This is a genomic window from Gordonia sp. 852002-50816_SCH5313054-c (assembly GCF_001665925.1).
Taxonomy (GTDB): Bacteria; Actinomycetota; Actinomycetes; order Mycobacteriales; family Mycobacteriaceae; genus Gordonia; species Gordonia jacobaea.
In genome coordinates, this window is sequence record NZ_LZTE01000035.1 from 1 (window position 1) to 56,755 (window position 56,755).

Here is a 56,755-nt window from a genome sequence, read left to right on the forward strand (position 1 = left end):
CCCACCTCACCTAGACCGCAACAGCAAGCACACAAAAATCAGGAGTCACGTTCTTACACAAACATCTTGACAAGCTCCGAGATCGGTCTCGTAGCGGATCACCGCTGCGACGTGCCCGAGACGCTGCTCGACGATCAAGATCGCCTCTGCCAGTTGCGTGGTGTCGTCGACGTCGGCGACCAGCGCGACCGTGTGTCCGTTGTTGCGCAACATGAACGGCACGACGTCGTAGTAGTTGCTGCTGACGACAGCAACCGGCGTGCCCTCGTCGAACAGGGTCTTGGCGTAGTGGGCAACGAGTGCGTCGTCGTCGAGGACGACGAGCGGAACGTCGGGGGTTGGCTGCTTGTGCATCTTCATGGTCCGTCCTCCTTTGGATGGTTGAATGCTCTGACTACACGATGAACCCGCAGGTTAGCGATGGTCTGGGGCCAAGCTGTGGATAACCTGTGGTCCGAAGCGATGTGTGGCTTGCCTGTGGATGGGCGCGGTGACTCCGGTCGTGACCGCGCCTAGCGTGCAGCGCATGGGGAGACGAAATCACAAGTCACGCAAGCCAACTGTCGGCCGCACGCGCAACGGCACCACCGGCAGCGATCGGCATTATCACGCCGCCACCGGGCGACGGCTCAATCAGATCCCGTGGGCGGCGACGGGCATGCCCGACGTTCAGGCCGCGCTCGTCGACGCCTTCCACGGACTCGCCGAGGAGTGGGCGGCGTACATACGTCCGGTCGGCGTGCGGATGCTCCACGCGATAGCGCGATTCGAACAGTACCGAGAGGGACGTCTGGCACTCACCGAGGACGAATGCGCCGATCTCGCCGAGGACTACATCGAGAGCGTCGACCTGTACAAGCTGCTGCGCGGACTCCTCGGCCGCGCCGATACGTCCGTCGAAGTTCTCTCGAGGGTCTCGCCGATCTGGGTGCCCGAGTCGGTCGCCAGCGAGGCGAGGTCTGCGGACGGCGGTGCAAGCATTCGAGTGTTGCCCGAATTGGGCAGCGCGGGGCTCCTCGTCTTCGAGAAGCCTCTGACACGTATGACGGAGGGACCCCTACCCAACGGTGTCATCACGCCGACCGTCGACGTCGATGGTGTGCTGTGGTGGTCGCACGCCGAGTTCGCCGACATCGGGCTCGGTGGAGCGTGCACGAAGGAGGATACGACGACGTGCGGGTCGTTCGAGGTGCAGCCGCTGACCCGCAGTCGCGACCTGCAGCCACTGCGCGGCGAGGCATGGCGACTGTCGCTGCTGACCGAGGTGGCCAACTACAGCGTCGAACCGTGCGACGACATGTCGGACGCGCCGTCGGGCACACCGCTCTTCCAGATGCTCGACCGCTTGGGAGTTATGTTGGGGCGCAGCGACATTCACGTAGGTGACGAGTCGGGAGCGCTCACCATCCGCCGCGACGACGCGGCGTGAGTCCGAGTGCGACGTGGAGTAGACCTAGATGTGGACCTAATCGAAGGAGTTGGGTGCTGCAGCACCCAACTCCTTCGATACGACACACATGTTCGTGGTAGATGCCGGGCTGGTTACCGCGCGAGGCCGAGCGTCCGGCTGACGATGCCCGCCATCTCGCGCTCGCCAAGCGCGTTGGGATGCACGGGGATCGGCTGGACGGTGCCGAAGATCGGTTCAACCCAGCGCACGCCCACCGGCTTGCAACCATCGTGGCCGATCGACGGTGTGGTGGCGTCGACGAAGGTCACCCCGGTTGTCGTGGCCGCGCGCTTCACGGCGTCGTTGAGTGCGGTCTGGATTCCGTGCGCATAAGGCAGATCGCCGGCGGCGACAGGCAGATTGGGGCACGCCTGCGCGGTCGCGGGCATGATGAGCGGGTAGCTGACGATCGCGACGCGGGCCCTGGGCGACTTCGCGCGAATTGCCTTGAGCGCGTGCACGATCTTCGGGTAGGTCGCGGTCTGGATCTCGCGTGTCACCGACGAGCCGTACTGGTCTTTGCACGGCGTGCCGCGGAAACCTGTGGCGACTCCTGCTGCGACACACTTCGCGACGGTGCCGGCGAAGACGTTGCCGTCGTTGCCTCCGATCATCAGGGTGACCAGTTGTGTGGTGGGCCGTAGGGCGCGCAATTGTGGTGCGACGTCAGGGTATTGGCGAGTGAAGAAGTCTTTGGTCTGTGCGCCACCGCAACTGACGTCCTTGAGTGAGAAGCCATTGCGGCGTGCGATCACGTGTGAGAAGTTGTTGCTCGACTGCGTGCAACTGCCGGGTTTGTCCGGCGCGGTGGGGGATACACCGGAACCCGCGGAGTAGCTGTCTCCGAGGTTGACGTACGCGAGCGGCGCGGGGGCGGCGTCGGCGAGTGTGGGTGTCGAAACCGAGGTCAGCAGTCCGACGGCCACGGCAGCGGCGACGACCCCGACTCGGCGCAGAGTGATGCGCGTTTTCATTCCTGAGTCTTAGCATCGCGAAACACCCGCGCGAGACGTTTTGGTCAAACACGTCTCAGATAGGGTACGAGCTTGCGGTTGCTCCGCGGAGCACTCGGATTCACCCGTTCAGACGACGCACTACACGGCCGTTTTTGTCGGAGTCGATCCATAGAGTCCCCTTCGTCGCCGAACGTACGGCGTCGCGAACGAAGGAAGACCAATGACGAACCCTCCGAATGCGCCCCAGTCGGGCGCGCCCCAGTCGAATGCGCCCCAGTCCGGTGTGCCCCAGTCGGGCGCGCCCCAGTACGCGTACCCGCAGACCGGTGCCGGGCAGTTTGCCGGAGCACCGAACACGGTGCCGCAGTACGGCTTTCCGCCTCAGGGCCCCGGCGGCCAGCCGGTCAATCAGCCGCCCAAGAAGCGGCGCAAGTGGCCGTGGATTCTCGGTGCGCTGGTGGTGTTGATCGTGATCATCGTTGCGGTGTCGGGGGGCGGGTCGGACTCGGATTCGTCGTCGAACTCGACGTCGGCAGGGTCGTCGCAGCAGGGTGCCGAACAGAAGAACGCTGGTGCGGAAAAGGACAGCGGCGCAGCAGGACTCAATACTCCTGTGCGCGACGGCAAGTTCGAGTTTGTCGTGACGGGAGTGGAGAAGGGTCTGTCGAGTGTCGGCGACAATCCCTATCTGACCGAGCAGGCGCAGGGGCAGTTCGTGGTTGTCTCGATGACGGTGCAGAACACGAGCAAGGAGCCGCAGAGCTTCTCGCCGTCGGATCAGAAGCTCGTCGACGACCAGGGTCGCAGTTTTGAACCCAGCACCTCCGCGCAGATCGCCCTCGGCGGCTCCGACATTCCGGTGTGGGACAACATCAATCCGGGCAACACCGTCGATGCCAAGGTCGTCTTCGACATGCCGAAGGATGCGACGCCGACGACCATCGAGCTGCACGACTCGATGTTCTCGGGTGGCGTGAAGGTGCGTCTGAACTGATCACCTCGCGGTGAGATACGACGAAAGGTTGCTGTGGGCTGCGGAATCCGCAACCCGCAGCAACCTTTCAGCCTGCTGTGGTCCCGTAGGGGGTCAGCTGTGGTACGGCTCGGCCTTGACGAGCGTCACCTTCACCACCGAGCCGTTGGGCACGGTGTATTCGCGGGTGTCGCCGACCTTGGCGTCGATCAGTGCGGAGCCGAGCGGCGAGCTCGGCGAATAGGTCTCGAGCTTGCCTGCCTGTGCCTCTTCGCGGGTGGCGATGAGGAAGGTCTCTTCGTCGCTCTTGTCGCCGTCGTAGTACACGGTGACGACGGAACCGGGCAGTGCGACGCCGGACTGTGTCGGGGCCTCGCCGACCTTCGCGTTGTTGAGCAACTCCTGGAGCTGTCGGATACGGGCTTCCTGCTGGCCCTGCTCCTCGCGGGCGGCGTGGTAGCCGCCGTTCTCCTTGAGGTCGCCCTCTTCGCGACGCTCGTTGATCTCGGCAGCAATGACCGGACGGTTGGCGATCAGAGAGTCGAGCTCGCTCTTGAGGCGGTCGTGCGACTCCTGGGTCAGCCAGGTCACCTGGGTGTCGGTCATCGGTCACTCCTTTGTGTTGTCCGCTCCCCGGCAATGTCTGAACCGGGGCACTGTCCCGAATCGGGACACATGGACTGCTGTAAATGCTTGGTTTGCCCACATGCTTCATGCGCGCACGTGCTTGGTTATGTCACACGCGGTAGCACGTGTGGGCCTGCTCTAAATGCAGCAACACGACCCCTCTCGGAGCCGTGTATTCAGTCAGGATACCAAATCCAGACGGATGTGGCACATCACACGTCGGTCGTGTTGACCTCGGCGAGGGCCTGCTGGTAGCTGGGTTCAGATCGTTTCAGCCATGCGACGACACCGTAGGTGATCGGCATGACGAGGATTTCGACGAGCGTTTTCCAAATGAATCCGACGGCGGTGTAATTGATGAAGTCGCCCCACGTCGAAATTCCCAGGGCGGATGCGGCAATCGAACAGAACACGAGTGTGTCGGCGAATTCTCCGACCACGGTTGAGCCGAGTAGCCGTGCCCACAGTCGCTTTTCGCCCGCGCGTTGCTTCATCTTGACGAGCACGAACGAGTTGAGGAACTCGCCTGCGAGGTAGCCGGCCAACCCGGCGAGTAAGAACTGCGGCACCACTCCGGCTACGCGTGTGAACGCTTCTTGGCCGTCGTAGAAGTCGGCAGCGGGCAGGTGGATGGTCGCCCAGAAACACAGTGACGCCAAGAGGAGGACGGCGAAGCCCGCGAGGATCGTCCGGCGCATCGCCTTGAATCCGTAGACCTCGCTGATCACGTCGCCCAGGACGTATGCCAACGGAAAGAGGTAAAAAGCGCCGTCGGTGACCAGGCCGTTCATGTGGATGGGGCCGACGTCGAGGTGGAGCCAACTGTCGAACAACACGACACCCTTGGTGCCGGTGATGTTGCTGATGAGCATGACGCCGATGAACAGCGCCACCAATGCGGGGAAATACGGGCTGCTCAGGCGGGCGAAGACCGCCTTGTCCGGTCTTCCCCTCTTGTCGTGTTTACCCGGCGCGTCGCGTACGCCGCGGTCACCGTCTGGGGTGGCCGACGTCGGCGCGGGACGCTCTTCTGTCACGACGCGGAGGAGGTCAGGTATGCGGGTACGTCGGTGCTGCAGCCGAAGACCTCACCGATGACCGGCGGCCCGGACGTCTTGATGACGGTGCGCAGTCCCTGCTGCTGGGTGCCCGGCGGTACGAGAACCTCACGACGCCCCGCCTCCGAGCCGTCCTTGACCCTGGCGCGGACAACGCATGCCACCGGCTGGGTCGGGTCCTTGCGGGTCACCGTGTACAGCACGGCGACCGATGAGTCGTCGAGGATCTCGTAGCCGGTCGCCTGTCCGCTGACATCGGGATCGGCGAACTTGTTGTAGCCGATTGCGGCCAGGATCACACCGAGGACCACAACCGTGACTGCCGATGCGATGAACCACAGGCGCCGACTCCGGGCCGACTGTGCGACGGGATAGGTGGCACGCGGTCCGCTACGCGGTTGTTTGTGCAGGTCGGGTTCCTGCGGCGTGCCCCCGTCTGAACTGTTCACGGGTCAATACCTACCATGAGAGGAGTACGTATCCGAAGGCGAGGAACCGTGACCGAATCGCGCACGCAGGGTGGCTACCGTCTGATGGCAGTGCATGCCCATCCCGACGACGAGTCGAGCAAGGGCGCGGCCACATCGGCCAAATACGCCGCGGAGGGCAACGAAGTCCTCATCGTGACCCTCACCGGTGGCGAACGCGGCGACATCTTGAACCCGGCGATGGATCGTCCCGGGATCAAGGAGCGGATGACCGAGGTCCGCAAAGAGGAGATGGCGAAAGCTGCCGCTGCGCTCGGCGTCGAGCAGACGTGGCTCGGCTACGTCGACTCAGGCCTGCCGGAAGGCGACCCGTTGCCTCCGCTGCCGGAGGGCTCGTTTGCGACGTTGCCGGTCGAGGTGCCGACGGAGAAGCTGGTTGAGCTGGTCCGCGAGTTCCGCCCGCACGTGATGATCACCTACGACGAGCACGGTGGATATCCCCATCCCGACCACATCATGTGCCACAAGGTGTCGGTGGCGGCGTTCGAGGCCGCGGGCGACCCGGCGGCTTTCCCCGACGCGGGCGAGCCGTGGACGGTGTCGAAGCTGTATTACACGCACGGATTCATCCGGGACCGCATGGTGCTGTTCTCCGAGGAGTTCGAGAAGAGCGGCCAGGAGAGTCCATTTGCCGAGTGGCTCTCCAAGTGGGATCCCAGTCGCGGCGATCTCATGGGACGCGTGACCACCCAGGTCGAATGCGCGGAGTACTTCCCGCAGCGCGACGACGCACTGCGTGCGCACGCGACACAGATTGATCCCAACGGCATGTTCTTCGCGGTCCCGCTCGAGTGGCAGCAGCGACTCTGGCCCACCGAGGAGTACGAGTTGGCGCAGACGCGGGTGACCACCGCGATTCCGGAAACAGACCTGTTCACAGGTGTATCGCTCGACGACGAAGCCGTCGGGGTTGGGGAGCAGGCGACGTCATGACGTTCTCGACAATCGCGGTGTTGGCCGCACAGCAACCTCAGGGACCCGAGTTCGGCAAGGCCTCGCCGATCGGTCTGCTGGTGATCGTGGTGCTGCTCATTGGCACCGCCTTGCTGATCCGCTCGATGAACAAGCAACTCCGCAAGCTGCCGAAGTCGTTCGACGCCAACCATCCCGAAGCCGACCAGGCCTTCGACGAGGGCACCGACGCGGCCGGTGCTGGTGTTGCGGATAGCGACTCCGAGCGAGCCGCACAGGCAGAAGGCCGCGCCACGGCGACGGGAACCGGAAACGGGGTCTCGGTCAGCGCCGACACCACCGCCGACCCCGCGGTGCGACGGGACTCCGGCGGCACCTGACCTCGTAGTTCGACCGGTAGCAGGGACCCCAAACGACTCTCGCGACGGAGCGGATCGGATATGCCGAATCAACTGAGCGAATCGTCGAGCCCCTACCTCCGGCAGCACGCTGACAATCCCGTCGACTGGCGTGAGTGGTCCGACGCCGCGCTCGAGGAGTCGGTTCGGCGCGACGTCCCGGTATTGCTCTCGGTGGGTTATGCGGCATGCCACTGGTGTCACGTGATGGCGCACGAGTCCTTCGAGGACGCAGACACCGCCGCGCAGATGAACCGCGACTTCGTCTGCATCAAGGTCGACCGCGAAGAACGTCCGGACATCGACGCGATCTATATGAACGCGACGGTCGCGATGACTCGCCAGGGCGGCTGGCCGATGACGTGCTTTCTCGCCCCGTCTGGTGAGCCCTTCTATTGCGGCACGTACTTTCCCGACACCCCTCGCGGCGGAATGCCGTCGTTCCGGCAGATCCTCTCAGCTGTGACGCAGGCGTGGACGACGCGGCGCAGCGAGATCGAGTCGATGGGTTCACGTGTCCGAGAAGCCTTGTCCGACGCCGCGTCCGCACTTCCGGCGGGTGGTGTCGACGTCGATGAACGGCTCCTCGACTACGCGGTCACCACCGTGCTCGGCGACGAGGACCGGGTCTCGGGTGGATTCGGTGGGGCGCCGAAGTTTCCACCGTCCGCGTTGCTCGAAGGTCTGCTGCGGCACTACGAGCGGTCAGCCGACGCCGCGCCTCTGCAAGCCGTGATGCGCACAACCGATGCGATGGCCCGTGGTGGAATCTACGACCAACTCGGCGGTGGCTTCTCGCGGTATGCGGTCGACAACGACTGGGTGGTACCGCATTTCGAGAAGATGCTCTACGACAACGCCCAGTTGCTGCGCGTGTACGGACATCTCGCGAGAATCGTCGACGACCCGCTGCCCGGCCGGATCGCCGAGGAGATCGTCGACTTCCTGCGTCGGGATCTGCGTGTCGTCGGCGGGTTCGCCTCGTCGCTCGACGCCGATGCCGCAGGCGTCGAGGGCTCGACCTACGTGTGGACTCCCGCCCAGTTGCGCGAGGTTCTCGGTGACGAGGACGGCGAGTGGGCCGCAGCGCTTTTCGGCGTCACAGAGGCGGGAACCTTCGAGCACGGTGCGTCGACGCTGCAGCTGCGCACCGACCCTGAAGACACCGACAGGTACGCGGACGTCAGGCGTCGACTCCTCACTGCGCGGGCGTCGCGCCCGCAACCCCCGCGCGACGACAAGGTGGTGACGGGGTGGAATGCCATGGCGGTCACCGCACTCGCCGAGGCCGGCGCGGCTCTGGATCATCCCGACTGGGTGGAACTGGCCGTCGAGGTCTTGACCGAGCTCGTCGACACTCATCTCGTCGACGGACAACTGCGGCGCTCATCTCTCGGCGGAGTTGTCGGTGTGCCGGTGGCCGCACTCGACGACCACGCTGCACTGGTCACCGCGATGCTGACCGTCTACCAGGTCACGGGCGAAACGAGTTGGTGTGAAAAGGGTTTGGCGTTGCTCGACTCGACGATCGAGACGTTCGCCGACCCCGACGAGGCGGGAGCCTGGTTCGACGCCGCGCAGGGAACACTCATCGCGCGGCCCCGGGATCCGGCAGACGGTGCGACACCGTCGGGTGCCTCGCTCGTGGCCGAGGCCGCGCTCATCGCGTCGGCCCTCGCGCGGATGGGTCCCGCGACCCGTTACGCGAGCATCGTCGACGAGACGTTGACGCGTGGCAGCGTGCTCTTGGCCAAAGTGCCCCGTTCAGCGGGGCACTGGCTTGCCGTTGCCGAGGCGCGCCAGGATGGGCCGATCCAGGTCGCGATCGCCGAAGACTCCCGCAGCGCAGGCGAATTGGCCACGGCGGCACGACGACTCGCGCCCGGTGGAGCGATCGTCGTATCGGGTGCGCGCGACTCGCAGCCCCTGCTCGACGGCCGCGGGCCGGTCAAGGGCCACGACGCCGCTTACGTCTGCCGCGGCACGGTGTGCGACCTCCCGGTGGTCGACGCGGACGATCTGGCCGCTTCGCTGGCCAGATCAGCGGCGACCTGACGATTCGTGTACGCGGCGACTGTCCGAGCGAGCGGACACGTTCAGCGCAGCAGTGAGAGTGCCTCGAGCCCGTCGTCGTAGCCGAGAACCGATGCCAGGCCGCGGATGTCGGGATCGAAGGGGTTGTCGCCGGAGCGGCTCAGCGTGGTGGGCGACGGCGAAATGACTGTGGCCCTCTCCAGAACCGCTGCGATATCGGGCCGAGCCATCGCCGGATCGTCGACCATCGGCGCGAGAACGACGACGCGCTCGACGTCCTCGGCGAGGTGTGCGTTGGTGGGGCTCAACGAGCCGCCGTCGACGTAGGTCGCCCCGTCGATGGTGACCGTCGGCCAGATTCCGGGTACCGCGCAGCTCGCGGTCACCGCATCGACGAGATCGACGCCCGAGTCCGACCCGAAGACCACGAGTCGGCCATCGGATCGTAGTGCCGTGACCCGCAAGGCGATTGGCCAGGTCGTTCCGGACAATCTCGACTCGACGGCGTCACGGCGTGCGTGAGGATCGGCCGTCGACAGCGCATCCGACAATGCGACAAAACGTTGCGCGCGTTCGGGATCGGGCGCGGTTGATGCGGCGATAGACGCGAAGGCCTGCATCGGTGCGGCCAGATCGCCCGTCGGCGTCAGCTCCGCGTTGCGGCGCGACTTACGCGTCATGGACTCGAAAAGAGTGGATGCCGAGCCGGATTGGAGCACGGCAGCCCCAGTCGCCGAACCTGCCGACGTTCCGATGACGACGTCGGCGTCGGCCGCGACCAGAGCGCTGGATTCCTCGAGCGCGGCCAGAACACCTGTCATCCAACCGATGCCGAGCAGGCCACCACCACCGAGTACCAGCGCCGTCGATGGGGTCACAGGGAGCCGGTGCGCGGGCGTGCGCCTTCGGGTCCGCGTAGCTCGACGAGCCGTCGATCACCCGCGTGATCGCTCAACAGTGCGCTGCCCGCCGGGCGCAGGTCGATGTTGGCGCCCTGGCTGATCGGCCACCCGAGAAATCGGCAGATGAACGACCGCGAGAAGTGTCCGTGCGAGACCACGATGACGTCGGACTTCTCGAAACGCTCCTCGACGTGGTCGACGGCGGCGTCGACACGCGTTGTCATGTCGGAGACGGACTCGCCGTTGCGGCCGCCGCCGGTCCAGATCGTCCAGTCGGGGTCGTAGCGCTCGTGGATCTGAGCGCGGGTCAGGCCCTCGTAGTCGCCGTAGTCCCACTCGGCGAACAGCTCGCTGGTCTCGTCGACGTGCAGTCCGGCGAGCTGTGCGGTGCGCTGGGCGCGTTTCCGGGGCGACGCCATGACCCACGGATCGGTGAGTCCCGAGCGGTTCTCGATCCCTTTCAGCGCTCGCGCGTCCTCCTCGCCCTTCGGGGTCAGATCGATGTCGGTGCGGCCGGTGTGCCGGTCTGTCAGCGACCATTCGGTCTGTCCGTGGCGGATGAGGAGCACGTGGTGGGTGGCGTCGTGCCGAGGGTCGGTCATGTTTCCGATGCTAGTGGCGTCCTCGAAGTGACCGCAGTAATTCTGTGTGCATGTCGCTGCGATCGGTGCGTGACGAGCAGCGCTCAGCTGCTCAGCGCGTCCGCGAATCGGTCGACGAGCCAGTCGATCTCGTCGTGCGTGACGACGATCGGTGGTGCGAGGCGGATCGTCGAACCGTGGGTGTCCTTGGCGAGTACGCCGCGTGCGGCGAGACGCAGGCAGAGTTCTTTGCCTGTGCCGAGGTCCGGGTCGATGTCGATGCCTGCCCACAGTCCTTTGCCGCGGACGGCGATGACGCCGTGTCCGACGAGTTCGCGCAGGCGGGCGTGGAGGTGTTCGCCGAGTTCGGCTGCGCGTGCCTGCCAGGTGCCCTCGGCGAGCATGCGGACAACGGTGTGCCCGACGGCAGCCGCGAGAGGGTTTCCACCGAACGTCGAGCCGTGCTGTCCGGGGTGGAGCACTCCGAGCACATCTCGGTCGGCAACCACGGCCGACACCGGGAGTACACCTCCGCCGAGTGCCTTGCCGAGTGTGTAGACGTCGGGCACCACGCCCCAGTGCTCACATGCGAACGTCGTGCCGGTCCGACCGAGACCCGACTGGATTTCGTCGGCGATCATCAGCACGTTGTTCTCGGTGCAGAGTCGACGGACCTCGGGCAGGTAGTCGTCGGGCGGGACGATGATGCCGGCCTCGCCCTGGATCGGTTCGATCAGCACGGCGACCGTGGTGTCGTCGATGGCGTCGGCAAGCGCGGCGGCGTCACCGAACGGCACACGCGTGAAACCCGGTGTGAATGGCCCGAATCCGCCGCGCGCGTCCTCGTCGTCGCTGAAACTCACGATGCTGATCGTGCGGCCGTGGAAGTTGCCGCCCGCCACGATGACCGTCGCGTGTCCCGGTGCAACGCCTTTCACGTCGTATCCCCACTTGCGGGCCACCTTGAGTGCAGATTCGACGGCCTCGGCGCCGGTGTTCATCGGAAGCACCATCTCCTTGCCGCACAGTTCGGCGAGCGCCGCGCAGAACGGTTCGAGTGCGTCGGAGCCGAACGCGCGACTGGTGAGCGTGACGCGATCGAGTTGTGCCTTTGCGGCCGCGACGATCTCGGGGTTGCGGTGGCCGAAGTTGACCGCGGAGTAGGCGCCGAGCGCGTCGAGGTAACGCCTGCCGTCGACGTCGGTGATCCACGCTCCCTCAGCGGTCGCCGCAGTGACCGGCAGCGGTGAATAGTTGTGTGCCACATGGGGTTCGACAAGCGTGTGCATGGTGTTCTCGTCCGACGTCGCTGGTAGCCGCAATTCTAGCGTGCAGCATTTGACGCCACCGCCGCCTTTGAGGAGTTCGGAGAGGTCGACGGTGATCGGTAGGTAGCCTGCGTCGCGCAGGCGTGACTCCAATCCCGGTGCGGCATCGGTCATCACCACGTGGCGACCGTCGGAAACGAGGTTCAGTCCGAGGACGACGGCGTCGGATTCGGTGGCGATGATCGCGTCGGGATAGAGGTCGGCTAGTACGGCGCGCGACGCGGGTGAGAAGGCGTCGGGGAAGTAGGCGATCGTGTCGTCGTCGAGCACGCCGAGTGCTGTGTCGAGGTGGTAGAAGCGCGGATCGATCAGTTCGAGACCGACAACCGGAAGTCCCGTGATCGAAGCGACTTCGGCGTGAGTGTCGGGGTGTGTGCGAAACCCGGTTCCCGCCAGGATGCGTCGACCGACGAGGAGGAAGTCGCCTTCGCCCTCCTGCACGCCGACGGTCTCATGCACAGCGTCGGCGCCGCAGGTGTGTAACCATGCCGTGTAGTGCTCGCCTTCCGGCGCGCGCTCGGGGTGCAGGAACCGTGCTGCCACGGCCTTTCCGTCGACGACGAGTCCGCCGTTGGCGGCATAGACCATGTCGGGCAGACCTGGTTGGGCGTCGACGAGTGCGACGGAGTGGCCGAGGGATCGGTAGATGTCACGCAGCGACTCCCATTGCGCCATGGCTAGTTCTGCGTCGACGGGGACGGACGGGTCCATCCACGGGTTGATCGAGTAGGTGACCGTGTAGTGGGAAGGAGGGGTCATCGCATAGGTGCGGGTACGTGGGGTGCGTTCGGTGGGCGCAGTCAACCGTGGACTCGTCAGCGTCATAATTCGACGGTATCGTCAGCGTGCAGCGCAAACAATCGACGAGAATTGCGCATTTGATTAATTTATCTCGATTCACGGGTGGCAAAGGGTGGAAAAGTTGCGTCAGATCGACGAACTCGACGAGAAGGTGCTCGAATGTCTGGCTCGCGATGCGCGGGCGACGTACGCACAGATCGGCGACGAGGTAGGTCTGTCGGCACCCGCGGTCAAACGTCGGGTCGATCGGCTTGTCGACGAGGGCGTGATCAAAGGGTTCACCACCGTGATCGATTCGACGGCGATGCAGTGGACCACCGAGGCTTACGTACAGGTCTTCTGCCGTGGCAACATCTCGCCGGAGGAGCTGGCCGCCGCGTGGGAGCCGATACACGAGGTGGTCAGCGCCGCGACGATCACGGGTCAGGCCGATGCGATCCTGCGTGTCATGGCCCGCGATGTGCACCATCTCGAGCACGCACTCGAGCGCATCCGGCAGGCGGGTCCGGTCGACCGGAGTGAGTCGATCATCGTGTTGAGCCAGCTGATCGACAGGGGGCATCCGTGAGTCGGGGAGGGTTCTTGAGCAGGGACTCTTCGACCATGCTGAGTAGCCGTGCTAACCTCACGAACGTGACCAGCAACGTACGCGCCTATTGGCGATTCTTTATCGAGGCTCCGGGTGAGCCTGCGATGAAGCGCTGAATCTGCGTCGCACGTCAACAAACCCGGAGCCCGAGCAGTGACCGAAAAGGTCGCTGCTTTTCTCATGTCAGGGGCCTCCGATGACAAAGCAAGCGGGTGTCCCAGTCGCAGAAGACAGGCCACCACCCGCGAAAGGCAACACAGAAGTGACCACCCTCCCGGATCTCGCCACCACGGCCGCTCACGAGGCCGAATCGACCTCCACCTCCGATCGGCGCGTCAGATCCTTCCGGTCCATCCCGTCGCCGGACACCATCCGCGCCGAATTGCCGCTGACGTCCCGTCGAGCGCTTCGGGTCCAGGCCGACCGCGACGAGATCGCCGCGATCCTTGCCGGCCAGGACGACCGTCTGCTCGTGGTCGTCGGGCCATGCTCGGTGCACGACCCGATCGCCGCGCTCGACTACGCACGACGCCTTGCACCGCTTGCCGACGACTACGCCGACCGCCTGAAGATCGTCATGCGCGTCTACTTCGAGAAGCCGCGCACCACGGTCGGGTGGAAGGGACTCATCAACGATCCCGGCATGGACGGCACCTTCGACGTCGAGCGCGGTCTGCGTACGGCACGGTCGCTGCTGCTCGACATCATCGACCTCGGCCTCCCGGTCGGATGTGAGTTCCTCGAGCCGACGAGTCCGCAGTACATCGCCGACGCCGTCGCGTGGGGTGCCATCGGAGCACGGACAACGGAATCGCAGGTGCACCGCCAGCTCGCATCCGGTCTGTCGATGCCGATCGGATTCAAGAACGGCACCGACGGCAACGTCCAGGTCGCCATCGACGGAGTGAATGCCGCCGCCGCTCAACACGTGTTCTTCGGTGTCGACGACTTCGGTCACGGCGCGCTCGTCGAGTCGGCGGGCAACGAGGACTGCCACATCATCCTGCGTGGTGGCACAACCGGCCCCAACTTCGACGACGAGTCCGTCGCATCCGCGGTCGCCGCACTCGACAAGGCAGGCCTGCCCGCACGGGTCATGATCGACTGCAGCCACGCCAACTCCGGCAAGGACCACATCCGTCAGGCGCAGGTCGCCGCCGAGATCGCGGCGTCGATCCGGACACGTCGCGCCGCGGGACACACTCCGTTGATCAGTGGCGTGATGCTTGAGAGCTTCCTCGAAGCCGGTGCGCAGTCGCCCGACGCCCAGCCGCTCGTGTACGGCAAGTCGGTCACCGACAAGTGCATGGACTGGGAGTCGAGCGCGCGCGTGCTCGCCGACCTCGCGCGTAGCTGACGGGCAGGGTCGCGGTCTGCTGTTGTTGCCGTTCTGCCCAGAGCAGAAGGGACGGCTGCCCGCAGCAGTGGTGACCTACGCTCGACTGCATGGCATCGAGGTACGACTCGCACACCCAGCCGTCACCGGAACCGCTCTGGCGTGAGGTCACCGGGCGCGTGCTGCGTCGACACCGCCACGAGCGCGGCGAGCGACTCGTCGAGACCGCGCGCCGAGCGGGCGTCTCGAGCCAGTATCTGTCCGAGATCGAGCGTGGCCGCAAGGACGCCTCCTCGGAGTTGCTTGCGGCAGTAGCCGGGGCGCTCGAACTCAGCCTGCTCGATCTCGCTCGCGAGGTTGCCGCCGAACTCGCGCGCGTCGAGAGTGTCGTCGGTGCGGCACGCGGGGCAGGCGCGGCGACCCGCCCCGTCACGCTGCGTTCGATCCCCGCCGGTTCGACCCCTACCGCAACGCAACCGATCATGCCGCTCTCGCGCATGCGCGGCCCGGTCGCGCTGGCCGCGTGACCGGCGTCGGCCGACCGGGCGCTTAATACCGTCGACTGGGCGCTCAATACCGTCGAGAGTGCACCCCGTCGCGTCGAGAGCGCGCCCGACGATCACCGAACCGTTCTGGCCCTGGCGTCGATGACCTGATCGGCGAGCCCGTACTCGACGATCTCCTCGGCCCGCAGCACACGGTCCCGGTCGGTGTCGTGACGCAGCGTCTCGATGTCGCGCCCGGTGTGCCGACTCAGTGCCTGTTCTATTTCCTCACGTATCCGCAGGATCTCCTCGGCGGCGAGGATCAGATCTGGGATCGTGCCACGGCCCTGACCCGACGGCTGGTGTAGCAGGACCCTGGCATGGGGGAGTACCGACCTCTGGCCAGGTGTGCCTGCGGCCAGCAGTAGTGCCGTCGACGAGAGTGCCTGTCCCACACAGGTGGTGGCGATCGGCGCGTGGCAGTACTGCATGGTGTCGTAGAGCGCGAAGGTTGCCGTCACCGATGCGCCCGGAGAGTTGATGTACAGCTCTATCGGGATGTCGGGATTCTCGGAGTCTAGGTGCAGGATCTGCGCGATGAGCGCATTGGCGACGCCGTCGTCGAGTTCGGTTCCGAGGTAAAGGATTCGGTCGTCGAGCAGCCTGCTGTAGACATCCATGACCCGTTCGCCCTGCGGGGTACGAGTGATGACGTTGGGAATGGTGTACGTACTCATGCGTGGCTCACCGCGAAACCTGTTGCGGCAGGCGATAACGGCCGGATCTGTGCGATGTCGGTGACGATGTGGTCGACGAATCCGTAGTCGACCGATTCGGAGGCGGTGAAGACGTGATCGCGCAGCGAATCGTCGAAGATCGTCTCGCGGGTCTGTCCGGTCTGCTCGGCGATGATCGTCAGCACGGTATCGCGGACGTGGCGCAGGTCGTCGGCCTGCAGTTCGATGTCGGGTGCGTAGCCGCCGATGCCCGCAGATCCCTGGTGCAGCAGGACTTTGGCATGCTGCGTGATGAACCGTTTGCCCCGGGTGCCGTTGCACAGCAGGAATTGTCCTGCACTGTAGGCCATTCCGAGGTTGACGGTGATCACATCGTTGGGAATCAGACGCATGATGTCGGTGATCGCGAGCATCGCGGGCACCGACCCGCCTGGCGAGTTGATCCAGAGAGCGATGTCGGCGACAGGATCGTCGTCGGAGAGCATGACGAGTTGCGAGCACAGTTGCGTGCCGATCTCGTCGTCGAGCGCGGAGTCGAGTGTCAGGATGCGTTGCCCGAAAAGGCTTTCCGCGGTGCGCTTGCGGAGTGGCAGTGGTCGTTGTTCATCGGTCATGCACCGATCGTCGGTGGTAGACCGACATCGGTCACGTCGGTTCCGCTCAGAGCGGCACGATTCCGCACAGAGCAGAGCAGCCGGGTCAGAGCACGTCGATGTCCGGCCGGCCCGACGGAATCGTGATCTGTGCCCGACGGTGCAGCGAAACGTTCGGTGCGGCAATCGAATCGCTCACTCGATAGTCCGCTTCCCAGCGGTCGGACGACAATCTGTTGAGGACGTAGCCCCGCTGAGCGTTGCCGAAGCGGATGTGGGGTGAGGCGGCCTTGAGTTGTTTGTCGCTGGCATCGCTGTCCTCGCCGTCTGCGCCGGACGCGATGGAGGTGCCCGCGAGTTCGACTCCGACGGTCGCCGACGGTCGCGAATACGTGGAGCGCAGCTCGGAGACCACATTGCGGTGGATATCGCCGACGATCGAGACCAGGTTGCGCACACCGCGATCACGAGCGCCATCGAGAACCCTTGCGCGCGAGGCCTCGTAGCCGCTCCACCCGTCCATGCTGGCCGCGCGCTCACCGTTCTTCCGGCGGGCGAGGTCGGCGATGGTGGTCTGATGTGCGAGGACGTTCCAGCGGGCACGGCTCGCGGCCAGCCCGTCGAGCAGCCACTTCTCCTGTGCGGCACCGGTGATGGTGCGCCGAGGGTCTGCGGTCGCGGCATTCTGCGCGGTGTCGTTGTCGCCGTTGGCTTGATCGCTGCGGAAGGTCCTGGTGTCGAGAACGTTGAACTCGACGAGATCGCCATAACTGAACCGGCGGTAGGCACGCAGGTCGTAGAGATCGGCCGTCGTTGTGGGGCGGGGCCGCTGCGCGACACGCACCGGTGTGTTCTCCCACCACGCGCGCATCGCCTGCGCTCGCCGGGAAAGAAATTCGGGGATGGGTTGATCGTCCTCGGGAACCCATGCGGCCCAGTTGTTGTCGACCTCGTGGTCGTCGAAGATCGTGATGAACGGGCTCACTCGGTGCGCGGCCTGCAGGTTGGGGTCGAGTTTGTAGAGCGCATACCGATCGCGGTAGTCATCGAGCGTCGCGCATTCCCGGTGTGCCGACGCAGGTGTTGCCGCGGTCCTGCGTCGGCCGCCATCGACGGGGATGGGCTTTTCGTAGATGTAGTCGCCGAGATGGAAGACGACATCCGGTGCGTGTGCCGCCATGTCGGCGTATGCGGGATAGTGGCCGTCGGCCCACGATTGGCACGAGGCGAATGCAAAAGTCATCGCGCTCAGACGACTTCCGTACGACGGAGCTGTACGAGTGCGCCCGATCGCCGAGACGGAGCCGCTCGCGCGGAATCGGTAGAAGTAGTCCGCGGCGGGTCGCAGACCGCGCACGTCGGCGTGCACGCTGTGCCCGTTCTCCGGCGTCGCCAGTTCGACGCCGCGCGCGACGACATTCCTCATACCGGGGTCGCCGGCGATCTCCCATTCGACCGGTACCGGCAGCATGCCCATTCCTCCGCGACGGGCGAGAGGATCGACGGCCAGGCGTGTCCACAGGACTATGCCGTCGGGTAGGGGGTCACCCGACGCGACGCGGAGCGTGAACAGGTCGCTGCCACGACGCGGCGGGGGAGCCGACGCCGCGTCGGTGGTGAAAAGTGCGGGGACGGTTGCGATACCGGCCGCGACGCCCGCCCAGGTGAGAAAGCGTCGGCGGGTGGTGCCGGCGTGCAGGGTCTTGTCGGCGTCGATACGGAGGTCGCGTAGCTGATGGCTCGGCACACCTCACCCGACCAAGAGAGGATGGACGTCGTCCTACCCGCCGTCGGCCTCGCGGTGATGGGATGGTGAAGTTCGTGAATCCGCATGCGCCATATGTCCGATTTGAGACCGTTGCTAGACTTCAGCGGCGTCGGTTCTCCAGCCGAGATTGTCGGTGGGAGCCAAGAGGGAATCTGGTGGGAATCCAGAGCTGCCCCGCAGCGGTAACGGAAACGAAGGCGTTCAACAGCACTGGGTCAGCGGCCCGGGAAGCGATCGTCGATAGGTGGCACATCACGTGCCGTGTCCGAAGTCCGAAGACCTGCCGACGTGGCCGCCTGGCTTAGGCGGTCCCATCGACTTCGCGGGACATGGTCGGTGTTGAACTCGCAGCGGTCGTCGTCGACCGCGCGTGGCGACATCTGCTGTACCCGCTCCGGGCTGATCAGGAGGGCGGGCCATGTCGACGCGCAGTGCGAACCCGCGGGCAACCTGGACGCGACCCGTGTCCGTGGCCATCGGCTGCGGTGTGGCGCTCGTCGTGGCAGCAGCGTGCGGCGTCGCATACGGAACCGTGGGGATCGGCTGGTCTGTGTCGCTGCGGATGGTGTGGGCGGCGATCACCGGGGGATCGGTCTCGTTGGTCGACGCCGCGTCGTACTGGATCGTCGTCGACTCGCGTGTGCCACGGGTATTGACGGGGGCGCTCGTGGGGGCAGGCTTGGCGGTCGTCGGCGTGATCGTGCAGGCGATGGTGCGCAATCCGCTGGCCGATCCCTACGTGCTCGGGATCTCGTCGGGTGCGTCGGTCGGAGCCACCGCGGTAGTGCTGTTCGGAGTCTTCTCGGGGCTCGGTCTCTATGCGTTGCCGACCGCGGCATTCCTCGGCGCACTGCTGGCGACGTTGCTCGTCTTCGGAATCGCCCAGCGTGGTGGAGGTCTCACACCGCTGCGGCTCGTGTTGACGGGAACCGCTCTCGGATATGGATTCTCGGCTCTGACCACCGTGCTCATCTTCTTGCGTCCGGTGGGTGATGCCGCGCGGAGTGTCATGTTCTGGCTGCTCGGGAGTCTTGCTGCGGCAACATGGCATTCGGTCGTGTTGGTCGCGGTGGTGGTGGTCATCGGGATTGGTGTTGTCGCGGCGAGAGCACGACAACTCAATGCGCTGGCGATGGGCGACGAGGTCGCCGCGTCGCTCGGCATACGGGCGTCGCGGTTTCGGCTCGAGCTCTTCGTCATCGCCGCGCTGATGACCGGGTTCATCGTCTCTGTCTGCGGCGCAATCGGATTCGTCGGTCTCATCGTGCCGCATGTGACCCGCATGGTGGTCGGTGCGGATCACCGTAAGATCATTCTCGTCGCGCCGGTGCTCGGGGCGCTGTTCCTTGTCGTCGCCGATCTGATGGCGCGCATTGTCGTTCCGCCGCAGGAGATTCCGCTCGGTGCGATCACGGCGGCCGTGGGTGTGCCGGTGTTCCTCGGGCTGATGCAACGTCGACGTACCCGGATCGACTCATGAGTGCTGTCGAGTACGACGGAGTCACGGTCGAGATCGATGGCACCAGCATCATCCGCGACGCATCGTTGATGGTCGACTCCGGAGAGTTCCTCGGGGTGATCGGCCCGAACGGCAGCGGGAAGTCGACCCTGCTTCGATGCGTGTACCGCGCGCTGGCACCGTCGAGCGGCGGCGTACGAATCGACGGCCACGACGTGCGTGCGGTGAGTATGCGGGAGAATGCCCGACGAGTCGCCGCGCTCACCCAATCAGCCTCGCTCGACTTCGATTTCACCGCGGCAGAGGTTGTCGCGACGGGACGGCTACCGCACCGCGAACTGGGTGCGGCGGCCCGTGCCCGCGATCGTGAGGTGTGCGCGGCGGCCATGGCGACAGCAGGCGTCGAGATGTTCGCCGACCGTGTGTTCACCACGCTCTCCGGCGGAGAGGCGCAACGCGTACTCATTGCGCGCGCATTCGCGCAGGAGCCCAACGTGCTGATCCTCGACGAGCCGACCAATCACCTCGACATTCGCCATCAGTTCGACATCCTCGGTGCGGCGCGCGGACGCGGGGTCACCGTCGTCGCGGCGCTGCACGACCTCAACATGGCCGCACAGTACTGCACCGCCCTCGCCGTTGTGCTCGACGGGACGATCGCGTGCATCGGGCCACCCGACGAACTACTCACCGCGGCGAACATCGCCGAGTGGTACGGCGTTGGTGCGTACGTCGTCACCCATCCCCGCACAGGCGTTCCGCAGATCATCTTCGACGACCAAGTCCCACAAGCCATCTCCGAGGAAGAGCACTCATGACAGCACCTATGACCAGGACAGCACTTCGCAGACCGCGCGCATTCGTCGTGTCTGCGCTTGCCGCGATGACAGTGGTCTCCGGTTGCGGCGCCGACGTCGAGTCGTCGACTCCCAAGTCAGCAGGGGAACAGGTCACGGTCACCAATTGTGGTGCGCCGCTGTCGGTGAGCGGTGTGCCCGATCGTGCGGTGACCAACGACACCGGGATCACCGAGCTGATGTTCGCGCTCGGGTTGGGCGACCGGATGGCCGGCTACACCACGTACGAGGGCAAAGAGCGCGATATCGAATCATCGCCGTGGCGAGCGGATTTCGAGAAGACACCATCATTGGGCACGGCGTTCTCGCGGGAGATCATCGCCGCCGCGCGGCCCGACTTCGTCTTCGCCGGCTGGAACTACGGGTTCAAGGAATCGACCGGCGTCACCCCCGACTGGGTGCGTTCGACCGGCGCCGTGCCGTACCAGCTCACCGAAGCCTGTCGCCAGGCCGGGACCACCAAGCGCGGCGTCGTGCGACCCCTCGACGCGTTGTACGCGGATCTGTCGAATCTCGGGCAGATCTTCGGCGTGAGTGGTCGGGCCGAGACGCTGACCGCCGAGTATCGCAAGCAGGTCGAGGCAGCGCGTGCCGGGGCGCCTGCCGCCTCCGCGGCGGCGCGGGTCTTCCTCTTCGACAGCGCCGATCCGACGCCGTTCACCTCGGGTCGGAACGCCGCACCGGATCAGATCATCGCCGAAGCCGGCGGACGCAACATCTTCGGCGATATCGATGACTCCTGGACGTCGGCATCGTGGGAGGCCGCGGCGCAGCGCGATCCGCAGGTCATCGTCATTGTCGATTACGGTGCAGGGCCGCAGAACACAGTCGAGGCCAAGATCCGGCAGCTCGAGTCGCAGCCGCTGATGGCGCAGACGACCGCAGTGCGAGAGCGCCGGTACATCTCGTTTCCCTATGCGGCGCTCGTCGAGGGTCCGCGCAATCCGCAGACCATCACGGCGCTTGCCGAGTACCTGCGATCGCAGGGGCTCTGAGTAGGCCGACGGCTCGGAGGTGAGGTGCGCTCAGGCTGCGACGACCAGCCAGACCGCGATGTAGTGGAGTAGCGCCGCGATGGCTGTGCAGACGTGGAACACCTCGTGGTGGCCGAACGTCGTCGGCCAGGGATTGGGCCAGCGCAGTGCGTAGAGCACTCCGCCGACGCTGTAGAAGACGCCGCCCACTGCGAGCAGGATCAGTACGAGCCAACCGACGTGTGCGACCAGAGTCGGGGCGACGGCGATGATGACCCACCCGAGCAGTATGTAGAGCGTGACCCCGAGCCAGCGGGGCGCGCCGGGCCACGCGATCTTGAGTGCGACTCCGGCGACCGCGCCGACCCAGACGATGCCGAGCACCCACCAGCGCATCGGACTCGGCAGACCCATCACACAGAAGGGTGTGTACGTACCCGCGATGAACACGAAGATCATCGAGTGGTCGGCACGTTTCATGTGTATCTGTGCGCGCAGCGATTTCCACGCGATCCGGTGATACGACGCCGAGGTGGCGAACAGACCCACGACGGTTGCCGCGTAGACGGCACAGGCGACCGCCGCTCCCGGTCCACGCAGCCAGCCTGCGCCGATGACCAGAGCGATGCCCGCGACCACTGCGACGTATGCCGACCACTGATGAATGACGCCGCGGAGGCGAGGACGGTCGGCGACAGCGGTCACCAGGGCTGAGTTCACGTAAGCTACGGTACCGTAACTTCGTGTGAGAATGCTGTCAGCCGAGGGCGGAGATGACCGCCGCGAGCTGGTCGACGTCGATAGGTGTCGGCTGATAGATACACACCTCGTCGACGCGGACGTCCAGATCGCGCAACGCGTCGAACGCGCCGACACGGGCGCGGATCTGCTGGGCGACGTCTGCGGGACTACCGACAGCGGCAATCGTGTGCAGTAGCTCGTCGTCGACGAGATCGGCCATCTCAGCCCACCGCCCCTGCTTCGACAACGCATTGAGTTCGGGCTGCAGATGCTCTGCGCCGTGCGCGGCGAGGACGGGCCGGTAGGCGGGCGTCGAGCCGTAGAAGGCGAGGAGTCGGCGAGCGGCGGTGTGGTCGGTGCCCACCGACACGATCACCTCGGGGATCACGGTGAAGCCGCGGCCGTGATCGCGTGCGGCGAGACCGCGTCGAATGTTCGTGACGGTTGTCGACGCCAGAAAGTCGGCGGTGGAAAACGGCATCACCAACACTCCGTCGGCGTGCTTTGCCGCGGCGCGGGTCATCAACGGCCCGAGTGCGCCGACGAACACCGGCGGCCGGCCGAACGGGTTGGGGCCGGGGTTGAAGGTGGGCGTCATCAAGGTGTGACGGTGATAGGCCACCTCGTAGCGCAGCGGGGCCCCGGTCTCCCACACATCGAAGATGGCGTTGATGGCGCCGACCTTGTCGGCCATGCGGCCAACCGGGTCGTCGAAGTCAGCGCCGAACCGTTTCTCGATCTGCGGGCGTATCTGCGTTCCCAGGCCGAGTCGAAATCTGCCGCCGGAGAGCAGCTGAAGATCGTTGGCCGCATGCGCCAGGTGAATCGGGTTGCGCGGGAAGGCAATTGCGACGTTGGTCAGCAGGGTCAATTCCGGCACCGACGCCGCCACGACGAGCGGCGTGAACACATCGTGTGGCCCCTCGAAGGTGAACACCCCCGCTGCGCCCGCGCGGGCGAGGTCGGTGGCACGCTGTGCCGCGCCCGTCGGCTCGAACAGGGCGGTCGTCACGGCTATCGGGGTCATGTCGCGTCGGCGTCGTTGTAGCGGCGCAACAGCGTTGCGAACAGTTCGAGATCGTCCTGCGTCCACGCGTCGAGCCTGCGCGCGATGGCGTCGCCACTGCGTCGTCGGATCTCGCCCAGGGTGTCGAGAGCCTCCTGGGTCACCTCCAACGATTGCGACCTCGACGACGTCGCGTCCTGTGTGCGGCGCAGCAGACCACGGCGACGGAGTTCGCCGAGCTGGCGGCTGGCCGTCGACTTGTCGATGTTGGCCGCCCGAGCCAGCGACGCCGCGTTGATGCCCGGGTTGTCCGAGATCAATGCGAGGAGGGAGAACTCGACAAAGGTCAGGCCGCCCTCGGCGTAGATGTCGCGGGCGCCGTTGCGCAGGCGCCGCGACAGCGTGACCAATTCCTGCCCGACGACTTCGGCGGCATCGGGTTGCTCGGGTGAAGCCATAGTTGTATATTACAACCTATCCAAGTTGCATTCTGCAACCGTTCCTGGTGAACGATCTATGTTCTCGACTAGCCCAGAAGGTAATCGATGTCCGCTGCTCCCACCCATGCGTTGTCGATCAAGACCATCGCGTCGCATGTCGCCGTTCCGCTCGTGATCGGTGCCGTCATGGCACTCGCCTATCTCGGGGGATTCCATAAGCCCGATCCGCACGATCTGCGTATCGATGTGGTCGGTGCCAGTACCTCGACTCAGGTGGCCGCACAGACTCTGCAGCAACAACTCGGCGACCACGTTTCGATCCGGACCGTCGCCACTGCCGATGAGGCGCGCGAGGCCATTGAGCACCGAGAGATCGCGGCGGCCTTCGAACCGAAGGCCGACACGCCTGTCCTCTATGTGTCGACGGCGGCGTCGGATCCCACAGCGGTGACGGTCGAACGGATCTTCAACGGCATCACGATCGCCAAGGACCAACCATTGAAGATCGTCGACGTCGTGCAGGCCGATCCGCAGCGCGATCCGTCCGGGCAGAGCATCTTCTTCTTCCTGGTGGCCCTCACCGTCGGCTCGTACGGATGCGGAATCGCGATCGCCGTCGCCGCGGGCGGGCGCAGGATTCGCGTGCGTCTCGGGTTTGCTGCGGTGTGTTCGGTGGTCTCTGCCGCGGTGACCACGGCGATTGCCGTGTGGGTGTTCGACGCTCTGCCGGGTGCGCAGTGGCAGATCTTCGGGCTGTCGATCCTCTACGCGCTGGCGACCATGCTGTTCGCGATCGGACTGCACCCGTTCATCGGTCGATTCACGACGCTGGCGATGGTCACGATCTTCGTCGGATTGAACTTCACGACCAGCGGCGGCGTGTTCGCGCCTGCGCTGCAACCGAAGTTCTTCGCCGTCCTGCACGATTTCTGGATCGGCGCAGGCCTGAACGAGGCGTCGCGCAACCTGGCCTACTTCCCCGAGGTGTCCAGTGTGGGTGACATCGGCAAGATCATCGGCTGGCTGGTCGTCGGCGCTGCGCTGGTCGGGATCGTCGCCCTGCGCGACCATCGGAACCTTGCTCAAGGTGCGGCAGAGGCGAGTCCGGCCGCTGGCGGGCGTCACGAGCGTGACCAGCTCACCGACGAGGAGACCGAAGAACTCGCCGAGGATGTCGTGGCCTGATTCAGTGTGCCCTTACAGGTGAGGTCTAATCTGGTTCGCGATGAAACTCCTACCCGATCGTCTGCGTCGGCCGATGCTCTCCGTGTACGAGCGGCGGCTGATCCAGTTGACGGACGAGAACCGATTGCCGCAGCACGTGGCGATCATCTGCGACGGCAATCGACGATGGGCTCGCGAGGCGGGCTTCGAAGACGTCAGTCACGGGCATCGGGTGGGCGCACAGCGCATCGCCGAGATGCTCGAGTGGTGCGCCGAGCTGGGCATCGAGACGGTCACCATCTATCTGCTCTCCACCGAGAATCTGCAGCGCGCCTCTGACGAGCTCGACGCGCTGATGGAGATCGTGCCCGACATCGTCGACGAGATCGCCACCCCGGACGGGCACTGGCGGGTGCGCATCGTCGGAACCCTCGATCAGCTCCCCGAGGCCGCGGCGCAGCGTCTGCGTGCCGCCGCCGAACGGACTCTCGACAGGTCTGGCATGAACGTCAACGTGGCCGTCGGGTACGGGGGCCGACAGGAGATCGCCGACGCCGTGCGTGCGGTGCTCGTGGAGAAGGCCGACGCCGGCGCGACCGTCGACGAACTCGTCGACGCCGTCACCGTCGAAGCGATCGACCGCAACCTGTACACCAAGGGACAGCCCGACCCCGATCTGGTCATCAGGACGTCGGGGGAGCAGCGGTTGTCCGGGTTCCTGCTGTGGCAGAGCGCCTATTCGGAGATCTGGTTCACCGACGCCTACTGGCCCGAGTTCCGTCGCGTCGACTTCCTGCGTGCGCTGCGTGACTACTCCGCGCGCAGTCGACGATTCGGCAAATGATCTTCGAGTAGATCGATGAGCGCCGTGACGTCGGCGTCGAATGTCGAGACCGGCGGCGTGCCGAAGCCGACGAGGATTCCTCCGGTGGGCTCACCACGCGCGTCGTGAAGCCGCGGGGCGTCCGGATGCCGTAGGGCGTCGAGCCCGCCGAGCGAGAAACCCCGCTCGTGGGTTGCCGCGAGCACCGACGCCTCGACGTCGACGGGAACGGGTAACACCGCGTGCAGGCCGGCGGAAATACCCATGGTTGGGATCCTGTGCGCGTGCAGTCGCTCGATCAGCGCCTGCCTGCGGTGTCGATAGAACTGCCGACTGCTTCGGATGTGCTTGTCGTACGAGCCGGTTTCGATCATGTCGGCCAATGCGAGCTGATCGACGATGCTCGCATCCGTTTCGCGCATTCCCTTGGCCCACATCACAGTTGAGACCAACGCCGGCGGCAGGACCAGCCAACCGATGCGTATCGATGGGGACAAACTCTTGCTGACCGATCCCGTGTAGATGATGTGATCGGGAGCGAGTGCCTGCATCGCGCCTACGGGCTCGCGGTCGTAGCGCAGTTCGCCGTCGTAGTCGTCCTCGATCAGGAATGCGTCTGTCGCCCTTGCCCATTCGATGGCCGCCGCTCGACGCTGTGGAGCAAGTGGCACCCCGATCGGGGACTGGTGGCTTGGGGTGAGCAGGACGGCCTGGGGTGTGACGGCAAGGTCGGCCAGCGCTGTCACGTCAGCGCCGTCGTGATCGACCGGAATCGGTGACACGAGTGCACCGCGCCGGGTGAACGGGTCTCGAAAGAAGGGTAGGCCGTACGCCTCCGCCGCGACGGATTCACGAAAGAGAGTGCGTGCCAGAAGATTCAACGCTGACAGAACCGACGTGGTCAACACGATCTGGTCGGGATGAGCACGAACGCCGCGTGCGCGGGCGAGGTAGCCGGCGAGCGCGACACGTAGGCGTTCACTGCCGTTGGGCGGCGTCGGACCGAACGCGGAGTCGTCGGCTGTCGAGATCGCCCGCCGCATCGACCTGATCCATGCGGTACGCGGGAACTGCGACGTGTTGGGCTGGCCGAGGGAGAAGTCATGTGCGACGCGTGGTGCGGAGACGACGGTTGCGGGTGGGAGGCCGGCAGAACCCGGCGACCCGAAACCCGTTGCGACCGTGGTGCCCGCTGCGACCGTGGTGCCCGCGCCCTGCCGTGCGATCAGCCAACCTTCTGCGATCAGTTCGGAATACACCGAGGAGACGGTCCCGCGAGCGAGGCCGAGGTCGGCCGCGAGCGATCGGTAGGGAGGCAGGCGCATGCCGGGTGTGAGGCGACCATCCGCGATGGCGCTGCGCAATTCGTCGGCGAGCCGCGAGCGTAGTTGCGCGCTACGGCCTCGAGTGGGTGCGTTCGGATCGGGCTGCAGATCGAGATAGAGGTCGGTCCCGAGTCGCTCGGCGAGCGCAGACCATCGATCACCTGTCATCACGCCTCCTGGATTGACGCACAAGAATATGTCTCGATTGAACCTCATTTCTGGATCAATCTGCCACTAGCGTTGACGGTGTTGCGTTCCGAGAAGCAGACGATCCGAGAGGAAGTGGAGCCGATGACGACGGTGGTGTTCGGAGCGAGCGGTGAGATCGGTGCGCTTCTCTCCGACGATCTCGAACGGCGAGGCGAGAAAGTGGTTCGCGCGCAACGGTCGTCGGGAGTAGACGCGTATGCGGGAACCGGCGTGCGGGAGGCGTGCGCGGGTGCCGACACGGTGATCGACTGCACCAACGTGATGACGACGCGCGGTTCGAAAGCCGTCGACTTCTTCTCGACAGTCGCGCGCACCATCGCCGAAGCCGCCGCAGCGGCGGGTGTGCAACGAGTCGTGTGCGTGTCGATCATCAATGCCGCAGATCCGGCGGTGAATGCGAAATTCGGCTATTACCAAGGGAAAGCTGCGCAGGAGCAGACCTACGCCGACAACGTCGACGCCGGGCATCTGCAGATCATCCGATCGGCCCAGTGGTACGAACTGGCCGGTCAGATGCTCACCCGCGCACGACTCGGTCCGATCGCCATGGCTCCGCGCATGGTGTGCCGCCCACTGGCCGCCGTCGACGCCGCAGGACTGATCGCAGACGCTGTTCTGTCCGACGACCCATCGGACCGGCAGATCGCAGGACCCGGGCAGCACGATCTCGTCGATCTTGCGCGCGCGGTTGCTCGGCGCGACGGATCACCACGATGGGTTGTGGCAGTCCCGTTCGGCGGGAAAGCATTTCGCGACGGCGGACTCATGCCGCGCGGGGCATTCGACAAGACCTCGACCACGTTCGACGAGTGGCTCGAAACAACTCCACCCACTACAGAAAGGGTCAACTGATGACCACCACAGCACAAGAAACCGCCACCACGCGCAGGCTCTCGATGCTCGAGCAGAATCCGAACGTCTACAAGGCGCTCATCGCATTGCAGCTTGCGTCGTCGGAGGGTCTCGAGCCCGAGCTGATCGAGCTCATCAAGATCCGCGCATCACAGCTCAACGGGTGTGCCTACTGCCTGCGCATGCATATCGCCGATGCGCTCGCGATGGGAATCGACCCCATGGTCATCGGTCTGATCCCGGTCTGGCACGAGGCCTTCAACCATTTCGACGAGCGGCAGCGATCGGCCCTCGAACTGACCGAATACGTGACCAGAATCGGCGAAGAGGGAGTTCCCGACGACGCGTTCGAGCGTGCACGGGCGGTGTTCGACGAGGTGGAGCTCGGCCAGGTCGTCGCGTCGATCGTGATGATCAACGCGTGGAACCGCGTCGCCATCACGTCGAAGTACCCGTACGAGGCCGACGAGCGGAAATAGCGCCGCCGCCCGAGGCTGAATGTGTGTCGAACGTAAGGAAGTGGGTGCTGCAGCACCCACATCCTTCGATTCGACACACATCTTCGCGTGAGCACTTACAACTTGCGCAACCGCGAACTCACAACTTGCGCAGCCGGACCCGGTTGATCGAGTGGTCGGAATCCTTGCGCAGCACCAGGGTTGCGCGCGGGCGGGTGGGGAGGATGTTCTCCCGCAGATTGGGCAGGTTGATCGACGTCCAGATGTCGCGGGCGGCGGCGCGCGCCTGGTCGTCGGTCAGTGACGAGTAGTGGTGGAAGTGCGAGTTGGGGTCGGCGAACGACGTCGACCGCATCTGCAGGAATCGCGAGATGTACCAGTTCTCGATGTCGGCGGTCTTGGCGTCGACGTAGATGGAGAAATCGAACAGGTCCGACACCATCAGCGTCGGACCTGTTTGCAGCACGTTCAGGCCTTCGAGAATGAGGATGTCGGGCTGGTGCACGTAGTGCATCACGTCGGGGACGATGTCGTAGGTGAGGTGCGAGTAGACCGGCGCGGTCACCTCGCGCGCACCCGACTTGACCTCGGTGACGAACCGGAGCAGGCCTCTGCGGTCGTAGGATTCGGGAAATCCCTTGCGGTGCATGATGCCTCGACGTTCGAGTTCACGTGTGGGCAGGAGGAAGCCGTCGGTGGTGACGAGGTCGACCTTCGGATGCGACTCCCAGCGGGCAAGCAGAGCTGCCATGATGCGGGCGGTCGTCGACTTTCCGACTGCGACGCTGCCCGCGATCCCGATCACGAACGGAACCTGCTTGGTGGTCTGCCGGTCGCCGAGGAAGGTCGACGTCGCCGCGAACAACCGCTGCCTGGCCGCGACCTGCAGGTGGATGAGTCGCGACAGCGGGAGATAAACCTCGGCGACTTCTTGGAGGTCGACGTTCTCGCCCATACCCACAAGCTGGTCGAGCTCGTTCTCGTTGAGCACCATCGGCATGGATTCACGCAGGTCACGCCATTGCTTGCGATCGAGTTCCAGATAAAGACTGGGATCGCGGCCGGTGGTGTCGCGCGCCATCAGCGGGCTCGTCCCATGGGCGATCGCGAGTCGCACCTCGTCGTCATGGCCTACAGCTTAGAAGGACGCGTCGACGCCCCTGTCGGTAGCCTTCCACCATGGCAACGGCGTACAGCGGTTCGGCAACCCCGGATACGGATCTGGTCACCGACTATTTGCGGCTCGGCCTCGCCTTCGACCGCCTCGAAGAGGGGTTCGTCGACGCGTACACCGGCGACCCGGCACTGCGCGCCGAGGTAGCGGGCGGGCCGGCGCCCGAACCCGCCGTGCTGGCCGACCGTGCGCGCGGTCTGCGATCCGAACTCCCCGCCGGTCTCAGCCCCGATCGGGCAGCGTTCGTCGACGCGCACCTGCGCGCACTGGAATGTTCTGCACGCAAATTCGCCGGCGAGTCCATCGGATTCGTCGACGAGGTGCGTGCCTACTTCGACGTCGACATCGCGCCCGCCGACACCGACGACTATCGAAAGGCGCACGGCGAGTTGGCTTCTGCGCTCGGAGTGCCCGACGCTACCGGGCCCGCGCTCAGCGACGCCTATGCGACGTATCGTCGCGCCGACGAGATCCCGCCCGAGCGCGTCGACGAATGCGTCCGTGCCTTCAGTGGTGCATTGCGCGAGCGGGTCCGCGACGTTTTCCCGTTGGCGGACAACGAGATCGTCGAATTCGAGGTCGTGACCGACAAGCCGTGGTCGGGCTTCAACTACTACCTCGGCAACTATCGGTCGCGGGTGGCGATCAATGCCGATCTCACGCAATACATGTCGTCACTGCCACACCTCATCGCGCACGAGGCGTATCCCGGCCACCACACTGAGCACTGCAGAAAGGAAGAGATCCTCGTCGGCGGTGGGCAGACCGAGCAGACCATCTTCCTGGTCAACACGCCGCAGTGCCTGATGGCCGAGGGGCTTGCCGACCACGCACTGCACGCGGCCATCGGCGACAACTGGGGACTGTGGGCGCAGGAGATCTACGCCGACCTCGGACTGCGATTCGACGGTGAGCGCGCTGCGCGGGTCGGCGCGGCGTCGTCGGGTCTGCTGACCGTGCGCCAGGACGCCGCGCTCATGCTGCACGATGCGCACCTCGACGCCGACGTCGTCGCCGGCTTTCTGCAACGGTGGCTGCTCGCGCCGTCGGAGCGGGCGCGACAGATGCTGCGGTTCCTGACCTCGCCGCTGTGGCGCGCGTACATCTCCACCTATGTCGAGGGGTATCGGCTCCTGGGGGACTGGCTCGAGCAGGTGCCGCAGGATGCGCGTCTCGCGCGATTCGGACGCCTTCTCGACGAACCCCTGACCCCAGCTCTGCTGCGTGCCGAACTGGGCCAATAGACTGGTCGCCATGAGCGAGAATCCCATCTCCGCGAACACCGCGAGCCTGAACTCGATGTCCCTGGCAGAGGTCGATCCCGACGTGGCGGCCGCGATGAACGGCGAACTGAGCCGCCAGCGCGACACACTCGAGATGATCGCCTCGGAAAACTTCGTTCCGCGCGCCGTGCTGCAGGCACAGGGCAGCGTCCTGACCAACAAGTACGCCGAGGGATATCCGGGTCGCCGCTACTACGGTGGCTGCGAATACGTCGACGTCGTCGAGGACATCGCACGCAACCGCGCGAAGGAACTCTTCGGAGCCGACTTCGCGAACGTTCAGCCGCATTCGGGTGCACAGGCCAACGCCGCCGTCCTCATGGCGCTGATGAACCCGGGGGAGCGGCTCCTGGGCCTCGACCTCGCGCACGGCGGCCACCTCACCCACGGCATGCGTCTGAACTTCTCGGGCAAGCTCTACGAGAACCACTTCTACGGCGTCAGCAAAGAAGACTTCCGCATCGACATGGACGAGGTGCGCAAGATCGCCCTCGACGTGCAGCCCAAGGTGATCGTGGCCGGATGGTCGGCATACCCGCGAACCCTGGACTTCGACGCCTTCCGGTCGATCGCCGACGAGGTCGGCGCATATCTGTGGACCGACATGGCTCACTTCGCCGGACTCGTCGCGGCCGGCCTGCACCCCAATCCGGTGCCTGCGTCGGACGTCGTCTCGTCGACGGTGCACAAGACCCTCGGCGGACCGCGCTCGGGCATCATCCTGGCCAAGCAGGAGTGGGCAAAGAAGCTCAACTCGGCGGTGTTCCCCGGGCAGCAGGGCGGACCGCTCATGCACGCCATCGCGGGCAAGGCCGTCGCACTCAAGATCGCGGGCACCGAAGAGTTCGCCGATCGGCAGCGTCGGACGCTCTCGGGCGCCAAGATCCTCGCCGAGCGGCTGACCGGCTCCGACGTCGAGAAGTCGGGCGTCTCGGTGCTCACCGGCGGCACCGACGTCCACCTGGTCCTCGTCGATCTGCGCAACAGCACGCTCGACGGTCAGCAGGCAGAAGACCTCCTCCACGAGGTGGGCATCACGGTCAACCGCAATGCGGTGCCGTTCGATCCGCGTCCGCCGATGGTCACCTCCGGTCTGCGGATCGGTACCCCCGCACTCGCGACCCGCGGCTTCGGCGACGAGCAGTTCAGCGAGGTCGCCGACATCATCGCCACCGCGCTCGCAGCAGGGCCCGACGCTGATGTGTCTGCGCTGCGTGGCCGGGTCTCGCGCCTCGCACTCGACTTCCCGCTGTACGACGGCCTCGAGCAGTGGGGACTGATGAGCCGGGTCTGACCTGGACATCTGGCCAGCATCGAGATGGTCGGGGCGGTTTGAAATCGCCACCTACGCATCCGTATCCTTGGCGCGGTGAACGTACTGAGCGAAGACGAACTGATCATCGCGCTGGAGAAGGCCCTCCCCGAGGTGGCCGAAGATCACCAGCTCGCTTCTGCTGCGTGGAATCCGCACGAGTACGTGCCGTGGGATGACGGTCGCAATTTCGCCTTCATGGGCGGAGACGACTGGGACCCGTCGCAGCAGACGCTGTCCGACGAGACCGCGGCAGCGCTGCTGGCGTTGCTCCTCACCAAGGACAACCTGCCGTCGTACCACCGCATCCTCGCCAAGTACTTCCCGGCGTTCTCCGACTGGCGTCAGCTCGTCGGCGTGTGGACGGCTGAGGACAACCGCCACGCGGTGGTCCTGCGCGACTACCTGGTGGTCCGGCGCGCGATCGATCCGGTCGACGCCGAGGAGCGTCGTCGAGTCCACGTCACCGCCGGTTACCGGCAGAACGAGGCGCAGGTCGACGAACTCAAGCCACTCGACGTCCTGGCACTCATGGCGGTGCACGAGGCGCAGAGCGTGAAGTTCATCGGCAAGATGCAGGCGTCGGTCACCGACGACATCCTCGGGCAGATCCTGCACAAGGTCGCAGGCGACGACGAGGTGTCGTCGCGCACCTTCGTCAACCTGCTCGGCGCGGGACTCGTCGCCGACCAGGACACGGCCGTGATCGCGCTCGACAAGGCGCTCGCACGCGGACTCGACGAGCCGATCGGATTCGACGTCGTCGACTTCGACGAGCAGCGCGCCTTGATCGCCGACTACCAGGACGAGAGCACGATCGACGCGATCGCGGCGTCGATCGTCGATCAGTTGAAGCTCGAAAGTGTCGACGGTCTGAACGACGCGGCCGCCGCGGCCAAGGCCAGAATCCTCGCTCGCGCCGGTCGCTGACCGACGCATTTTCCCTGCTGACGGGCGTATCGTCACCACGGCATCGCTTCTGCGCGTCGTGGTTCGACGATACGTCCGTTTACGCATATTTCACGTAGACACACCCGGTTACGGCGCGCCGGAACGGCGCCATCCGCGTACGTTGACCAGTGACGGGCCGCGGGGAAGCGGTTCGTCCGGGAGGTTCACATCGTGGGTTGCACCAGCAGCACGAGGGGGCCGGCCCCGGTCCTCGTCCATCTCGGCTGACGCCGAGAAAAGGACAAGAACCAGCCGGTCATCGAAGAACTGGTTTGTGCGGGTGCCGCACAAACGTAGGAGCCCACGTGACCACACGCACCTACGTCCTCGACACCTCCGTGCTGCTCTCAGATCCCTGGGCAGTCACACGATTCGCTGAACACCACGTCATCTTGCCGTTGGTCGTCATCAGCGAACTCGAGGGCAAACGTCACCACCACGAGCTTGGATGGTTTGCACGTGAGGCATTGAGATTGCTCGACGACCTGCGACTCGAGCACGGTCGACTCGACGTCCCGCTGCCGATCGGCGACGAGGGCGGCACCCTGCAGGTCGAGCTCAACCACACCGATCCGGCGGTGTTGCCCGCCGGATTCCGCACCGACAGCAACGACTCCCGCATCCTCGCGTGCGCGCTCAACCTGCGCGCCGAGGGCAAAGACGTCACGCTCGTGTCCAAGGACACGCCGCTGCGCGTCAAGGCGGGCGCCGTCGGACTCGACGCCGACGAGTACCACGCACAGGACGTCGTGGTCTCCGGATGGTCGGGCATGGCGGAGCTCAACGTCGACCAGCTCGTCATAGACACGCTGTTCTCCGACGGGGTCGTCGACCTAGACGCTGCACGAGAACTGCCGTGCCACACGGGAGTTCGGCTGTTGGGCCACGGCTCGTCGAGTGCACTGGGCCGGGTCAACGAGGCCAAGCAGGTCCAGCTGGTCCGGGGCGACCGTGAGGCATTCGGGCTGCACGGGCGTTCGGCTGAGCAGCGGGTCGCCCTCGACCTGCTCCTCGACGACAGCGTCGGCATCGTGTCCCTCGGCGGCAAGGCGGGCACCGGAAAGTCGGCGCTCGCGCTGTGCGCCGGCCTCGAAGCCGTGCTCGAACGTCGGACGCAGCGCAAGGTCGTCGTGTTCCGCCCGCTGTACGCGGTCGGCGGCCAGCAGCTCGGTTACCTGCCCGGCGGCGAGGCCGAGAAGATGGGGCCGTGGGCGCAGGCGGTGTTCGACACGCTCGAAGGACTCGCTTCGCCGGAGGTGATCGAAGAGGTGCTCAGCCGCGGAATGCTGGAAGTGTTGCCGCTCACGCACATTCGCGGTCGGTCGCTGCACGATTCGTTCGTGATCGTCGACGAGGCGCAGTCCTTGGAGCGCAACGTACTGCTGACGGTGCTGTCCCGACTGGGTACGGGTTCGCGGGTGGTGCTCACCCACGACGTCGCGCAGCGCGACAACCTGCGCGTCGGACGCCACGACGGTGTGGCCGCGGTCATCGAGAAGCTGAAGGGGCATCCGCTGTTCGCACACGTGACCCTGACGCGCAGCGAGCGCTCGCCGATCGCCGCTCTCGTCACCGACATGCTCGAGGAGTTCGCCCCGGGCGCTACGTACTGATCCGCGAGGTGGTCTCGACAAGCTCGACCAGCGGGCAAGCTCGACCAGCGGGGCATCCGCTGGTCGAGCAGCCGCGAGGGACGAGCGGCGTGTCGAGACCACTTGCCCGCGTCCGGGATTCGAGCGGTGCGAGGTGGTCTCGACAAGCTCGACCAGCGGCGTGGTGGTCTCGACAAGCTCGACCAGCGGGGAAAGCTCGACCAGCGGGACAGGCTCGACTAGCGGCCAAGTGGTCTCGACAAGCTCGACCAGCGGGTAGGGCTCGACCAGCGGGGAAGGCTCGACCACCTACGCCCGGCCGGAGATCCGATCGGCCACGCGGGCAATGACATTCGACTTCGGCGACGTCGAGGCCAGCTCTCGACGGTCCGCGGCGCGGTAGGCGCCGTACATCGACGCGACGCCCAGCCAGCGCAGCGGTTCGGGCTCCCACTTCTTCGCGTGGTGCGCGACCCACGGTAGCGCGGTGAGTTCTGTCCGCTCTCCGACGACCAGGTCGCGCAGCGTGCGGGCGGCGACGTTCGTCGTCGTGAGTCCGGATCCGACGTAGCCGGATGCCGAACCGATCCCCGTCGTCGGGTCGAAGTCGATCGAGGCCGACCAGTCGCGGCTCACCCCGAGCACGCCGCACCACGCGTGCGCGATCTCGACGTCGACGGTCGCGGGGAAGAGCTCGTGCAAGGCGTCGACAAGTGATTGCGCGGTGCGCTCCTGGGTTTCGCCGTTATGGTCGATCCCGGAGCCGTACCGGTAGGGCACGCCGCGTCCGCCGAGCGCGATCCGACCGTCGGCGGTGCGTTGCGAATAGGTGTAGGCGTGTGCGGTCTCGCCGAGCAGTTCTGCTCCCTCCCAACCGATCTCGTCCCACATCCCCTCCGGGAGCACCTCGGTCACGATCATCGACGAGTTGAGGGGGAGCAGTGTGCGGTGTCGCCCGGGCATGGTCGCGGTGAAGCCTTCGAGGCAGACCAGGATGGTTTCGGCACGAACGGTCCCGCGGTCGGTGCGGACCGATCGCGGGCTGATCTCGACGACGGCGGTGTCCTCGTGAATCGTCACCCCGCGGCGCTCGACGGCGTCGGCCACGCCACGGGTGAGTTTCATCGGATTCACCCGTGCGCACTGCGGCGAGAACATCGCCGCTTGCGCGCCGCGAATCGAGAGTCGATCCGCGACGGCGTCGGCGTCGAGGTACTCCCAGTCGCTCGCACCGAAATGATGTTCGGCGTCGAGCTCCTCACGCAGTCGCGATTCCTGCGCCGGACAGCGCGCGATGTGGAGCACGCCCGACTTCACCGCGTCGCAGTCGATGTCTTCGGCGGCGAGGCGAGCGAGTACCTCGTCGACGCCTGAGCGCATGGTGGCGGTGAGTCGACGATTCGCTTCGAGGCCGTCACGGCCGCGTGACGTGGCGATGTCGGCATAGTGCGACCGGTTACCCGGCACCTCTGCCGACAACCAGCCGCCATTGCGCCCGGAGGCGCCGAAGCCGCAGAACTCCTTCTCGAGCACCACGATGCGGGCGTCCGGAAGCGCCTCACGGAGGTAGTACGCCGACCACAGACCGGTGAGTCCGCCGCCGACGATGGCGATGTCGACATCGAGGTCTCCACCAAGGGGCGAACGACGCCGCACGGGATCGATTGTCGAATACCAGAATGAGACTTCTCCATTGCGCATGCCACAGACCGTAAGCCACCGAATGTTGCGAGCAGATTAAGAAGCGTCCGTTCAGATGGAGAAAACCTGCGGAATCAGTGACGATTCTCCGCAAGTACATCGGATTTCGGTAGTCCAGCTACCGCTTGGGGGAGCTTGTCGCAGTCGGCGGTCGCGAGGCCGTCGACCCAGGCTGCCGGCACGGAAGGATCGCAACGCTCGTGGCAGTACCGCTTCCGGATACCGTTTTCCACTCGGGTCCGGTCTTCGACGGGCATCGCCTTCACGACGACATGGCGGTCGGCGTACGGTCCGGGCGAGTGGTCGCGGTCGGCACCGTCGATCGCGTCGTGGCGCAGATTCCGTCGGCCGAGCGCGTCGACCTGGCCGGACGGCTCCTGCACCCGGGATTCACCGACGCGCACATCCATGCGCTGTCAGCGGGCGTGGATCGCAACGCGTGTGACCTGACCGACGCCGACGATGCCGCGCAGACGCTCGACGCGATCGCCGCATACGCGCTCGCCACCGACCGGGAGTGGATCGTCGGCTCGGGCTGGACGATGAGCCACTTCGATCGAGGCTGCCCCACCGCGAGCGCACTCGACGCCGTCGTCGACGACCGTCCGGCGTTCCTGCTCAACCGCGATCACCACGACGCCTGGGTCAACTCGCGAGCCCTCGAACTGGCAGGGATCGATGCCACGACGCCCGACCCGTCGGATGGGCGCATCGAGCGCGCGGCAGACGGATCACCTACCGGGACGTTGCACGAGGGGGCAATGGACCTCGTCTCCCGGTTCGTGCCGCAGCCCGACGTCGACGAGCAGTACGCCGGCCTGCTCACCGCCCAGGAGTACCTCCATTCGCTCGGCGTGACGGGGTGGCAGGAGGCCATCGTCGGCGAGTACCCCGGCATGGCCGACCTCGACACGGTCTACACCGCTGCGGAGGACTCCGGTGACCTCACCGCGGACGTCGTCGGTGCGTCGTGGCTACCGCGAGACCTCGACCGCTGGGCCATCGACGACGTCGTCGCTGGTTTCGCCGCACGTCGAGCGAGCACGGCCGGTCGCCGCTGGAGCATGCACTCGGTGAAGATCATGGTCGACGGCGTCGTGGAGAACCGCACCGCCGCGATGTCGGAACCGTACTGTCGCGACTGTGCGTGCGCACCCGCCGACACCGGGCTGGCCTACTTCGACCAGAAGGTGCTGACCGAGGCGGTCATCGCATGCGACGCCGCGGGACTCGACATCCACTTTCATGCGATCGGCGACGCCGCCGTCACCGCGGCGCTCGACGCGGTCGAGGCCGCACGAGTCGCGAACGGCCTCACGGCGGGTCGACACCACATCGCCCATCTGCAGTTGGTTCGCCCCGCAGACCTCGGCCGCTTCGTCCAACTGGGCGTGACCGTCAACATGCAGGCGCTCTGGGCGTGCAACGACGACTCCATGGTCACGCTCGTGCGCTCGGCGATCGGCGACGAGCGTTACCAGTGGCACTACCCGTTCGGGTCGCTCGCGCGGTCGGGAGCATCGCTGGCCATGGGCAGTGACTGGGCCGTGAGCACTCCCGACCCCTGGGCTGCGATGTCGGTTGCGGTCAACCGCATTCCACCCGGCGAGAGCGTCGAACCGCTTCTTCCCGCACAGGCGCTCGACCTCACGACAGCCCTTGCCGCGTACACCAGCGGGTCGGCGCACCTGAACAGGCGTGGCCAGGTCGGGGTCATCCGGCCGGGAGCGCGCGCAGACCTGGTCATCGCCGACCGTAATCCCTTTGCAGAGCAACCAGATTCGCTTTGGAATACCAGATCCGACCTGACCGTCGCCGACGGTGAGATCGTTTACGAGAGGACCAAACCATGACCGCAGTCGAAGCCACCAAGCCGACGGAGGTGAGCACCGCGCAGCGCGGCGCCATCTCGATGCACGGCGTGACGAAGGTGTACGACAACGGTCACGTCGCGGTGACCGACATCGATCTCGACGTAGCCGCAGGCGAATTCGTCTCGCTGCTCGGCCCCTCCGGCTGCGGCAAGACCACGTTGCTGCGCATGCTCGCAGGCTTCGAGAGGCCGACGAAGGGCGAGATCACGCTCGACGGCGCGTCGATCATCGACGTTCCGCCGGAGCGTCGACCCGTGAATACGGTGTTCCAGTCCTACGCGTTGTTCCCCCACATGTCCGTCGCGCAGAACGTCGGATTCGGTCTGCGGCAACGCAAAGTAGCGAAGAAGGAGATCGGGCAGCGCGTGGCCGAAGCCCTCGAGCTGGTGCAGATGACGCGGTTCGCCGACCGCAAGCCCGCCATGTTGTCGGGTGGACAGCAGCAGCGTGTCGCGCTCGCGCGGGCGCTGGCCAACCGGCCGGACGTCCTGCTCCTCGACGAGCCGATGAGTGCACTCGACCGCAAGCTTCGCGAGGAGATGCAGATCGAACTGAAACTGCTGCAAAAGGATCTGGGCACCACCTTCGTGTTCGTGACGCACGACCAGGAGGAGGCGCTGTCGATGAGCGATCGCATCGTCGTCATGAGCGAGGGGCGCGTTGCCCAGGTCGGTGACGGCAAAGACATCTACGCCAAGCCGGTCAACCGATTCGTCGCCGATTTCGTCGGCAAGCAGACGTTCTTCGACGTCACCGGCACGCTGAAAGACGGACGACTGCCCACCACCGACGGCCCCTTCGCCGTCGCGGACGATATCGACGGTCTCAGCGGCGATCTCGTCGTCGCGATCCGTCCGGAGGCGATCTGGTTCGCCGAGGGACAGGCCGACATCGACGCCGCCGACAACGTCGTCTCGGGGACGGCGGCAGGCGTCTCGTTCCTCGGCGACCTCACCCAGGTCGTCGTCACCACCGACGCGGATACCGAGGTGCTGGTGCGTGGCGCAACACGCAACTTCCCCGATCTCCACGAGGGCCAGCGCGTGACATGCACGTTCTCGCAGGCGGATACGCGGGTGTTCACGAAATGAGACCACAGCACGACATGGACACCGAGTCGACGACGGTGCGCGCGCTCGTTCCCAGGGCCGCGGTCTCGCGCATCACCCGTCGCAGCTTTCTCGCCGGAATCGGCGTCACGGTAGCAGGTCTCGCGGTGACGGCGTGTGGTGGCGACAAGACCATCGCGCCGTCGAAACCTCTCTCGAATGACATTGAGGGTCAGCTCAATTACTACAGTTGGGGCGACTACGAGGACCCGGCCGATCTCGACGCCTACCGCGACAAGTTCGGGGTGCGCCTGCAGGTCGACGCCTTCGGCTCCAACGAAGAGATGATCGCGAAACTTGCTGCGGCACGCGGAACCTCGGGTTACGACGTCATCGTGCCGACCGGGGTCTACATCCCGCAGATGGTCGCGCACGGACTTCTCGACGAACTTGACCACTCGCGCATCCCCAATCTCGCGAACCTAGAAGAGCGGTTCTTCAACCCGTCGTGGAACCCACAGTCGCGGCACGCCGCGTGTAAGAACTGGGGCACAACGGGATTCATGTATCAGAAGTCGCTGACCGACAAGACACCGACGTCGTGGGCCGACTTCATCAGTCTCGCTCGGGGGCCTGCCAAGGGCAAGGTCAGCGTGGTCGAAGATCCGTGGGAAGTCGTCTCGATCGCGATGGGCGCGATGAATATCGACCCGAACACCACCGATGCCAAGAGCCTGTCGGCCGCGCGCAACATCTTGGTCAACCAACTCGCCCCGACCATCCAGGGCTACAACTCGTCGATCACCTCCATCGTCTCCGGCGGTTCGTACAGTCTGCTGCAGGCATGGAATGGTGACGCCCGGCTGACCCTGATGAACGAAAGCGACCCGGACAAATGGGGATTCGTCTATCCGCTGCCGACCGCGAATCTGTTCACCGACAACTTCGCGATCGTGCGGGGCACCCAGCATCCGGGCGCCGCGTACGCGTTCATCAACCACATGCTCGACCCGGAGGTGTCGTTCCGCGAACTCCAGTACATCGGTTATCAGACAGGCGTGAAGGGCATGTCGGAGAAGGGTAAGGCCGCAGACCTGCCCTTCCCGGAACTGCTGTTCCCCTCGGACGAGATCGTCAACCGGCTGGTCGTCGCGACAGTCGACTCCGCCACCCAGGAACGCACCGAGATCCTCAATCAGATGCAGGCGAGGAGCGCCCGATGACCACAGACATCCTGACGCCTTCACAGACCGGGCACGAACAACCCGAACCCGCTGCCGACACCCCCAGACCGCCACTGCGACAACGACTCTTCGGGGCCGGCGGGCTGACCTTTCCCGCATGGGCGTACCTCGTCTTCTTCTTCGTCATTCCTCTCGCGCTTGTCATCTGGTACAGCTTCGGTTACAAGCCCGACCAGTTCACCACGTACGCGACCGACCGGTTGTCTCTCGACAACTACGGCGAGGCGTTCGGTGCGGACTATCGCTCGACCTTCACCAATACGTTGCAGATCGCAGTCGTCGGCGTGTTGCTCACTCTGCTGATCGGCGTCCCATTCGCGTATTGGCTTGCGGTGAAGAGCAATCCGCGACGTCGACCGTTGTACCTCGCGTTGATCATCGTGCCGTTCTTCACCAACTTCCTCGTTCGGACGATCGGCTGGCAGATCACCCTTGCACCGACGGGATGGTTGTCCAGCGCGATGCAGAGCGCGGGATTGGGCGAGCTCGGCATCCTCTACACACGTGCCGCGGTCCAGATCGGCGTCGTCTACAACTACCTGCCGCTGATGATCTTCCCGCTTTACGTCGCGATGGACCGGGCAGGACTCTCGCTGCGGGAGGCCAGTCGCGATCTCGGAGCCAACCGGTGGACCACGTTCTTCCGGATCACGCTGCCGCTCGCGGCACCCGGCATCGCGTCGGGCGTACTCCTGGTGTTCATCCCGCTGATGGGCGACTACGTGACGCCGTCGGTGCTCGGTGGCGCCAAGGGCACCATGGCAGGCCAGATGATCGCCGCACAGTTCGAGACCGCGCAGAACTGGGCCCTGGGTTCGGCCATGACGGTCTCGCTGATGCTCGTGGTGCTCATCTGCGTCGTGCTCGCGGGCCTTGTCGTGCGAGCCGTCATCACCGTGCTCAACAGGCGCGTCTTCAACGTTCCAGCGGTGGATGCGACGGGTGAGAAGTCGGGTCCGCTGGCCCCGTTGACGATGAAGCCGCTTCGAACACAACGCGATTGGTACACCTTCGCGATCAAGGCGTGGGCGGTCATCGTCTTCCTGTTCTTGTTCCTGCCGATCACGGTGATCGTGGTGTATTCGTTCAACACCGGTCGGCTGCTGCAACAGTTCGACTCATTCGGCTTCACCGCGTACTCCGACGCCCTCACCAACGACACCATCGTGCGTTCGGTGCAGGTGTCGCTGGAGGTCGGCGTGCTCTCCGCATTGCTGGCAACGGTGCTCGGCGGATTCGCCGGTATCGGAATCGGCATCTCCCGTCGACCGCGATGGTGGTCGATCGGCCTGCTGGGATTGCTCACCGTCACGCTCGTCACCCCCGACATCGCCGACGCCGTCGCCTTCCTTCCGTGGTACGTCACCCTCGGCGTCGACGGTGGTCTGAGCCCGTTCAACAACGGGCTGTTCCGGCTCGTGATCTCACATGCCGTGGTGTCGATGGTTGTGGTGACGTTCATAGTCCGGGCGCGAGTCGCGTCGCTGGATCCAGCGCTCGAGGAAGCCGCCGCAGACTTGTATGCGTCGCCGCTGGCTCGACTGCGTCACGTGATCCTGCCCGCCGCCATGCCGGGCATCATCGCGGGCATGCTCCTGGCGTTCACCTTCAGCCTCGACGACGTGGTGATCTCGACCTTCGTGCAGCAGCCGGGGTACACGCCGTGGCCGGTGTACGTGTTCTCCAACGTGCGTGTCGCGCTACGGCCGGAGGTCGCTGCGATGTCGACGCTGATGTTGGCACTCACGCTGGCGGTACTTGCCATCTCCGCCCTGATCCTTCGCCGTAGCGGTGAGGACTCGAGTTCGATGGCGAAGATGCTGGGCTGACCGGGTCGAGCAGATCGGAAAAAGATCGAAACCGTACTTGAACCTGAAATTGGGTTCAAGTACGGTTTCGTCTATGAACATCGACGGAAATGTTGCCATCGTCACAGGCGCGGCGGGCGGAATCGGGTCGGCCATCGCGCGTGCGCTCGTCGCGGGTGGGGCTCGAGTCGTTGCCACCGACCTCGACGACGAGGCGCTCAAGCGTGCCGCCGCCGAGATTGATCCGAGTGGCGAGAACGTGGCGACGCTGGCAGGGGATGCGGGCTCGTCGACGCACATCGATGCAACCGTCGCGCTCGCGGAGAGCCGGTTCGGTGCTGTGGACATCTACGTCGCGAACGCGGGAATCGGAGGCCGACCGGGACTGGCGGCGTCGGACGCCGACTGGGATCTGGCGCTCAACGTCAACGTGCTCGCGCACGTTCGTGCGGCTCGTCGCCTCGTTCCCGAATGGGTTGAACGCGGCAACGGCTACTTCATCTCCACGGCGTCGGCGGCGGGTCTGCTGACCCAGCTCGGGTCGCCGATCTACTCCACCACTAAACACGCCGCCGTCGCCTTCTCCGAATGGCTCAACGTCACCTACGGCGATGACGGCGTCAAGGTGAGCTGTCTGTGCCCGATGGGTGTCGACACCGCACTGCTCCGTCCGCCCACGTCGCCGGACAACGGCGACGAGATGCTGATGCAGGCCGCAGTCGAGACCGCCGGCCGGGTGCTCACGCCGTCCGAGGTGGCCGAGGTCGTGCTCGCTGCCATCGCCGGCGAGCACTTCCTGATCCTGCCGCACCCCGAAGTACTCGACATGTACCGCAACAAAGGTGCCGACTACGACCGCTGGTTGCGCGGGATGCGTCGGTACCAGAACACGCTCCGCGAGCAACTCACCAACGCGTGACAACCCAGTTCCTCCGAAAGCCTTACACCATAAGGAGAATTTCATGAGTCTGTACGAGATGTCGCCGCGCGCAGCGGAATACCGCCAGCGCCTGCTCGACTTCATGGACCAGTACATCTATCCCAACGAGGCCGTGTACGAGCAGCAGATGCGTGAGCTCGACAACCCGCACGCCAACCCGCAGATCCTCGACCAGCTCAAGGAGAAGGCCAGGGCAGAGGGGCTGTGGAACCTCTTCCATCCGCACAAGGAGTGGGGCCCGGGGCTGAGCAACCTCGAGTACGCGCCGCTCGCCGAGATCATGGGTCGCGTGGTCTGGGCGTCGGAGGTGTTCAACTGCAACGCACCCGACACGGGCAACATGGAGGTGCTCACGCTCTTCGGCACCGACGAGCACAAGGAGCGCTACCTCAAGCCGCTGCTCAACGGGGAGATCTCGTCGGCCTTCGCCATGACGGAGCCCGCGGTCGCGAGTTCGGACGCCACCAATATCGAGCTCTCGATGGTCCGCGACGGCGACGAGTACGTGCTCAACGGTCGTAAGTGGTTCGCGTCCAACGCGGTTCGTCCCGACTGCAAGGTGCTCATCGTGATGGGCAAGACCGATCCGACAGCGCCGACACACAAGCAGCAGTCGATGATGGTCGTGCCCACCGACGCGCCGGGCCTCACCATCGTGCGTAACCTCCCCGTCTTCGGATACGTCGATCGTGAAAGCCACGGCGAACTGGTCTTCGACAACGTCCGCGTGCCCACAGCCGACGTTCTCAAGGGTGAGGGCGAGGGCTTCGCCATCGCGCAGGCACGCCTCGGGCCCGGACGCATCCACCACTGCATGCGGACCATCGGAATGGCAGAGCGCGCACTGGAATTGATGTGTGAGCGTGCCGTTGCGCGTGTGACCTACGGTGAGCCGCTGGCCGATCGCGCGAACATCCAGGACTGGATCGCGGAGTCGCGCATCGACATCGAGATGGTGCGTCTGCTCACCCTGAAGGCCGCCGACATGATGGACACCGTCGGCAACAAGGCTGCGGCCACCGAGATCGCGGCGATCAAGGTTGCCGCGCCCAACGTCGCGCTCAAGATCATCGACCGTGCGATCCAGGTGTACGGCGGCGCGGGCGTCACCGACGACTTCCCCCTCGCCATGGCCTACGCACACATCCGGACTCTGCGACTGGCCGACGGTCCCGACGAGGTGCACAAGCGGTCGATCGCGCGTCGTGAACTGCGCCCGTACCGCACCGGTCCGGTTCCGGAAACCGTTGCCGGCGTGACGGATCAGGCTCTGGCCGCGCGGTGGTGAGTGCATCGGTGACAGACCTCGGCATCCCCGACGTCGACTCCGATGCCCTGCGGGCGTGGTTGTCGGACAACGGCATCAGCCTCGACGACCAGGTCACGGCGACGAGAATCGGTGGCGGACAGTCGAATCTGACCTATCTGCTCGCTGACGGGTCGGGTCGGCGCTACGTGCTGCGCCGACCTCCCGTCGGGCACCTGCTCGCGTCGGCCCACGACGTTGCCCGTGAGGCGCGGATTCTGTCGGCGCTCGCACCGACGGACGTGCCCGTACCCAAGGTGTACGGCGTGTGCACCGACGAAGCGGTGGCTCCGGTGCCGCTCGTCGTCATGGACTTCGTCGACGGCATCTCGCTGGAGAAGAGGGAGAACGCGGAGCTTCTTCCCCTGCCCGCACGCCGCAACGTCGGGACGTCGATGATGGAGACGCTTGCGCACATTCACGCGGTTGACCTCGACGCGACCGGACTGACCGATCTCGCCAGCCACAAACCGTATGCGCAACGCCAACTCAAGCGGTGGGCCGCGCAGTGGGAGCACTCGAAGACGCGGGAGATCCCCGAGTTGGACTCGTTGACTCGCAGGCTCGCCGAGAACGTGCCGGAGCAGCACGAGACGTCGCTGGTGCACGGAGACTTCCACATCCGCAACGTGATGGTCGACCCGCAGACCGGTGACGTGCAGGCGGCTCTCGACTGGGAACTGTCGACGCTCGGCGATCCGCTCGCCGACATCGGCAGCACCCTGGCGTACTGGCCTGAGGTGGGGGAGGAGATCCCCGGACGATTCAGCGCCGAGACCATGGAGGGTTTCCCGACCCCGGCTGACGTGGCAGCCGACTACCTGCGAATCACAGGACGTGATCCGGAGGCGCTCAAGTACTGGCGGACGCTGGGGTTGTGGAAGGTCGCCATCATCGTCGAGGGCGTGGTGCGTCGAATTCAGGACGACCCGACCAACCGCGCCGTCGTCGGCGCCCCAACCCCAGAGTTGGTCGACCGCTTCGTGGACAAGGCGAGCAAGATGGCCGACGAGGCAGGATTGGCGTGACCCGATACCGTTGATCGATCAGACTGTCCGGTCGTGAAGTGAGGCCCGAGATCGCCGAGGAGACCCAGATGAGCACCGAAACCGACGGCACCGCCGCGCACGACACCGCGCTCGAGGTGCCGTCGGTTGCGGCTGCCCCGAGCACAGTGCGCAAACCCCTGACCGCCCGCGGAGAGAGAACGCGGGCGGCTCTGGTGTCGGCGGCGCGCACAGTCTTCGAGCGCGACGGATTCGCCGATTCACGGCTCACCGACATCACCACCGAGGCGCAGTGCTCGATCGGGTCGTTCTACACCTACTTCGACAGCAAGGAAGAGATCCTCGACGCTGTGCTCGCCGAAGCGCACCAGGACATGCTGCATCCTGGCTACCCGCACGTCGAGCCGGGTTCCGACGACGACCCGACCGAGATCCTCGCCGCGGCCAACCGAGCCTATTTCGAGGCGTATCGGCGCAATGCCGGCCTGCGTCTGGTGCTCGAACAGGTGTCGTCGACGATGGCGGAGTTCCGTGAGAGGCGGCGCCAGCGCAGCCTCGTGTTCGTCGAACGCAATGCTCGTCATATTCGGGAATTGCAGGAGCGAGGCATCGCCGATCCAGAACTCGACCCGACGGCCGCGGCCGCGGCGTTGTCGGGAATGGTGTCGCGGATGGCCTACCAGGCGTTCATCGTCGGCGGCGAGCCGTCGGACATCGACGCGATGGTCGACACCGCCACCCACCTGTGGGTCAACGCGATCGGCCTTCGACGTCCCGGTGCGGCCCCGCGCGACTGAGTGCCCCGAGGGGCACGTTCTCGCGGGTCCGCAACATCGGGCAATGAGGGTCTCGACGTGAACCTCATCGAGGTTGCTGTGTACCAGAGCCCGTCGAGCTGAGTTCGCGGAGCGAATCACGGTCGATTGCGCGCTTGAGGATCTTTCCGGTCGCGCCCTTCGGTAGTGCATCGACGACGTGGACGATCCGCGGAACCTTGTAGGCGCTGAGTCGTTCCTTCGCCCAGCCGCGCAGGGCATCGGTGTTGAGCACGGCGTCCGGCCGCAACGCGATGACCGCGGCGATCTCCTCGCCATAGTGGTCGTCGGGCACGCCGATGACGGCGACCTCGACGATGTCGGGGTGGGTGTAGAGCGCCTCTTCGACTTCTCTCGGGTACACGTTGTAGCCGCCGCGGATGATGAGATCCTTTGCGCGGTCGATGATCCGGAGGTCGCCGTCGGCGTCCATCGCGCCGATGTCGCCCGTGCGCAGCCATCCGTCGACGAGTTCGGACGCGGTGGCCTCTGGCCGATTCCAGTAGCCGATCATCACCGTCGGCCCCTTGAGGAAGATCTCACCGACCTCGTCGGCGCCGAGAGGTGTGCCGTCGGGATCGCGAACCTCGATGGTGAAGCCCGGCAACGCCGGTCCGACGGTTCCGACCTTCGGTTCGCCGTCGAGGTCGCGGAAGGTCGCGGTGCCCGCGGTCTCGGTGAGGCCGTAACCCTCGAGGATCGCGCAGCCGAACTTGTCGGCGAACGCACGAATGACCTCACCCGGCATCGACGCTCCGCCCGAGCACGCCAGCCGCAGGTCGACGAAATCGTCGGATGAGTATCCGGATGCGTTCTGCAACATCGCATTCCACATCGTCGGAACGCCGCACGCGATGGTGACATGCTCGTCGCGGATTCGGTTCATGAACTCCACGGGCGCGAAGGGGGACAGCAGCGACAGGCTGCCGCCCCAGGTCAGCGCGCTGTGCATCACGACGACCTGCCCGAAGCAATGGAACAGGGGAAGTGCTGTGGCCCAACGCTCTTCATCGCCGATTCGCAGCGCCGGACGGAACGCGATTGGAGCTGCGTTGACGTTGGCGATGCTCAACTGAGCGCCCTTGGGCTTTCCGGTCGTCCCGGAGGTGTACAGGATGACCGCGGTGTCGTGCTCGTCGCGTTCGACATAGGCCTCGACCGACGGCGCGTCCGTAACCGGATCATCCTCGAACGGCTTCAGTTCCACGAACGGAAGCCCACGGTCTGTCGCGACCAGATCGGCCGCCGCTGCCGACTCGTGCCACGCGACGATCAATGAGGTCCCGGAATCGTCGACAACGTAGTCGATCTCGTGGGTGGTCGACATCGTGTTGACCGTGATGATGGTGGCGCCGATCGTATGGAGGCCGTAGTGGGCGATGGCGAACTCGGGAATCGACGGCGCAACAAGCAGTACGCGGTCACCGGGAGAGACTCCCAACGCCGCGAAACGCGCTGCGCTGCGGGCGGTTCGAGCACGCAGGTCGCCGTAACGCAGGATGCGCTCGCCGCTGCGTACCGCGATGCGATCGGGATAGGTGTCGGCACCCTTCCACAGGGCGGCTACGGGATTGGCCATGAGATTCCTTATGACAGAAGGGGTGTGGAGCTGTGTGCACCCGGGGCGAGTACTCGCCCCGGGTGCATGGCGGTCACTCGAAGTAGCGGCGCGGGACGTCGACGAGCATGGTGGTGATATCGGCATCGCTCACACCCCGTTCGCGCAGAGCGGGCAGCACGTCCTCGCTGATGTGGCGGTAGTTCCAGTTCGGGACCGCCTGCTTCTTGGCTTCTGGATCGAACCAGTCGATGAAGCACGACGCGTCGTGGGCAAGTCCCATCCGATCGGCGTAGCCGCGTTTGGCGAGTTCGACGATGGTGTTGATGCGGTCGTCGAAGGGCAGCAGGACGTCGAGCCCGAAGCGGTCCATGCCAAGGATCGATCCCTCGTCGGCGACCTTCATGAGGTAGTCGAGGTCGGTCGAGTCCCCGGAATGTCCGATGACGACCTTGGTCAGATCGACGCCCTCCTCGCGCAGCACGCGCTGCGCGACGAGGCCAGAGCCGGTGTGCGGGTTGGTGTGCACGGTGATCGGAGCGCCGGTCTGAACGTGTGCCTGGCCGACGGCCCGCATCACGCGTTCGACGCCGGGCGTCAGTCCCTGCTCCTCGATGGCGCACTTGAGGAACGAGGCCTGCACGTCGGTGTCGGCGATTCCCTTGGTGAGGTCACGGACGAAGAAGTTCACCAGCGGCTCGTCGACGTCGAAGAGCAGCCCGGGGCCGGTGTAGTGGAACTGGAAGGGAATGTCGTTGTAGGTGTAGAGGCCGGTTGCCACCACGATGTTCAGGTCGACCTGGTCGGCGATCTTCTTGATGCGGGGGATGTAGCGGCCGAGACCGAGCACCGTCGGGTCGAAGATGGTGTCGATACCGAGACCCTTGAGCTCGCGCAGATCGCGCACGGCGTCGGCGATCTTGCGATCCTCGTCCCAGTCGTCCTGATAGTTCTCTCGGTACTCCTCGCCGAGGATGAAGATGTGCTCGTGGATGAGTGTTGAACCCAGGTCGCCCGAGTCCACGGGGCCTGTGACGGTGTTGACAGTGCTCATCTGTTGTCCCTTCGACGTGTGTGAGTAGTCGCTGACTTCGGCCAATGTGCGCTACGTCACCAAGAGACAATAGATGAGGCTGAGTTCATGTTCAAGTAGCAGTTCTGCCGCTCTGTCACCCGATCAGTGCAGCACTGTGATGCCCCTGAGACTCACGCCGTCTTGCCATTTGCCACACTTGTGTGGTGCAGAAGTTACTGATGAGGCGAATGAGACTGTTGGGACTTGTAGTGATTGCGGTGATGGCTGCAATCGTTGCCGGTGCCGGCCAGGCATTGGCCGCGCCGGGAACCTCGACGACTCCCACATCACCCGCCCCGACATCACCCACCACACCCCACACTCCGACACCGACGTCGCCTTCTCTCGGTATCCCGCAGGTCGACGGAATCTTGGACACCCTCGCGGGTAGCGGATCGTCGAAGCCGGGGCCGCAAGCGTCGGATACGGGCCAGATGATCGTGGTCACGGCACCGAAGGCGTCCGACCCGACCGCGACGCTCACCGCATTCGAGAAGGGCGCTGACAAGTCGTGGAAGCCCGTGTTCGGGCCGACCAAGGCGTTCCTGGGCTCGCTGGGAATGGGGGAGCCGAAGGACAACGTGTACCGCACGCCGGAAGGCACCTTCGCGCTGGACCAGGCGTTCGGTAGGCAGGCCAATCCCGGCACCAAGATGCCGTACTTCCAGGCGACGCGTCAGGACTGGTGGGACTCCAACATGAAGTCCCCGACGTACAACACCCATGTGCGCCAGGCGAACAGCCCCGGCGGCGACAGCGAGAACCTTTACGACGCGGGTCCGGTGTACGACTACGCGGTCAACATCGCGCACAACCCGCAGCGCACCCCCGGCAAGGCGTCGGCGATGTTCCTCCACGTCACCAACGGTGAGCCGACCATGGGCTGCGTCGCAATCGATCGCGACGTGATGCGCAAGATCCTCGCGTGGCTCGACCCTGCCAAGCACCCCAAGATCACCATCGGCGTCAACGCCGCTGCCCCCACGGGCGACGGGCCGTCGACCACCGCGCCGTCGGGAACGACGCCGAAGACGCCCACAACGCCGAGCGTGCCGGGAGTGTCAGACATCCTGGGCGACAAGGGGTTGAGCGATCTGTTGACGCAACTGGTCAACCTCATCCCGACTCTGCTCGGGACCAAATAGCACCCCGGGGCCAGTAGCAACGCGCTGACTGTGGGTCGAATCGAAGGACGTGGGTGCTGCAGCACCCACGTCCTTCGATATGGCACACATGTAGACGCGCGGGTGTCGGCTCAGAATCCGGATGGTTCAAAGCCTGTCGTGAAATGTGGTGGTGCGCGATGCTTCTCGGGCGCATCATAGCCCACAACAGGAGTGAACCATGCCCTTCTTCGACGGCGCGCAGGGCCGGATCTTCTACCGGCACTGGCCAGCCAACACCACGCCGACAGCCGCGCTGATACTTCTGCACGGATTCGGCGAGCACTCGGGGCTCTACCACCGCTACGCAGCGGAGTTGGCAGCGCACGGCGTCGAACTCTGGGCACTCGACCAGCAGGGTCACGGGTTGTCCGACGGTGAGCGTGGCGACGTCGGATCGTACGACGCCGTGGTGCACAACGCGCGAGCCCTGACCGACCTCGCCGCGGCACGCTCGCCGGAGCTGCCACTCGCGATCAGTGGACACTCGCTCGGAAGTCTCGGTGCACTGTTCGCGGCGCTCGATCAGCCGTCGAGGTACTCCGGTGTCGTGATCTCGGGTGCTCCACTGTCGCCGCTACCGTGGCTGAGTTCGGTGACCGCGGAAGGCGGCAGTTTCGAACTCGACCTCGACGCGCTGTCGGCCGACCCGTTCTATCGCGACGAGTTGGCCAACGATCCGCTGGCATTCACCGGAGCCGATGTCGTCGAGGTCTTGAAGGCACTCTTCGAACCGGCGTGGGCGCGGCTCGACGAGGAACTGCCGACGTTGTCGACACCCGTTCTGGCAGTGCACGGTTCGGACGACCAGATCGCACCGGTGACCGGCGTGCTCGCCTGGCAGGACCGACTGCCCGGACTTCGCGTCGAGATCATCGACGACGCCGCGCACGACGTGCTCAACGAGACGGTCCACCGCGCGGTGGCCGACCACGTCGGACGCCACGTCGTCGATCACGCCCTGACCGGAGCGAACGCATGACCTCAACTGCTGCAGCCGCTTTCGCGCTCGACGAGCACGAACGGAGTGCACTTGCCGGCCTCACGAGCTTCCCGCTGCTCGGGGCGATCACCGGCAGGCGATCACGCCGCTTCCCGGTCGGCGGTGAAATCCCCTCGGGCGAAATGGCTTTCGCCAGTCGCAAGCCGGTTGCGCCGCTGAGCGACACCGAGCGCGCGATCGTCCTCGCGGCGGTCACCGGAGTGACCGGCTGGAACTTCGGGATCAGCCACCACCCGGGATACGCGCCCGCGCTACCGAACTACTCGGGCACCGCAACGGGCCGAACATTCCCATCCGCGGCCGGGTTTCACACCACGGAGTTCTTCTTCACCGACGACTCGGGTACCTACTTCTTGTCGAGCCGCGGCGCCCAACCTCAAGGTGAACTGCCAGACGACGGGTCGGCGTCCGACACCGACGTCGAGGCGTGGCTCGCGGAGACGGTTGGTCGGTACCGCAAGATCTCCGACGAGCGCATCTACCTCCCGCGCGAAGAGCCCTACCTCGAGGGCCACAACACCTGGATCGCCAACCATCCGGGTTCGCTGCTCGTCATACCGATCGCCGACCTGGCGCAGCACTTCATAGCCAACGTGGCATTCTTCCTCCAGAACGGCTATGGCCTGTACGACGACATCAACGGACGTGAGATCCCCGGTGGCACAGACTCTTCGCTGCGCCACGCCGGTGACCCGTTCCCGCTGTCGTTCGTCGAGCAGTACACACTCGCCGAGGCGAGCGCGGAACTGATCACCGCCGCCTACAACGGCCACCTCATTCTGGGCGCGTTGGGACTGGGCGGGTGGACCTTCGACGGGATCGATCGGCTGTCGATCCTCGGTGCGTCGGGTGATCCCGCGGTGCCAGGGCTCGGCTTCGAGGTCCAGACCGACGACCGTTGGGCCCTACCGAATCCGACGGGACTGCCCGGCGTGTTCGAAACCCTGTCGCGTCCGCACGTCGCAGACGCTGCCGAGGCGGTAGCACGGTTCACGGAGCGAAAGTTCGGTCCCGGTGGGCCATTTCATCCGGACACCCCCGGACCGTGGAGTGACAACCCGCGCGTTCGCGGTTCGGCCGCGCGCTACGACGACGACTTCGTTCGACTGCTCACCGAGCAGATCGCGTACGTCGACCACACCTCCGGGAAGATCCCGGGTACCGTGCCGACGGTGCACATCCTCAATTACCTTCAGGCACAACACATCGACACCGACTTCTACGACCACCACTTCGGGCCGGGCGCATATCTGGATACCCACCGTGATCATGACCGGACGTGGCACCGATGAGCGTCACGATCCGACCGCTGTCCGGCCCCGCCGAGGTCAATGCCGCCTTCCGGGTGTTCCTCCGGTCGATGGTCGGGCTGCGGTTCGGACAACTCGACGCCGCGACCATCACCGAGGAAGGCCGGTATCTGGGCGCATTCGACTCCGAGGTCATCGTCGGGGGCGCGGACTCTTACTCGAGCCAGCTCGTCGTGCCGGGCGGTGCACGCGTTCCCCACGCGGCCGTCACACACGTCGGCGTGCTGCCGACCCACCGTCGCCGGGGAATCGTCACCGGACTCATCGAGCGTCAACTGCATGACATCGCCGACCGGGGAGAGGTGGTGGCGACGCTGCGTGCCTCCGAGGCCGTGATCTACGAACGCTTCGGCTACGGGATCGCGAGTTCGAGTCGGGCCGTGACCATCGACACGCGCCGAGCGAGGCTGCGCGACACCGTGCCCGACGGTGATACCAACGACGTGCGCCTCGTCGACGACGCGGTCACCACCGAACTACTGGAAGACATCTACAGACGTGCCGCAACGTGGGTCGGTGCAATCGACCGCCCGGCAGGCTGGTGGCGACTGCAGCAACTACGACGCGACGCTGCGCCGGTGCAGCATTACGTCGCCGTGCACAGCTCCGATGGAGTCGACGACGGCTACGTCGTCTACAAGCCCGAGGACCCCGACCATTGGTTCAGTAGCGACGCCAAGACGATCACCGTCGTCGACTTCGTGTCGTCGCGGCCGACCGCGCGGGCAGCGTTGTGGCGTCATCTACTGACGCTCGACCTCGTCGACGTGATCGAGTGGCCCGCTGTCGCACTGGATGATTCGCTGCCGCTGGTCGTCACCGACCCGCGTGCAGTCCGGCTGGGCGCGGCGCACGACGAGACGTGGCTTCGGCTCGTCGACGTCGAATCGGCGCTTCGCGCAAGGACGTACCGGATCGATGATCCGGTCCGGCTCGAGGTCGTCGACCCGCTCATCGAGCGCAACAACGCGGTATTCGAGATCAGCCCCAAGGGGACCGAACGCGTGACGGGCAAGTCCGACGCAACGACCGATGTGGCGACGCTCGCCGCTGCGTATCTCGGCGGCACGCGGTGGCGGTCGCTGGCAGACGTCGGACGCGTCGACGTGTCTGCCGCGTCGGCTGTCGACCGACTCGACGGTCTGTTCGCCACTGGCGTGCTGCCCTTCGCGGGCACTGTCTTCTGACGAGACTGTTCCGGCCGCACCGCTCGCAACCCGTATGTCATGTGTCGGCCCTCGCCGACAGGAAGGAGCTCCCGATGACCGAGACCACCACACACCCGGCTTCCGCGCACGAGGTCGAGGGTTGGACGACCTATCTGCGCGAGCCAACCGCCGACTACGATCAACTCGTCGAGCGCTTCGCGCCGGCATTCGAGCGCGTCGCGGCCTCCAACGTCGCGCGCGAACACGACCGCTCGTTCGGCTACGACGAGGTTGCCGAACTTGTCCGAGAGGGACTGGGGCGCATAAGGATTCCCGTGGAGTTCGACGGTCTGGGCGCGTCACTGGAACAGACCTTTCTGCTGCTGTCGCGACTGGCCGCCGCAGACGCGAACATCGCGCACGTGTTCCGCAACCACCTGGCGTTCGTCGAAGACCGACTCAACGCGCCGCAGTCAGCGGGCAACGATCGGTGGATCGAACGTTTCCTCGCAGGCGAATTCGTCGGCGGCGGCTGGACGGAGGCCAACAACGGCACGTACGCAACAATCGCGACAACTGTGCGACGTGACGACGAGCGCTACCTCGTCAGCGGAGCCAAGTTCTACGCCACCGGAAGCCTTTTCGCCGACTGGCTCGACGTCATCGGCAAATCCGACGACGGCGGCCTGCTCACCGCGCTCGTGCGCCGTGACGATCCCGGTGTCGAGCTCGTCGACGACTGGACGGGCTTCGGGCAACAGACAACCGCCAGCGGGAGTGCGCGCTACGTCGACGTGCCCGCCGAGCCGGACAACGTCTTCGACATCACCGAACGCTTTGTCTACCAAGGTCACTTCTACCAGGTGGCGATCCTCGCGGTTCTCACCGGAATCATCCACGCATCCCTGCGAGACGGGATCGAGGCTCTCCGGGCACGCAAGCGCAACTATCCGCAGGGGCTGGACCCGGTGCCCGCCAACGACCCTCAGCTGCTGGCAGTGATCGGCGGAGTGTCGGCGCGTGCCTACGCCGCAGACGCCGCGCTGCGTGAGGTGGGTCGGACGCTCGATCGTATCGCCGAGGCACACGCATCCGGAGACCTCGACCTCCGCAGGGCTCGCGTCACGGAGGCCCAGCTCGCCACCGACCACGCGCAACTCACCATCATCGACGCCGCACTCGCGGCAACCACCGAGATCTTCGACGCGCTCGGCGCATCGGGAGTCTCCACCGACAAAGCACTCGACCGTCACTGGCGCAACGCGCGCACCCTCGCCTCCCACAATCCGCGGGTCTACAAGGCGCGCATCGTGGGCAACTGGCTGGTCAATGGTGTCGACCCCGTACCCGACTTCTCGGCATTCGGCCGTGGCGGACAGGGCAACTGAGGAGACAGGGCAAATGAGGAGACAGGGCAACTGAGGGGAGCGAGCAGATGAGTGCACCGTACGTGGCGGTCGGATTGACCGGTGAGCAGGTGGGCGCGCTGTTGGCGGATCGTGCGCTCGCCGCGCGCTGGGATTCGCTGCCGCTGGCGTTCACCGTCGTCGGCATCGATCGGGTCAATGGTGCCGACGACGTTGGCGGGGCCGCCGGGCCGGCCGGTCGCACGACGCTGGAATCCTCCGTTGCGACAACCTTTCTCGCAAGGAAGGCTCCACTGTCCCGGTTCCTGTTCACCGCGTCGTCGCGTCGCGATCATCCCTACAACCTCGCGCGGCGAGTCGCATCCGCCGGGCATCTCTCGCGGGGGAGAACCGGCGTGCTCCTCGGCGTGAGGGACCCGTACGTGCCTGCAGGTGACCCGTGGACCCACGACGCAGTGTCCGTCGACGACATCGCGCACGCGGTACGAGTCCTGGAACAGACCTGGCCCTTCGCGTCGGTCGTCGCCGACCGTGCGTCGGGGATCTTCGTGGAGTCGGACCAGATTCAGTTCGCCGACCTCGAGAACCCCTACCGGATCGCCGGTCCGTTGACGGTGCCGGAACCCGCGAGCGGTCCGTCGGTGATCGCCACGTACCACTCCGGCGTGCGTGAGGCCGGCACCCGCAGCGATGTCGACCTCGTCGTCGGACCGACCAGCGCTGTCCGTGAGATTTCGTCGGCGGCAGAGTTGCCGACCGACGTCGAGGGAATTCTGTTGCGCGACGACGAGTTGTCGCCCGCAGCGCTGGCCGATGCGGCGAAGAAGCTGCTGGCGATCTCCCGACCGATCGCGCCGGGTCTGTCGCTGCGGACTGCGCTCGGACTACCTGTCGCACCGCGGGATCTTCGTCGGGTGGCATTCGCACGTCCGGAACCGCTCGACGCACCCTGACCTCCACTCCGAGAGGAACTCCCATGACCCGACGCGACGGCCACGTCATACTCGGCATCAACGCACTCGTCCTCGGCTATGTGCCCGCCTCATGGCAGACACCAGGCCTGAGCGCGGAATCGTTTGTCTCGCCCGACTATTGGGAAGAGATCGGTCGGATCGCCGAGAGAGGGACACTCGACGCAGTCTTTCTCGCCGACGCCCCCGCACTCGGTGACCCTGCATACGACGCCAATCCGGCGCATCTGGAGCCGACGGTCAACTGGGCACATGTCGCAGCCGCGACGGAGCGGGTCGGGTTGGTGTCCACGGCGTCGACGACGTTCAACGATCCGGTAGAACTCGCCGAGCGACTGCTGACGCTCGATTACCTGTCGCAGGGTCGAGCGGCCTGGAATATCGTGACCACCCGAGGACCCGCGGCGGCCCGAAACTTCGGGCAACCCGACGTTCCACCACGCGACGACCGCTATGAGCGCGCAGGCGAGTTCGTCGATGTGGTTCGTGCACTATGGGGGTCCGCGGACACGGGCCGCGAGATTCGGCACAGGGGAGTCCACTTCTCGGTCGACGGACGATTGCGCACGCCGTCGCGTGGTGAGCATCCGGTGCTCTTTCAGGCGGGCGGGTCGGCTGCGGGCCGCGACCTGGCGGGGCGGGTCGCCGAGGGCGTCTTCGCCGCAGAACTGACACGCGACAAAGCGGTCGAACACTATCGTGTGGTGAAGCGAAAAGCGTTGGCATACGGTCGATCACCCGACGACGTCAAGATCCTTCCCGGTCTGCTCGTCTCCCTC

53 protein-coding genes and 1 riboswitch (1 of these 54 cut by a window edge) are annotated in these 56,755 nt (G+C 65.5%); of the genes, 34 read left to right on the plus strand and 19 right to left on the minus strand.

From position 1 onward, the window contains the following. Positions 1 to 45: 45 nt before the first annotated feature. Entirely contained in the window at positions 46 to 360 is a 315-nt protein-coding gene (locus tag A5788_RS08440) for a hypothetical protein (protein WP_197494503.1), read from the minus strand. A gap of 166 nt (positions 361 to 526) precedes the next feature. Between A5788_RS08440 and A5788_RS08445 the strand changes: the two genes are divergently transcribed. Beyond that, positions 527 to 1,429, plus strand: coding sequence for a hypothetical protein (locus A5788_RS08445; RefSeq protein ID WP_231894163.1), 903 nt, complete (start codon positions 527 to 529; stop codon positions 1,427 to 1,429). A gap of 113 nt (positions 1,430 to 1,542) precedes the next feature. Here the strand turns inward: A5788_RS08445 and A5788_RS08450 are convergent, their stop codons facing one another. Next, on the minus strand, positions 1,543 to 2,424 hold the full coding sequence (locus A5788_RS08450; protein ID WP_064869592.1) for an SGNH/GDSL hydrolase family protein: 882 nt from the start codon (positions 2,422 to 2,424) through the stop codon (positions 1,543 to 1,545). Between the two features lie 202 nt (positions 2,425 to 2,626). Between A5788_RS08450 and A5788_RS08455 the strand changes: the two genes are divergently transcribed. Continuing rightward, the gene (locus A5788_RS08455; protein ID WP_064869590.1) at positions 2,627 to 3,400 is read left to right on the plus strand and encodes a DUF4352 domain-containing protein; all 774 of its coding nucleotides are present in this window, start codon (positions 2,627 to 2,629) and stop codon (positions 3,398 to 3,400) included. Between the two features lie 93 nt (positions 3,401 to 3,493). Here A5788_RS08455 and greA read toward each other — a convergent pair whose 3' ends face one another. The 3 genes from greA to A5788_RS08470 all read right to left on the minus strand — a co-directional run bounded on the left by greA (position 3,494) and on the right by A5788_RS08470 (position 5,513). Next, entirely contained in the window at positions 3,494 to 3,985 is a 492-nt protein-coding gene (greA, locus tag A5788_RS08460) for a transcription elongation factor GreA (RefSeq protein WP_049699673.1), read from the minus strand. Between the two features lie 233 nt (positions 3,986 to 4,218). Next, positions 4,219 to 4,926 (minus strand): queuosine precursor transporter, encoded by a 708-nt coding sequence (locus A5788_RS08465; protein ID WP_064869615.1) that lies wholly within the window; start codon positions 4,924 to 4,926, stop codon positions 4,219 to 4,221. Between the two features lie 113 nt (positions 4,927 to 5,039). Further along, positions 5,040 to 5,513, minus strand: a complete 474-nt coding sequence (locus A5788_RS08470) for a DUF4307 domain-containing protein (RefSeq protein WP_064869588.1) — start codon at positions 5,511 to 5,513, stop codon at positions 5,040 to 5,042. 15 nt (positions 5,514 to 5,528) lie between these two features. Between A5788_RS08470 and mca the strand changes: the two genes are divergently transcribed. From mca to A5788_RS08485, 3 genes are read left to right on the plus strand one after another with little or no spacing between them, the layout of a single operon-like run. After that, on the plus strand, positions 5,529 to 6,485 hold the full coding sequence (gene mca, locus A5788_RS08475; RefSeq protein WP_064869586.1) for a mycothiol conjugate amidase Mca: 957 nt from the start codon (positions 5,529 to 5,531) through the stop codon (positions 6,483 to 6,485). Then, the gene (locus tag A5788_RS08480; protein WP_049699670.1) at positions 6,482 to 6,844 is read left to right on the plus strand and encodes a hypothetical protein; all 363 of its coding nucleotides are present in this window, start codon (positions 6,482 to 6,484) and stop codon (positions 6,842 to 6,844) included. Before mca ends, A5788_RS08480 begins: the two co-directional genes overlap by 4 nt. A gap of 60 nt (positions 6,845 to 6,904) precedes the next feature. Beyond that, positions 6,905 to 8,917, plus strand: coding sequence for a thioredoxin domain-containing protein (locus tag A5788_RS08485; protein WP_064869585.1), 2,013 nt, complete (start codon positions 6,905 to 6,907; stop codon positions 8,915 to 8,917). A 41-nt stretch (positions 8,918 to 8,958) separates the two neighbouring features. Here A5788_RS08485 and A5788_RS08490 read toward each other — a convergent pair whose 3' ends face one another. From A5788_RS08490 to rocD, 3 genes are all read right to left on the minus strand, one after another. Beyond that, complete coding sequence (locus tag A5788_RS08490; RefSeq protein WP_082937933.1) at positions 8,959 to 9,774, minus strand: patatin-like phospholipase family protein; 816 nt, start codon at positions 9,772 to 9,774, stop codon at positions 8,959 to 8,961. Beyond that, on the minus strand, positions 9,771 to 10,400 hold the full coding sequence (locus tag A5788_RS08495; RefSeq protein ID WP_049699668.1) for a histidine phosphatase family protein: 630 nt from the start codon (positions 10,398 to 10,400) through the stop codon (positions 9,771 to 9,773). The genes A5788_RS08490 and A5788_RS08495 overlap by 4 nt, the downstream gene beginning before the upstream one ends. An 83-nt stretch (positions 10,401 to 10,483) precedes the next feature. After that, positions 10,484 to 12,532, minus strand: coding sequence for an ornithine--oxo-acid transaminase (gene rocD / locus A5788_RS24430; RefSeq protein WP_082937932.1), 2,049 nt, complete (start codon positions 12,530 to 12,532; stop codon positions 10,484 to 10,486). Between the two features lie 97 nt (positions 12,533 to 12,629). On the opposite strand from rocD, the gene A5788_RS08505 reads away from it, so the two are divergent. The 3 genes from A5788_RS08505 to A5788_RS08515 all read left to right on the plus strand — a co-directional run bounded on the left by A5788_RS08505 (position 12,630) and on the right by A5788_RS08515 (position 14,960). Continuing rightward, positions 12,630 to 13,076: an Lrp/AsnC family transcriptional regulator gene (locus A5788_RS08505; protein WP_039993353.1), complete on the plus strand. Its 447-nt coding sequence runs from the start codon at positions 12,630 to 12,632 to the stop codon at positions 13,074 to 13,076. A gap of 283 nt (positions 13,077 to 13,359) precedes the next feature. Then, positions 13,360 to 14,454 (plus strand): 3-deoxy-7-phosphoheptulonate synthase, encoded by a 1,095-nt coding sequence (locus A5788_RS08510; protein ID WP_064869584.1) that lies wholly within the window; start codon positions 13,360 to 13,362, stop codon positions 14,452 to 14,454. An 89-nt stretch (positions 14,455 to 14,543) separates the two neighbouring features. Beyond that, the gene (locus A5788_RS08515) at positions 14,544 to 14,960 is read left to right on the plus strand and encodes a helix-turn-helix domain-containing protein (RefSeq protein WP_064869582.1); all 417 of its coding nucleotides are present in this window, start codon (positions 14,544 to 14,546) and stop codon (positions 14,958 to 14,960) included. 92 nt (positions 14,961 to 15,052) lie between these two features. Here A5788_RS08515 and A5788_RS08520 read toward each other — a convergent pair whose 3' ends face one another. From A5788_RS08520 to A5788_RS08530, 3 genes are all read right to left on the minus strand, one after another. Beyond that, entirely contained in the window at positions 15,053 to 15,655 is a 603-nt protein-coding gene (locus tag A5788_RS08520; RefSeq protein WP_049699665.1) for a ClpP family protease, read from the minus strand. After that, positions 15,652 to 16,269 carry a ClpP family protease gene (locus tag A5788_RS08525; RefSeq protein WP_064869581.1) on the minus strand — a complete coding sequence of 206 codons (618 nt, stop codon included), beginning with the start codon at positions 16,267 to 16,269 and terminating at the stop codon, positions 15,652 to 15,654. Before A5788_RS08525 ends, A5788_RS08520 begins: the two co-directional genes overlap by 4 nt. Before the next feature lie 85 nt (positions 16,270 to 16,354). Continuing rightward, positions 16,355 to 17,995, minus strand: a complete 1,641-nt coding sequence (locus tag A5788_RS08530; protein WP_064869579.1) for an alkaline phosphatase D family protein — start codon at positions 17,993 to 17,995, stop codon at positions 16,355 to 16,357. A 114-nt stretch (positions 17,996 to 18,109) separates the two neighbouring features. Next, positions 18,110 to 18,318: riboswitch (cobalamin riboswitch) on the plus strand. Positions 18,319 to 18,434: 116 nt separating this feature from the next. Here A5788_RS08530 and A5788_RS08535 point away from each other — a divergent pair. Genes A5788_RS08535 through A5788_RS08545 form a run of 3 tightly spaced genes read left to right on the plus strand, consistent with a single transcriptional unit; the run spans position 18,435 to position 21,327 of the window. Further along, positions 18,435 to 19,496 (plus strand): FecCD family ABC transporter permease, encoded by a 1,062-nt coding sequence (locus tag A5788_RS08535; RefSeq protein WP_049699662.1) that lies wholly within the window; start codon positions 18,435 to 18,437, stop codon positions 19,494 to 19,496. Beyond that, on the plus strand, positions 19,493 to 20,293 hold the full coding sequence (locus tag A5788_RS08540; protein WP_064869578.1) for an ABC transporter ATP-binding protein: 801 nt from the start codon (positions 19,493 to 19,495) through the stop codon (positions 20,291 to 20,293). Before A5788_RS08535 ends, A5788_RS08540 begins: the two co-directional genes overlap by 4 nt. Further along, positions 20,290 to 21,327: an ABC transporter substrate-binding protein gene (locus tag A5788_RS08545; protein ID WP_442902882.1), complete on the plus strand. Its 1,038-nt coding sequence runs from the start codon at positions 20,290 to 20,292 to the stop codon at positions 21,325 to 21,327. Before A5788_RS08540 ends, A5788_RS08545 begins: the two co-directional genes overlap by 4 nt. Positions 21,328 to 21,357: 30 nt before the next feature. Here the strand turns inward: A5788_RS08545 and trhA are convergent, their stop codons facing one another. Genes trhA through A5788_RS08560 form a run of 3 tightly spaced genes read right to left on the minus strand, consistent with a single transcriptional unit; the run spans position 21,358 to position 23,511 of the window. Continuing rightward, entirely contained in the window at positions 21,358 to 22,026 is a 669-nt protein-coding gene (gene trhA / locus A5788_RS08550) for a PAQR family membrane homeostasis protein TrhA (RefSeq protein ID WP_064869574.1), read from the minus strand. Positions 22,027 to 22,063: 37 nt separating this feature from the next. Further along, positions 22,064 to 23,074, minus strand: coding sequence for a TIGR03617 family F420-dependent LLM class oxidoreductase (locus tag A5788_RS08555; RefSeq protein WP_064869572.1), 1,011 nt, complete (start codon positions 23,072 to 23,074; stop codon positions 22,064 to 22,066). Beyond that, positions 23,071 to 23,511 carry a MarR family winged helix-turn-helix transcriptional regulator gene (locus A5788_RS08560; RefSeq protein WP_049699657.1) on the minus strand — a complete coding sequence of 147 codons (441 nt, stop codon included), beginning with the start codon at positions 23,509 to 23,511 and terminating at the stop codon, positions 23,071 to 23,073. Before A5788_RS08560 ends, A5788_RS08555 begins: the two co-directional genes overlap by 4 nt. Positions 23,512 to 23,598: 87 nt before the next feature. Here A5788_RS08560 and A5788_RS08565 point away from each other — a divergent pair, with 87 nt between their 5' ends. Next, positions 23,599 to 24,678: a hypothetical protein gene (locus A5788_RS08565; protein WP_064869571.1), complete on the plus strand. Its 1,080-nt coding sequence runs from the start codon at positions 23,599 to 23,601 to the stop codon at positions 24,676 to 24,678. 40 nt (positions 24,679 to 24,718) lie between these two features. Further along, entirely contained in the window at positions 24,719 to 25,501 is a 783-nt protein-coding gene (locus A5788_RS08570; protein ID WP_049699655.1) for an isoprenyl transferase, read from the plus strand. Here the strand turns inward: A5788_RS08570 and pdxR are convergent. Then, on the minus strand, positions 25,468 to 26,973 hold the full coding sequence (gene pdxR / locus A5788_RS08575; protein WP_064869569.1) for a MocR-like pyridoxine biosynthesis transcription factor PdxR: 1,506 nt from the start codon (positions 26,971 to 26,973) through the stop codon (positions 25,468 to 25,470). The two genes, A5788_RS08570 and pdxR, sit on opposite strands and share 34 nt — an antisense overlap. Positions 26,974 to 27,096: 123 nt before the next feature. Between pdxR and A5788_RS08580 the strand changes: the two genes are divergently transcribed. After that, positions 27,097 to 27,867, plus strand: a complete 771-nt coding sequence (locus tag A5788_RS08580; protein ID WP_064869609.1) for an SDR family oxidoreductase — start codon at positions 27,097 to 27,099, stop codon at positions 27,865 to 27,867. Continuing rightward, positions 27,867 to 28,346 carry a carboxymuconolactone decarboxylase family protein gene (locus A5788_RS08585; RefSeq protein WP_049699654.1) on the plus strand — a complete coding sequence of 160 codons (480 nt, stop codon included), beginning with the start codon at positions 27,867 to 27,869 and terminating at the stop codon, positions 28,344 to 28,346. Before A5788_RS08580 ends, A5788_RS08585 begins: the two co-directional genes overlap by 1 nt. Before the next feature lie 118 nt (positions 28,347 to 28,464). On the opposite strand, the gene coaA is transcribed toward A5788_RS08585, so the two are convergent. After that, positions 28,465 to 29,406, minus strand: a complete 942-nt coding sequence (coaA, locus tag A5788_RS08590) for a type I pantothenate kinase (RefSeq protein ID WP_049699823.1) — start codon at positions 29,404 to 29,406, stop codon at positions 28,465 to 28,467. 98 nt (positions 29,407 to 29,504) lie between these two features. Here coaA and A5788_RS08595 point away from each other — a divergent pair, with 98 nt between their 5' ends. From A5788_RS08595 to A5788_RS08610, 4 genes are all read left to right on the plus strand, one after another. Then, positions 29,505 to 30,743, plus strand: a complete 1,239-nt coding sequence (locus A5788_RS08595; RefSeq protein ID WP_064869567.1) for a hypothetical protein — start codon at positions 29,505 to 29,507, stop codon at positions 30,741 to 30,743. A gap of 55 nt (positions 30,744 to 30,798) precedes the next feature. Further along, on the plus strand, positions 30,799 to 32,076 hold the full coding sequence (gene glyA, locus A5788_RS08600) for a serine hydroxymethyltransferase (protein WP_049699822.1): 1,278 nt from the start codon (positions 30,799 to 30,801) through the stop codon (positions 32,074 to 32,076). Positions 32,077 to 32,151: 75 nt separating this feature from the next. After that, on the plus strand, positions 32,152 to 33,024 hold the full coding sequence (locus A5788_RS08605) for an acyl-ACP desaturase (RefSeq protein ID WP_064869565.1): 873 nt from the start codon (positions 32,152 to 32,154) through the stop codon (positions 33,022 to 33,024). A 326-nt stretch (positions 33,025 to 33,350) separates the two neighbouring features. Further along, positions 33,351 to 34,658, plus strand: a complete 1,308-nt coding sequence (locus A5788_RS08610; RefSeq protein ID WP_049699651.1) for a PhoH family protein — start codon at positions 33,351 to 33,353, stop codon at positions 34,656 to 34,658. Positions 34,659 to 34,946: 288 nt separating this feature from the next. Here the strand turns inward: A5788_RS08610 and A5788_RS08615 are convergent, their stop codons facing one another. Beyond that, entirely contained in the window at positions 34,947 to 36,338 is a 1,392-nt protein-coding gene (locus A5788_RS08615) for an NAD(P)/FAD-dependent oxidoreductase (RefSeq protein WP_064869563.1), read from the minus strand. 200 nt (positions 36,339 to 36,538) lie between these two features. On the opposite strand from A5788_RS08615, the gene A5788_RS08620 reads away from it, so the two are divergent. The 8 genes from A5788_RS08620 to A5788_RS08655 all read left to right on the plus strand — a co-directional run bounded on the left by A5788_RS08620 (position 36,539) and on the right by A5788_RS08655 (position 46,363). Next, entirely contained in the window at positions 36,539 to 38,191 is a 1,653-nt protein-coding gene (locus tag A5788_RS08620; RefSeq protein WP_064869561.1) for an amidohydrolase, read from the plus strand. Beyond that, a complete protein-coding gene (locus A5788_RS08625; RefSeq protein WP_064869559.1) occupies positions 38,188 to 39,303 on the plus strand; it encodes an ABC transporter ATP-binding protein in 1,116 nt (371 codons plus the stop codon). The genes A5788_RS08620 and A5788_RS08625 overlap by 4 nt, the downstream gene beginning before the upstream one ends. Next, on the plus strand, positions 39,300 to 40,484 hold the full coding sequence (locus A5788_RS08630; RefSeq protein ID WP_064869557.1) for a polyamine ABC transporter substrate-binding protein: 1,185 nt from the start codon (positions 39,300 to 39,302) through the stop codon (positions 40,482 to 40,484). Before A5788_RS08625 ends, A5788_RS08630 begins: the two co-directional genes overlap by 4 nt. Beyond that, positions 40,481 to 42,334: an ABC transporter permease subunit gene (locus A5788_RS08635; protein ID WP_064869555.1), complete on the plus strand. Its 1,854-nt coding sequence runs from the start codon at positions 40,481 to 40,483 to the stop codon at positions 42,332 to 42,334. The genes A5788_RS08630 and A5788_RS08635 overlap by 4 nt, the downstream gene beginning before the upstream one ends. A gap of 73 nt (positions 42,335 to 42,407) precedes the next feature. After that, positions 42,408 to 43,232: an SDR family oxidoreductase gene (locus A5788_RS08640; RefSeq protein WP_064869553.1), complete on the plus strand. Its 825-nt coding sequence runs from the start codon at positions 42,408 to 42,410 to the stop codon at positions 43,230 to 43,232. A gap of 43 nt (positions 43,233 to 43,275) precedes the next feature. Beyond that, positions 43,276 to 44,541, plus strand: coding sequence for an acyl-CoA dehydrogenase family protein (locus A5788_RS08645; RefSeq protein WP_049699645.1), 1,266 nt, complete (start codon positions 43,276 to 43,278; stop codon positions 44,539 to 44,541). Between the two features lie 8 nt (positions 44,542 to 44,549). Then, positions 44,550 to 45,587 (plus strand): phosphotransferase family protein, encoded by a 1,038-nt coding sequence (locus tag A5788_RS08650; protein WP_064869607.1) that lies wholly within the window; start codon positions 44,550 to 44,552, stop codon positions 45,585 to 45,587. Positions 45,588 to 45,655: 68 nt separating this feature from the next. Then, entirely contained in the window at positions 45,656 to 46,363 is a 708-nt protein-coding gene (locus A5788_RS08655; protein ID WP_064869605.1) for a TetR/AcrR family transcriptional regulator, read from the plus strand. Between the two features lie 64 nt (positions 46,364 to 46,427). Here the strand turns inward: A5788_RS08655 and A5788_RS08660 are convergent, their stop codons facing one another. Beyond that, positions 46,428 to 47,960 carry an AMP-binding protein gene (locus A5788_RS08660; protein ID WP_064869551.1) on the minus strand — a complete coding sequence of 511 codons (1,533 nt, stop codon included), beginning with the start codon at positions 47,958 to 47,960 and terminating at the stop codon, positions 46,428 to 46,430. Between the two features lie 73 nt (positions 47,961 to 48,033). Beyond that, on the minus strand, positions 48,034 to 48,993 hold the full coding sequence (locus tag A5788_RS08665) for a phosphotriesterase family protein (RefSeq protein ID WP_064869549.1): 960 nt from the start codon (positions 48,991 to 48,993) through the stop codon (positions 48,034 to 48,036). A 209-nt stretch (positions 48,994 to 49,202) separates the two neighbouring features. On the opposite strand from A5788_RS08665, the gene A5788_RS08670 reads away from it, so the two are divergent. The 7 genes from A5788_RS08670 to A5788_RS08700 form a co-directional block, all read left to right on the plus strand. Then, the gene (locus tag A5788_RS08670; protein ID WP_064869547.1) at positions 49,203 to 50,159 is read left to right on the plus strand and encodes a L,D-transpeptidase family protein; all 957 of its coding nucleotides are present in this window, start codon (positions 49,203 to 49,205) and stop codon (positions 50,157 to 50,159) included. A gap of 199 nt (positions 50,160 to 50,358) precedes the next feature. Further along, positions 50,359 to 51,159 carry an alpha/beta fold hydrolase gene (locus tag A5788_RS08675; RefSeq protein WP_064869545.1) on the plus strand — a complete coding sequence of 267 codons (801 nt, stop codon included), beginning with the start codon at positions 50,359 to 50,361 and terminating at the stop codon, positions 51,157 to 51,159. Then, a complete protein-coding gene (locus tag A5788_RS08680; RefSeq protein ID WP_064869543.1) occupies positions 51,156 to 52,472 on the plus strand; it encodes a hypothetical protein in 1,317 nt (438 codons plus the stop codon). The genes A5788_RS08675 and A5788_RS08680 overlap by 4 nt, the downstream gene beginning before the upstream one ends. Then, on the plus strand, positions 52,469 to 53,677 hold the full coding sequence (locus A5788_RS08685) for a GNAT family N-acetyltransferase (protein WP_064869603.1): 1,209 nt from the start codon (positions 52,469 to 52,471) through the stop codon (positions 53,675 to 53,677). Before A5788_RS08680 ends, A5788_RS08685 begins: the two co-directional genes overlap by 4 nt. Before the next feature lie 74 nt (positions 53,678 to 53,751). After that, entirely contained in the window at positions 53,752 to 55,026 is a 1,275-nt protein-coding gene (locus tag A5788_RS08690) for an acyl-CoA dehydrogenase family protein (protein WP_064869541.1), read from the plus strand. Between the two features lie 47 nt (positions 55,027 to 55,073). Beyond that, positions 55,074 to 55,958 (plus strand): LLM class flavin-dependent oxidoreductase, encoded by an 885-nt coding sequence (locus A5788_RS08695; protein ID WP_064869539.1) that lies wholly within the window; start codon positions 55,074 to 55,076, stop codon positions 55,956 to 55,958. Between the two features lie 23 nt (positions 55,959 to 55,981). After that, positions 55,982 to 56,755 carry the 5' portion of an LLM class flavin-dependent oxidoreductase gene (locus A5788_RS08700; RefSeq protein ID WP_064869537.1) on the plus strand. Its footprint extends 513 nt past the window's final position, so only the first 774 of its 1,287 coding nucleotides appear in the window; it begins with the start codon at positions 55,982 to 55,984; its stop codon lies beyond the right edge, outside the window.

Excerpts from the sequence above, each read along its gene's own strand:
- A5788_RS08440 (WP_197494503.1), bottom strand. The coding sequence starts at position 360 with ATGAAGATGCACAAGCAGCCAACCCCCGACGTTCCGCTCGTCGTCCTC.
- A5788_RS08445 (WP_231894163.1), top strand. The coding sequence starts at position 527 with ATGGGGAGACGAAATCACAAGTCACGCAAGCCAACTGTCGGCCGCACG.
- A5788_RS08450 (WP_064869592.1), bottom strand. The coding sequence starts at position 2,424 with ATGAAAACGCGCATCACTCTGCGCCGAGTCGGGGTCGTCGCCGCTGCC.
- A5788_RS08455 (WP_064869590.1), top strand. The coding sequence starts at position 2,627 with ATGACGAACCCTCCGAATGCGCCCCAGTCGGGCGCGCCCCAGTCGAAT.
- greA (WP_049699673.1), bottom strand. The coding sequence starts at position 3,985 with ATGACCGACACCCAGGTGACCTGGCTGACCCAGGAGTCGCACGACCGC.
- mca (WP_064869586.1), top strand. The coding sequence starts at position 5,529 with ATGAGAGGAGTACGTATCCGAAGGCGAGGAACCGTGACCGAATCGCGC.
- A5788_RS08480 (WP_049699670.1), top strand. The coding sequence starts at position 6,482 with ATGACGTTCTCGACAATCGCGGTGTTGGCCGCACAGCAACCTCAGGGA.
- A5788_RS08485 (WP_064869585.1), top strand. The coding sequence starts at position 6,905 with ATGCCGAATCAACTGAGCGAATCGTCGAGCCCCTACCTCCGGCAGCAC.
- A5788_RS08495 (WP_049699668.1), bottom strand. The coding sequence starts at position 10,400 with ATGACCGACCCTCGGCACGACGCCACCCACCACGTGCTCCTCATCCGC.
- rocD (WP_082937932.1), bottom strand. The coding sequence starts at position 12,532 with ATGACGCTGACGAGTCCACGGTTGACTGCGCCCACCGAACGCACCCCA.
- A5788_RS08515 (WP_064869582.1), top strand. The coding sequence starts at position 14,544 with ATGGCATCGAGGTACGACTCGCACACCCAGCCGTCACCGGAACCGCTC.
- A5788_RS08520 (WP_049699665.1), bottom strand. The coding sequence starts at position 15,655 with ATGAGTACGTACACCATTCCCAACGTCATCACTCGTACCCCGCAGGGC.
- A5788_RS08525 (WP_064869581.1), bottom strand. The coding sequence starts at position 16,269 with ATGACCGATGAACAACGACCACTGCCACTCCGCAAGCGCACCGCGGAA.
- A5788_RS08535 (WP_049699662.1), top strand. The coding sequence starts at position 18,435 with ATGTCGACGCGCAGTGCGAACCCGCGGGCAACCTGGACGCGACCCGTG.
- A5788_RS08540 (WP_064869578.1), top strand. The coding sequence starts at position 19,493 with ATGAGTGCTGTCGAGTACGACGGAGTCACGGTCGAGATCGATGGCACC.
- A5788_RS08545 (WP_442902882.1), top strand. The coding sequence starts at position 20,290 with ATGACAGCACCTATGACCAGGACAGCACTTCGCAGACCGCGCGCATTC.
- A5788_RS08555 (WP_064869572.1), bottom strand. The coding sequence starts at position 23,074 with ATGACCCCGATAGCCGTGACGACCGCCCTGTTCGAGCCGACGGGCGCG.
- A5788_RS08560 (WP_049699657.1), bottom strand. The coding sequence starts at position 23,511 with ATGGCTTCACCCGAGCAACCCGATGCCGCCGAAGTCGTCGGGCAGGAA.
- A5788_RS08565 (WP_064869571.1), top strand. The coding sequence starts at position 23,599 with ATGTCCGCTGCTCCCACCCATGCGTTGTCGATCAAGACCATCGCGTCG.
- A5788_RS08570 (WP_049699655.1), top strand. The coding sequence starts at position 24,719 with ATGAAACTCCTACCCGATCGTCTGCGTCGGCCGATGCTCTCCGTGTAC.
- pdxR (WP_064869569.1), bottom strand. The coding sequence starts at position 26,973 with ATGACAGGTGATCGATGGTCTGCGCTCGCCGAGCGACTCGGGACCGAC.
- A5788_RS08580 (WP_064869609.1), top strand. The coding sequence starts at position 27,097 with ATGACGACGGTGGTGTTCGGAGCGAGCGGTGAGATCGGTGCGCTTCTC.
- A5788_RS08585 (WP_049699654.1), top strand. The coding sequence starts at position 27,867 with ATGACCACCACAGCACAAGAAACCGCCACCACGCGCAGGCTCTCGATG.
- coaA (WP_049699823.1), bottom strand. The coding sequence starts at position 29,406 with ATGGCGCGCGACACCACCGGCCGCGATCCCAGTCTTTATCTGGAACTC.
- A5788_RS08595 (WP_064869567.1), top strand. The coding sequence starts at position 29,505 with ATGGCAACGGCGTACAGCGGTTCGGCAACCCCGGATACGGATCTGGTC.
- glyA (WP_049699822.1), top strand. The coding sequence starts at position 30,799 with ATGTCCCTGGCAGAGGTCGATCCCGACGTGGCGGCCGCGATGAACGGC.
- A5788_RS08615 (WP_064869563.1), bottom strand. The coding sequence starts at position 36,338 with ATGCGCAATGGAGAAGTCTCATTCTGGTATTCGACAATCGATCCCGTG.
- A5788_RS08625 (WP_064869559.1), top strand. The coding sequence starts at position 38,188 with ATGACCGCAGTCGAAGCCACCAAGCCGACGGAGGTGAGCACCGCGCAG.
- A5788_RS08630 (WP_064869557.1), top strand. The coding sequence starts at position 39,300 with ATGAGACCACAGCACGACATGGACACCGAGTCGACGACGGTGCGCGCG.
- A5788_RS08635 (WP_064869555.1), top strand. The coding sequence starts at position 40,481 with ATGACCACAGACATCCTGACGCCTTCACAGACCGGGCACGAACAACCC.
- A5788_RS08640 (WP_064869553.1), top strand. The coding sequence starts at position 42,408 with ATGAACATCGACGGAAATGTTGCCATCGTCACAGGCGCGGCGGGCGGA.
- A5788_RS08645 (WP_049699645.1), top strand. The coding sequence starts at position 43,276 with ATGAGTCTGTACGAGATGTCGCCGCGCGCAGCGGAATACCGCCAGCGC.
- A5788_RS08655 (WP_064869605.1), top strand. The coding sequence starts at position 45,656 with ATGAGCACCGAAACCGACGGCACCGCCGCGCACGACACCGCGCTCGAG.
- A5788_RS08660 (WP_064869551.1), bottom strand. The coding sequence starts at position 47,960 with ATGGCCAATCCCGTAGCCGCCCTGTGGAAGGGTGCCGACACCTATCCC.
- A5788_RS08665 (WP_064869549.1), bottom strand. The coding sequence starts at position 48,993 with ATGAGCACTGTCAACACCGTCACAGGCCCCGTGGACTCGGGCGACCTG.
- A5788_RS08670 (WP_064869547.1), top strand. The coding sequence starts at position 49,203 with ATGAGACTGTTGGGACTTGTAGTGATTGCGGTGATGGCTGCAATCGTT.
- A5788_RS08675 (WP_064869545.1), top strand. The coding sequence starts at position 50,359 with ATGCCCTTCTTCGACGGCGCGCAGGGCCGGATCTTCTACCGGCACTGG.
- A5788_RS08680 (WP_064869543.1), top strand. The coding sequence starts at position 51,156 with ATGACCTCAACTGCTGCAGCCGCTTTCGCGCTCGACGAGCACGAACGG.
- A5788_RS08685 (WP_064869603.1), top strand. The coding sequence starts at position 52,469 with ATGAGCGTCACGATCCGACCGCTGTCCGGCCCCGCCGAGGTCAATGCC.
- A5788_RS08690 (WP_064869541.1), top strand. The coding sequence starts at position 53,752 with ATGACCGAGACCACCACACACCCGGCTTCCGCGCACGAGGTCGAGGGT.
- A5788_RS08695 (WP_064869539.1), top strand. The coding sequence starts at position 55,074 with ATGAGTGCACCGTACGTGGCGGTCGGATTGACCGGTGAGCAGGTGGGC.